Source organism: Streptomyces sp. NPDC050535 (assembly GCF_044457665.1).
In the GTDB taxonomy this organism is placed as follows: Bacteria; Actinomycetota; Actinomycetes; order Streptomycetales; family Streptomycetaceae; genus Streptomyces.
In genome coordinates this window covers 1-57,671 of record NZ_JBITHE010000029.1, presented here as the reverse complement: position 1 = coordinate 57,671, position 57,671 = coordinate 1, and the positions used below count along the sequence as shown (strand labels likewise).

Annotated in this window: 42 protein-coding genes (1 of these 42 running past the window's edge); 22 read left to right on the top strand and 20 right to left on the bottom strand. The window is 71.0% G+C overall.

What is annotated here, in order from left to right; genetic code table 11:
• Nucleotides 1-60, bottom strand: partial view of a cell division ATP-binding protein FtsE gene (ftsE, locus tag ACIBLC_RS37530; protein WP_365430268.1) — the 5' end (the start) only. It extends 630 nt beyond the left edge of the window; only the first 60 of its 690 coding nucleotides appear in the window; the start codon lies at nt 58-60; the stop codon falls past the left edge of the window.
• 366 nt (nt 61-426) lie between these two features.
• Here ftsE and ACIBLC_RS37525 point away from each other — a divergent pair, with 366 nt between their 5' ends.
• Nucleotides 427-618 (top strand): hypothetical protein, encoded by a 192-nt coding sequence (locus ACIBLC_RS37525; protein ID WP_399215939.1) that lies wholly within the window; start codon nt 427-429, stop codon nt 616-618.
• A 153-nt stretch (nt 619-771) separates the two neighbouring features.
• Here ACIBLC_RS37525 and ACIBLC_RS37520 read toward each other — a convergent pair whose 3' ends face one another.
• The 4 genes from ACIBLC_RS37520 to ACIBLC_RS37505 all read right to left on the bottom strand — a co-directional run bounded on the left by ACIBLC_RS37520 (nt 772) and on the right by ACIBLC_RS37505 (nt 6,443).
• Nucleotides 772-1,605 carry a hypothetical protein gene (locus ACIBLC_RS37520; protein WP_399215938.1) on the bottom strand — a complete coding sequence of 278 codons (834 nt, stop codon included), beginning with the start codon at nt 1,603-1,605 and terminating at the stop codon, nt 772-774.
• Between the two features lie 303 nt (nt 1,606-1,908).
• Nucleotides 1,909-3,015 carry a peptide chain release factor 2 gene (gene prfB / locus ACIBLC_RS37515; RefSeq protein WP_399215937.1) on the bottom strand — a complete coding sequence of 369 codons (1,107 nt, stop codon included), beginning with the start codon at nt 3,013-3,015 and terminating at the stop codon, nt 1,909-1,911.
• A gap of 347 nt (nt 3,016-3,362) precedes the next feature.
• On the bottom strand, nt 3,363-4,607 hold the full coding sequence (locus ACIBLC_RS37510) for a serine/threonine-protein kinase (protein WP_399215935.1): 1,245 nt from the start codon (nt 4,605-4,607) through the stop codon (nt 3,363-3,365).
• Nucleotides 4,608-4,754: 147 nt separating this feature from the next.
• Nucleotides 4,755-6,443 carry a protein kinase gene (locus tag ACIBLC_RS37505; RefSeq protein WP_399215934.1) on the bottom strand — a complete coding sequence of 563 codons (1,689 nt, stop codon included), beginning with the start codon at nt 6,441-6,443 and terminating at the stop codon, nt 4,755-4,757.
• Between the two features lie 441 nt (nt 6,444-6,884).
• Here ACIBLC_RS37505 and ACIBLC_RS37500 point away from each other — a divergent pair, with 441 nt between their 5' ends.
• The 6 genes from ACIBLC_RS37500 to ACIBLC_RS37475 all read left to right on the top strand — a co-directional run bounded on the left by ACIBLC_RS37500 (nt 6,885) and on the right by ACIBLC_RS37475 (nt 18,696).
• Nucleotides 6,885-10,364 carry an FHA domain-containing protein gene (locus tag ACIBLC_RS37500; RefSeq protein WP_399215932.1) on the top strand — a complete coding sequence of 1,160 codons (3,480 nt, stop codon included), beginning with the start codon at nt 6,885-6,887 and terminating at the stop codon, nt 10,362-10,364.
• A gap of 454 nt (nt 10,365-10,818) precedes the next feature.
• Entirely contained in the window at nt 10,819-12,225 is a 1,407-nt protein-coding gene (locus ACIBLC_RS37495; protein ID WP_399215931.1) for an ABC transporter substrate-binding protein, read from the top strand.
• An 11-nt stretch (nt 12,226-12,236) separates the two neighbouring features.
• Nucleotides 12,237-13,592: a carbohydrate ABC transporter permease gene (locus ACIBLC_RS37490; protein ID WP_399215930.1), complete on the top strand. Its 1,356-nt coding sequence runs from the start codon at nt 12,237-12,239 to the stop codon at nt 13,590-13,592.
• Nucleotides 13,589-14,470, top strand: coding sequence for a carbohydrate ABC transporter permease (locus tag ACIBLC_RS37485; protein WP_399215929.1), 882 nt, complete (start codon nt 13,589-13,591; stop codon nt 14,468-14,470). The genes ACIBLC_RS37490 and ACIBLC_RS37485 overlap by 4 nt, the downstream gene beginning before the upstream one ends.
• A 172-nt stretch (nt 14,471-14,642) precedes the next feature.
• The gene (locus ACIBLC_RS37480; protein WP_399215927.1) at nt 14,643-16,913 is read left to right on the top strand and encodes a CDP-glycerol glycerophosphotransferase family protein; all 2,271 of its coding nucleotides are present in this window, start codon (nt 14,643-14,645) and stop codon (nt 16,911-16,913) included.
• A 196-nt stretch (nt 16,914-17,109) separates the two neighbouring features.
• Nucleotides 17,110-18,696 (top strand): hypothetical protein, encoded by a 1,587-nt coding sequence (locus ACIBLC_RS37475; RefSeq protein ID WP_399215926.1) that lies wholly within the window; start codon nt 17,110-17,112, stop codon nt 18,694-18,696.
• 28 nt (nt 18,697-18,724) lie between these two features.
• Here the strand turns inward: ACIBLC_RS37475 and ACIBLC_RS37470 are convergent, their stop codons facing one another.
• On the bottom strand, nt 18,725-19,138 hold the full coding sequence (locus tag ACIBLC_RS37470) for an organic hydroperoxide resistance protein (protein ID WP_399215925.1): 414 nt from the start codon (nt 19,136-19,138) through the stop codon (nt 18,725-18,727).
• A gap of 124 nt (nt 19,139-19,262) precedes the next feature.
• Here ACIBLC_RS37470 and ACIBLC_RS37465 point away from each other — a divergent pair, with 124 nt between their 5' ends.
• Entirely contained in the window at nt 19,263-19,787 is a 525-nt protein-coding gene (locus ACIBLC_RS37465) for a MarR family winged helix-turn-helix transcriptional regulator (RefSeq protein ID WP_399215924.1), read from the top strand.
• Here the strand turns inward: ACIBLC_RS37465 and ACIBLC_RS37460 are convergent.
• The gene (locus ACIBLC_RS37460) at nt 19,784-21,289 is read right to left on the bottom strand and encodes a hypothetical protein (RefSeq protein ID WP_399215923.1); all 1,506 of its coding nucleotides are present in this window, start codon (nt 21,287-21,289) and stop codon (nt 19,784-19,786) included. The two genes, ACIBLC_RS37465 and ACIBLC_RS37460, sit on opposite strands and share 4 nt — an antisense overlap.
• A 93-nt stretch (nt 21,290-21,382) precedes the next feature.
• Here ACIBLC_RS37460 and ACIBLC_RS37455 point away from each other — a divergent pair, with 93 nt between their 5' ends.
• A complete protein-coding gene (locus ACIBLC_RS37455; protein ID WP_399215922.1) occupies nt 21,383-22,651 on the top strand; it encodes a glycosyltransferase 87 family protein in 1,269 nt (422 codons plus the stop codon).
• Nucleotides 22,652-22,799: 148 nt separating this feature from the next.
• Nucleotides 22,800-23,780, top strand: coding sequence for a UDP-glucose 4-epimerase GalE (gene galE, locus ACIBLC_RS37450; RefSeq protein WP_399215921.1), 981 nt, complete (start codon nt 22,800-22,802; stop codon nt 23,778-23,780).
• Here galE and ACIBLC_RS37445 read toward each other — a convergent pair.
• Nucleotides 23,777-24,703 (bottom strand): oxidoreductase, encoded by a 927-nt coding sequence (locus tag ACIBLC_RS37445; protein ID WP_399215920.1) that lies wholly within the window; start codon nt 24,701-24,703, stop codon nt 23,777-23,779. The genes galE and ACIBLC_RS37445 overlap by 4 nt on opposite strands.
• 136 nt (nt 24,704-24,839) lie before the next feature.
• Between ACIBLC_RS37445 and ACIBLC_RS37440 the strand changes: the two genes are divergently transcribed.
• Both ACIBLC_RS37440 and ACIBLC_RS37435 read left to right on the top strand, forming a co-directional pair.
• Entirely contained in the window at nt 24,840-25,481 is a 642-nt protein-coding gene (locus tag ACIBLC_RS37440; protein ID WP_399215919.1) for a TetR/AcrR family transcriptional regulator, read from the top strand.
• 26 nt (nt 25,482-25,507) lie between these two features.
• Complete coding sequence (locus ACIBLC_RS37435) at nt 25,508-26,206, top strand: class I SAM-dependent methyltransferase (RefSeq protein ID WP_399215918.1); 699 nt, start codon at nt 25,508-25,510, stop codon at nt 26,204-26,206.
• Between the two features lie 31 nt (nt 26,207-26,237).
• On the opposite strand, the gene ACIBLC_RS37430 is transcribed toward ACIBLC_RS37435, so the two are convergent.
• Nucleotides 26,238-26,942: a TetR/AcrR family transcriptional regulator gene (locus ACIBLC_RS37430; RefSeq protein WP_399215917.1), complete on the bottom strand. Its 705-nt coding sequence runs from the start codon at nt 26,940-26,942 to the stop codon at nt 26,238-26,240.
• Nucleotides 26,943-27,113: 171 nt separating this feature from the next.
• On the opposite strand from ACIBLC_RS37430, the gene ACIBLC_RS37425 reads away from it, so the two are divergent.
• Nucleotides 27,114-28,055 (top strand): ABC transporter permease, encoded by a 942-nt coding sequence (locus ACIBLC_RS37425; protein ID WP_399215916.1) that lies wholly within the window; start codon nt 27,114-27,116, stop codon nt 28,053-28,055.
• A gap of 97 nt (nt 28,056-28,152) precedes the next feature.
• Entirely contained in the window at nt 28,153-28,914 is a 762-nt protein-coding gene (locus ACIBLC_RS37420; protein WP_399215957.1) for an ABC transporter ATP-binding protein, read from the top strand.
• 119 nt (nt 28,915-29,033) lie between these two features.
• Here the strand turns inward: ACIBLC_RS37420 and ACIBLC_RS37415 are convergent, their stop codons facing one another.
• The 3 genes from ACIBLC_RS37415 to ACIBLC_RS37405 form a co-directional block, all read right to left on the bottom strand.
• The gene (locus ACIBLC_RS37415) at nt 29,034-33,971 is read right to left on the bottom strand and encodes an NAD-glutamate dehydrogenase (protein WP_399215915.1); all 4,938 of its coding nucleotides are present in this window, start codon (nt 33,969-33,971) and stop codon (nt 29,034-29,036) included.
• A gap of 938 nt (nt 33,972-34,909) precedes the next feature.
• On the bottom strand, nt 34,910-35,575 hold the full coding sequence (locus tag ACIBLC_RS37410; protein WP_399215914.1) for an HAD family hydrolase: 666 nt from the start codon (nt 35,573-35,575) through the stop codon (nt 34,910-34,912).
• Nucleotides 35,576-35,687: 112 nt separating this feature from the next.
• Nucleotides 35,688-36,203 (bottom strand): DUF6912 family protein, encoded by a 516-nt coding sequence (locus ACIBLC_RS37405; protein WP_399215913.1) that lies wholly within the window; start codon nt 36,201-36,203, stop codon nt 35,688-35,690.
• Between the two features lie 322 nt (nt 36,204-36,525).
• On the opposite strand from ACIBLC_RS37405, the gene ACIBLC_RS37400 reads away from it, so the two are divergent.
• On the top strand, nt 36,526-37,317 hold the full coding sequence (locus ACIBLC_RS37400; protein WP_399215912.1) for an Rv3235 family protein: 792 nt from the start codon (nt 36,526-36,528) through the stop codon (nt 37,315-37,317).
• Between the two features lie 164 nt (nt 37,318-37,481).
• Here ACIBLC_RS37400 and secA read toward each other — a convergent pair whose 3' ends face one another.
• Nucleotides 37,482-40,325, bottom strand: a complete 2,844-nt coding sequence (secA, locus tag ACIBLC_RS37395) for a preprotein translocase subunit SecA (protein ID WP_399215911.1) — start codon at nt 40,323-40,325, stop codon at nt 37,482-37,484.
• A 244-nt stretch (nt 40,326-40,569) separates the two neighbouring features.
• On the opposite strand from secA, the gene ACIBLC_RS37390 reads away from it, so the two are divergent.
• Together ACIBLC_RS37390 and ACIBLC_RS37385 are read left to right on the top strand one after the other, a co-directional pair.
• Nucleotides 40,570-41,148 carry a GNAT family N-acetyltransferase gene (locus ACIBLC_RS37390; protein WP_399215909.1) on the top strand — a complete coding sequence of 193 codons (579 nt, stop codon included), beginning with the start codon at nt 40,570-40,572 and terminating at the stop codon, nt 41,146-41,148.
• A 165-nt stretch (nt 41,149-41,313) separates the two neighbouring features.
• On the top strand, nt 41,314-42,504 hold the full coding sequence (locus ACIBLC_RS37385) for a winged helix-turn-helix domain-containing protein (RefSeq protein WP_399215908.1): 1,191 nt from the start codon (nt 41,314-41,316) through the stop codon (nt 42,502-42,504).
• A gap of 212 nt (nt 42,505-42,716) precedes the next feature.
• On the opposite strand, the gene ACIBLC_RS37380 is transcribed toward ACIBLC_RS37385, so the two are convergent.
• From ACIBLC_RS37380 to mtnA, 7 genes are all read right to left on the bottom strand, one after another.
• Entirely contained in the window at nt 42,717-43,463 is a 747-nt protein-coding gene (locus tag ACIBLC_RS37380; RefSeq protein WP_384393188.1) for a response regulator, read from the bottom strand.
• A gap of 204 nt (nt 43,464-43,667) precedes the next feature.
• Nucleotides 43,668-44,360 (bottom strand): ribosome hibernation-promoting factor, HPF/YfiA family, encoded by a 693-nt coding sequence (gene hpf / locus ACIBLC_RS37375; protein ID WP_399215907.1) that lies wholly within the window; start codon nt 44,358-44,360, stop codon nt 43,668-43,670.
• A gap of 316 nt (nt 44,361-44,676) precedes the next feature.
• The gene (locus ACIBLC_RS37370; protein WP_399215906.1) at nt 44,677-45,840 is read right to left on the bottom strand and encodes a ComF family protein; all 1,164 of its coding nucleotides are present in this window, start codon (nt 45,838-45,840) and stop codon (nt 44,677-44,679) included.
• A 157-nt stretch (nt 45,841-45,997) separates the two neighbouring features.
• Entirely contained in the window at nt 45,998-47,842 is a 1,845-nt protein-coding gene (locus ACIBLC_RS37365; protein WP_399215905.1) for an LpqB family beta-propeller domain-containing protein, read from the bottom strand.
• Nucleotides 47,832-49,907, bottom strand: coding sequence for an MtrAB system histidine kinase MtrB (gene mtrB, locus ACIBLC_RS37360; RefSeq protein ID WP_399215904.1), 2,076 nt, complete (start codon nt 49,905-49,907; stop codon nt 47,832-47,834). The genes ACIBLC_RS37365 and mtrB overlap by 11 nt, the downstream gene beginning before the upstream one ends.
• Nucleotide 49,908: 1 nt before the next feature.
• A complete protein-coding gene (mtrA, locus tag ACIBLC_RS37355) occupies nt 49,909-50,598 on the bottom strand; it encodes a two-component system response regulator MtrA (protein WP_199820881.1) in 690 nt (229 codons plus the stop codon).
• An 8-nt stretch (nt 50,599-50,606) separates the two neighbouring features.
• A complete protein-coding gene (gene mtnA, locus ACIBLC_RS37350) occupies nt 50,607-51,752 on the bottom strand; it encodes an S-methyl-5-thioribose-1-phosphate isomerase (protein WP_399215903.1) in 1,146 nt (381 codons plus the stop codon).
• Nucleotides 51,753-51,892: 140 nt separating this feature from the next.
• Between mtnA and ACIBLC_RS37345 the strand changes: the two genes are divergently transcribed.
• The 5 genes from ACIBLC_RS37345 to ACIBLC_RS37325 are packed head-to-tail and all read left to right on the top strand — an operon-like array spanning nt 51,893 to nt 57,506.
• Nucleotides 51,893-53,248, top strand: coding sequence for a hypothetical protein (locus ACIBLC_RS37345; protein WP_399215902.1), 1,356 nt, complete (start codon nt 51,893-51,895; stop codon nt 53,246-53,248).
• A 4-nt stretch (nt 53,249-53,252) separates the two neighbouring features.
• On the top strand, nt 53,253-54,002 hold the full coding sequence (locus tag ACIBLC_RS37340) for a DUF4129 domain-containing protein (RefSeq protein ID WP_399215901.1): 750 nt from the start codon (nt 53,253-53,255) through the stop codon (nt 54,000-54,002).
• Nucleotides 53,999-55,207, top strand: coding sequence for a DUF4350 domain-containing protein (locus ACIBLC_RS37335; RefSeq protein WP_399215900.1), 1,209 nt, complete (start codon nt 53,999-54,001; stop codon nt 55,205-55,207). Before ACIBLC_RS37340 ends, ACIBLC_RS37335 begins: the two co-directional genes overlap by 4 nt.
• Nucleotides 55,207-56,196: an AAA family ATPase gene (locus ACIBLC_RS37330; protein ID WP_399215899.1), complete on the top strand. Its 990-nt coding sequence runs from the start codon at nt 55,207-55,209 to the stop codon at nt 56,194-56,196. The genes ACIBLC_RS37335 and ACIBLC_RS37330 overlap by 1 nt, the downstream gene beginning before the upstream one ends.
• Nucleotides 56,196-57,506 carry a DUF58 domain-containing protein gene (locus ACIBLC_RS37325; protein ID WP_399215898.1) on the top strand — a complete coding sequence of 437 codons (1,311 nt, stop codon included), beginning with the start codon at nt 56,196-56,198 and terminating at the stop codon, nt 57,504-57,506. Before ACIBLC_RS37330 ends, ACIBLC_RS37325 begins: the two co-directional genes overlap by 1 nt.
• Nucleotides 57,507-57,671 lie beyond the last annotated feature (165 nt).

The window sequence follows — 57,671 nt, the reverse complement described above, 5'->3', positions numbered from 1 at the left end:
CCTGAGAGCGGGGCGGGTCTGCTTGGGGTAGACCTTGGAGACATTGTCGAATCGGATCACGGATGCACCACGGGTCGCCGGGGGTAGGTGTGCGTGACCATACGCGAACCGGGTGGGGCGGCGCAGTCACCAGTAGGGGTTGCGTGCAGGTTGTGCGTTTTTGTGCGGGTCGCGAAGCGGCCTGATGAGGGCGTAGCCCTTCAGGGGCGCGGGGAACTGCGCGAGCAACCACGACGCACCCGCGGCCGCGGGACGAAGCCCGGCCACCCCTCCGCGAGCGTTCTTCTCACGGCCTAACCAGCGGAGCGCCGGGGCAGGATAAGGCGAACCGCGCCGAAATCCGCGGAACCTGGCACAGTGGAGGGGGAACGGTTGCGTTCCCCGATGCGTTATGTACGCGAGAGCCGGCGCAAGGAGGGCAAGCGCATGACGTACGACCGACTGGTGTGCGCGAACTGCGCGGCGCCTGTGAGCGAGGGGCGCTGCCGCGTCTGCCGCGCGAACCGGGAGCGACTCCAGCAGGAGAGCCCGTTCGCCGGCCTGAACCCCATGGCACTGATCTCCCTGCTGGCCGTGTTGATCGCGGCACTGGTACTGGTGGCCCACCAGACGGTGTGAGACCCGCGGATTCCGGTCCTACGGCGGCCACGGCACCCCTGGTCCGAGGGGCCCGGAGCCGTCCCGAAGCACGGCGTTCCTGAGAAGGCCGCATTTCGACATGAGGAAGGGCCCGGAGCACACGCTCCGGGCCCTTCCTCACGCGCGCGTGCGTCAGGCGACGGCACCGCCGCGGCCGGCCATGAGGCGCGGCAGCAGACGGAAGCCGATACCGCCGGCGATCATCGTGGCCGCACCGATCACCAGGTAGGTGGTCTCGGCGGCACCCGTCTCGGCGAGCTCGCCGCCCGTGCCCTGGGCCGAGGTGTCGGTACCGGTGTCGGTCAGGGACGAGGAACCCTCGCCCTGCTCGACCGGGTTGTTGCCGCCGTCGGTGTCGGTGCCACCGGACGTGGAACCACCGGAGGTCGAACCACCGGACGTCGAGCCACCAGAGGTCGAGCCACCGGTCGTGCCACCGTCCGTGGTCCCACCGTCGGTCGTGCCACCGTCGGTCGTGCCACCGTCAGTGGTGCCACCGTCGGTCGTGCCACCGTCAGTGGTGCCACCATCGGTGGTCCCGCCGTCAGTCGTCCCACCATCGGTCGTGCCACCGTCAGTGGTGCCACCGTCGGTCGTGCCACCGTCGGTCGTGCCACCGTCAGTGGTCCCACCATCGGTGGTCCCGCCGTCAGTCGTCCCACCATCGGTCGTGCCACCGTCAGTGGTGCCACCGTCGGTCGTCCCACCAGTGGTGTCGCCGGTCGTCGCGCCGACCGTGGTGTCACCACCGGTCGTGTCGCCGGTCGTCGTACCGACCGTGGTGTCACCAGTCGTCGCGCCACCGTCATCGCCGGTGCCATCAGTGCTCACGTCGACCGTGATCGGGCCTGCCTCTATGCCGACGTCCAGAGCCGAAGCGGCTCCGGCGGCGGTCAGCGAGGCGCCGGCGGCGATCACGGCACCTGCGGCTATCCGTGCCACACGGATCCGCGTCTTCTTCGTCATTCGGCTGGTACCCCCAGTAGCTAAATCGTCAATGGAGCAGCGCCCGGGGCCACGGCGTCACAGGCGGCTTCGCTGAAGCGCCAGGTTCACATGCGCCCCAGAGATACGCATGCCACGCGTTACCATCCCCACTTTTCAAAGCATCGTCAAGGACGTTGCGTACGCGATGTCCGGATCTACATCATTTGACTGGCGTGAGTCATGTGACTGTGATGTAAAACCCAGACATCCCGCACACAAAAGGCAACTGCCGTCCACAGGACGGCAGTTGCCTTGTCGACAAAGCGGCGTTAATGCTCCCGCTTACTTCTCCTGCTGCTTGCGCCAGCGAATTCCGGCCTCGAGGAAACCGTCGATCTCGCCGTTGAACACGCCCTCGGGGTTACCGACTTCGAACTCGGTCCGCAGGTCCTTGACCATCTGGTACGGGTGCAGGACGTACGAACGCATCTGGTTTCCCCAGGAGTTGCCGCCGTCGCCCTTGAGGGCGTCCATCCTGGCCTGTTCCTCCTGGCGGCGCCGCTCGAGCAGCTTGGCCTGGAGGACGTTCATGGCGCTGGCCTTGTTCTGGATCTGCGAGCGCTCGTTCTGGCAGGAGACCACGATGCCGGTGGGGAGGTGGGTCAGGCGGACCGCGGAGTCGGTCGTGTTGACGCCCTGGCCGCCCGGTCCGGACGACCGGTACACGTCCACGCGCAGCTCGGACTCGTCGATCTCGAGGTGGTCGGTCTGCTCGACGACCGGCAGGATCTCGACACCGGCGAACGACGTCTGGCGGCGCCCCTGGTTGTCGAAGGGCGAGATCCGGACAAGCCGGTGGGTTCCTTGCTCCACGGAGAGCGTTCCGTAGGCGTACGGGACGTGGACGACGAAGGTGGTCGACTTGATGCCGGCCTCTTCCGCGTACGAGGTCTCGTAGAGCTCCGTCTTGTAGTTGTGGCGCTCCGCCCAGCGCAGGTACATCCGCTGGAGCTTCTCGGCGAAGTCGGAGGCGTCGACGCCGCCGGCCTCGGCGCGGATGGTGACGACGGCCTCGCGGGAGTCGTACTCGCCGGACAGCAGGGTCCGGACCTCCATCTCGTCCAGCGCCTTCTTGACGGCCGTGAGCTCGGTCTCGGCCTCGGCGCGGGTGTCCGGGTCGTCCTCCTCCTCGGCCATCTCGAAGAGCACGCTCAGATCGTCGATACGCCCGCGCAGCGCCTCGGCCTTCCTGACCTCCGCCTGGAGGTGGCTCAGCTTGCTGGTGATCTTCTGCGCCTCGTCAGGGTCGTCCCACAGGGACGGCGCGGCCGCCTGCTCCTCGAGCACGGCGACATCTGCCCTCATCTTGTCGAGGTCCAGGACGGCCTCGATCGACTCCATGGTCGAGGAGAGGGACTTGAGCTCTTCGGATACATCGACGACTGCCACGCCTCCAGCGTAACGGCAACGACAACCGGGACCGGCCCGTAGGTCCGGGGGCCGCTCTCAGCCCGCCCAGCCCGAGGCGGGGGGCGATCTTCAGCCCCTCCGGCGATTGAGGACAAGCGCGGAACGGGGCCCGGGGGCGATCTTCAGCCCGTCCGGCGTCTGAGGACGAGGCCGTCCAGGCCGAAGCGGGGGCCCGGGGGCGCAACCCCCGGATACGGGACGGGAAGGGGCGGAGGGGGCGAGGAACCCCAGTGTCAGGAAGACGCCGGGCTCAGCGGGCGAGCACCCCCGCTGTCAGGGAGACGCCGGCCCCAGACGCGAGGGAACCACTCAAGGGAACCCGGCGGTCACGGCGAAGCCGGGGCGGAGTTCTTCGTGTCCGGCGACTGCGTGGACCCCCCGTCCTCCCCCGAGGTGGCCAGCCACGTACCGACCCCCACCGCGGCCACCAACGCGACCGCCGCCGTCCCGAGCGTGATCCGCCGCCGCCGCGCGGAGGCCCGATGCCGAGCCGACCCCGGCCGCGGCGCCCCCGCGGCCCGCGGCACCCGCGCGGTCCCCCGCGCGCCACCCGCCAGCTCGTCCGGCCCCGGCACCCGCATCGACGTATGAGTGTCCCGGTTCGAGTCGGGCGCAGCCCCCGGCACGAGCGGCACGGACCCCCGCCGCACCGGCGAGGGCTCCCGCTGAGCCGCCGGCTCCGTCTCCTCGTACTCCTCGTCGTCCGCGGACTCCGGGTCCGCGGAATCCACGTCCAGCGGCGGCATCCCGGCCAGCAGGGGCAGCTGCTCCCGCAGCCGGTCCCCCAGCTCGGACGCCCGCAGCCGCGACGCCGGGGCCTTCGCCAGGCACTGCAGGATGAGCTGCCACAGCTCGTCCGGGATCCCCGGCAGCGGAACGACCGTCTCCGTCACATGCCGCCGCAGCACCGCCCCCGGATGCCCGCCCCCGAAGGGCGTGAACCCGGCGAGCAGCTCGTACAGCACCGTCGCCAGGGCGTAGATGTCGACGGCGGCGCGAGGCGGCAGCCCCTCGATGATCTCGGGCGCGAGATAGTCCGGCGTGCCGATGATCTTCGTGGCCCGGGTCCGGCGGGGCGAGTCGATGAGCTTGGCCACACCGAAGTCGGTCAGCAGCGCGGGGTGCGAGCCGCCGGGCCCGAGCGGTCCCTGCATGTCGAGCAGCACGTTCTCCGGCTTCACGTCCCGGTGGACGACGCCCGCGGCGTGCGCGGCCGCGAGCCCGTCGGCGACGTCGGCGACGATCGCGACGGCGGCCTCGGGGGCGAGCCGCCGCTCCCGGTCCAGCCGGGTCCGCAGATCCGTGCCGCGTACGAGATCCATGACGAGCGCGAGGTCGTTGCCGTCGACGACGAGGTCACGTACGGCGACGACATGCGGATGGTCGAGCCCGAGCAACGCCGTGCGCTCCTGCACGAAGCGCCCCACGAGCTCCTGGTCGGACGCGAGGTCCTCGCGCAGCAGCTTGACGGCGACGGGCCCGTCGGGCCCCTCACCCAGCCACACCGTGCCGGCGCTGCCCCGCCCAAGAATCTGGTTCGCGGTGTACCGGCTGCCGATTTTCCGTGCCAAGACTGCTCCTACGGACGCGTGTTGTCGCTAAAAGTACGCGCCCGGAGAGCCAACCTTCACGCCGGAGCCGGAAATCACCCGCCAGGTGTCGACAAATCCCCAGACTCGGTTCCCAGAAGTCCCGAATTACCGCCCGGAAGCACCCTCTTACTGCTGGGAACTCCCACCGAGATCCTCGACCCACTGGGTGACGGTGGTGAATGTGTCGGTCAGCTGTTGCCAGTACCCCTTGCTGGTGCCGATCCATCCCTGAAGGGGACTCAACTCCCAGATCAGCCAACCGGCGACAAAAAGAATGACAAGGGTGAAGAGGCATCCCTTGAGACAGCCGAGCCCGGGAATCTTCATCGGGTTGGCACTGCGCTGCCGGGGTTCGCGGGGTTCCCGCGGCGCGGGCTGCTGCGGCTGCTGCGGCGCGGGCGCGTACCTCTGCGGCTGCTGGTGCTGCGGCGAAGGCTGCTGACGCCGGGGCTGCTGGCGCTGCGGCTGCTGAGGCGCGTACTGCTGCGGCTGTTGCTGCTGCGGATATCCGTATCCGGGGGGCGGCTGCTGCCCCTGCGGCTGGCCCTGCTGCGGGCGCTGCTGGGGCCGTGCGACCTGCCGCTGGGGGCGGCGGCGCAGCGGGTCCTCGTTCGGGTCGAGGTACTGGACCTGTGTCGCCTCGTTGCGGTCGCGGGCCGCGCGGAGCTGGTTCTGCCAGGGATGCGGGTCCTCGGGGCCGCCCTGACCCGACTGGTTCGGCGGCACGGGCGGCATGACGGCGGTCGGGTCGGCCGCGCCGCGGGTCGGGAGTACGGAGGTGGGGTCGGCGGCACCGGTGTGCGGGAGGGAGCTGGTCGCGGCGTTCGGGTCGTAGGAGCCCGCGCCGTGCGGCAGCACCTGGGTGGGGTCGGCGGCACCGGGCATGTTGGGGACCGTCGCCGGGGACGGGTCGGGGACGAGCAGCGCCCCCACCCCCTCGGCGGCCATGATCTGCGCGGAGTTCGCGTGCACACCGACACCCGCGGCGACCGTACGCAGCCCGCGCGCGAGGTTCTCGGCGCTCGGCCGCTCGTCCGGGTTCTTGCGCAGGCAGCGCTCGATGACGGTCCACAGCGGGTCCGGGACGGTCGACGGGCGGCGCGGCTCGGCGCTCAGGTGCTGGTGCAGCACCTCGAGAGCGGACCCGCCGCCGAACGGCGGACGTCCGGTGACCAGCTCGTACATCAGGATGCCGGCGCCGTAGATGTCGACGGCGGACGTCTGCGGACGGCCCTCCGCGGACTCGGGCGCCACATAGGCCGGCGTACCGACGAACTCGTGGGTCCGGGTCAGCCCCGGGGAGTCCGCGAGCCGGGCGATGCCGAAGTCCGTCAGCATCGGGTGCATCTGGCCGCCCTGCTGCATGAGCAGGACGTTGGCGGGCTTCAGGTCGCGGTGCACGACGCCGTCGGCATGGCTGGCGGCGAGCGCGTCGGCGACCTGGGCGGTGAGGAGGGAGGCGGCGACGGGGCTGAGCGGCCCGTTCTCGCGAAGGTAGCGGTGCAGGTCAGGACCGTCGATCAGGTCCATGACGAGCGCGAGCAGATCGCCCTCGACGACGAGATCCCGTACGCGCACGATGTTGGGGTGGGTCAGCCGCAGGAGGACAGAGCGCTCCCGCAGGAACCGCATCACGATGTCCGGGTCACTCGCGAGCTCTTCCTTGAGGACCTTGATCGCCACGGTCTCGCCGGGCTGGCCCTGGACAGCCGCCTCGGCACCTGCCGTCTCCCGCTGCCGGGCGCGCCAGACGGTGCCTGTGGCACCGCGCCCCAACGGCTCCTCAAGGAGGTACTTGCTCCCTACCGGCCGCACGTCATGCGCTCCCTGCTGCTTGCTGCTCGTCCGCTGATTCCGACCCACTGTAGTGCCGAGGCATCTGGCACCGGGCTGTCGTCCTCCTGTGCTCGCCCCCGCATCCCGTGCGTCCCACAGTCGCTTACGTACCAGTTGCCGTACATGTTCGATGGAAAGACGCTCGGTCCGGTCGGTTGGTTGCCGAGACATGGACGTGTCCGATCTCAAGCGGACAACGGTCGGGCACGGGTAGGGCACCGCTCAGGAACTTTTGTGGGCAGAGCCGACCAATCAAGATCACTTGCGGGTGGGGGCCGGGCGTGTTGTCAGTGGCAGGTGCGAGGATGCTTTCACTACTGGCCGACGTGCCCGTGTGCGGTGGGGGAATCTGTGGTGGGGGACCACCACGCAGCCTCGTCCTCGTCGCGGACACCCGCGCGGAAGGGACCTCTGACGGCGATGCAGATCCGGCTGACCGTCGTAGACCCGCTGGGCCCGCCCTCGGAGCCGCGGGGACGTGCCGCGGCCCGCGATGTGCTGGTCACCGCCCCCGCGGGGACGGCACTGGCCGCGGTCGCGTCCCCACTGGCCTCCGCGGCCGGCGGCAGCGACAGCCAGGTCGTGCTGTACGCGGGCGCCGACCGCCTCGACGCCCAGCGCTGCACGGTGGGCGAGCCACCCCTGACGGACGGCGCCGTGCTGTCCCTGGGCTCCCCCGCGGAGCCCGGTCCCGACGTGGACGACGTCGCGGCCCAGCTCCAGGTCGTCGCGGGCCCCGACGCGGGCGGCGTGCACCTCCTGCACGGCGGCCAGATCCGCATCGGCCGCTCCGCCGACGCCGACGTACCGCTGGACGACCCCGACGTCTCCCGCCTGCACTGCGCGGTCACCGTCACCCCCGAGGGCCGCGTCTCGGTCGCCGACCTCGGTTCCACGAACGGCACGACACTCGACGGCGCCCGTGTGGGCACGCGCCCGGTCCGCTTCGCCCCCGGGGCGCTCCTGCGCATCGGCGAATCGGCCCTGCGGCTGGCCCTGCCCGGGAGTACGCCGTCCGTGGCCACGACGCCCGACGGAGAGGGGCACGTCCGGGTGAGCCTCCAGGGCGTTGCCCAGGACGACGACGCCGGGCGGGCGAGCCGCACACCGACGGCGAGCGTGCCCCACGCGCGCGTGGGAGGCACCGCCCGGGACCGGACCCGGCCCGGCGGAGAGACACATCACGCCTACGGCTCGGCGGAGTGGGGAGCCGCGGGAGGCGTCCCCGCACCCGAGGAGCAGGGCCCGGTCGTACCGGAACAGGCCGGAGCCCCTCGGATCGAGACCAGGGAATCCGCCGCCTCGGCCTCCGGCCCGCACGACGAGGACACGGACGCGCACACGTCCGGCCCGGACACCCGAAAAGGCACTCCCCTCAGAGGCGTGGACGTGCCGTCGGGCGCACGCAGGCGAAGCGGACTCGGCGCATGGGCCCGCCGCCTGACCGGAGGACGCGGAACCCCGTCGGAAGCCGGACGGGACATCTACGACTACGACTACGACGAGGAGAGCGACGGAGACGGGGACGGGGAGGCCGCGGCGGAGAAGTACCTGCCGACGAAAAACCTCCCCACGGTGACGACACGGGCATCGGAGAGTTGGCCCGACCCCGCGACGCTGCTGCTCACCGCGCTGGGCCCGGGACCCCGCCTGTGGGAACGCGGCCCGGGTCACCCGGAGGCACTGACGGTCCGCCTGGGCACGACGGACCGAGCGGCCCCCGACGGTTCCGGCTTGCTGTCCGCCGTGCCGGTCACCGCCGGCCTGCGGGAGGCCGGCGCCCTGGGCCTCGCCGGTCCACGGGAACGCCTCACGGGACTGGCCCGCGCGGTCGTGGCGCAGCTCGCCGGGCTGCACTCGCCCGACGCCCTGGAGATCGTCCTGATCAGCGCGGACCGTTCCCGCACGGTCGAGGAGCGCACCGCGGAGTGGTCCTGGCTCGGCTGGCTCCCGCACGTCCGCCCCACCCACGGCCAGGACTGCCGCCTCCTCCTCGCCTACGACCGCGAACAGGCCACGGCCCGCACCGACGAGCTCCTCCGCCGCCTGGACGACCACCCGCCGACGCCGGACACTCCCGGTACCGACGCGGCCCCACGCCCTTCGTGGGCACACGCCGAGGACCCGAAGGACGGCGCCTTCGACGGGCCGTACACGGTCCTCGTCGTGGACGGCGACCCCGGCGGCGCCGACGTACGGGAATCCGTGGCCCGACTGGCCCACGAGGGTTCGCGGGCCGGCATCCACGTCATCTGCCTGGCCGAGACGGCATCGGCGTCCCCCGCGTCCCCGGTGGCCACCACGTACGAGACGGCGTGCGAGACGTCACCCCCGTTCCGCGAGTGCGGCGCGGTGGCACTGCTCAGCGGAGACGTGGCCACGGCACTGCGGCTGCTCCGGGTGGCACCGGGCGGCGCGACGGACCAGGCCCGGGACGATCGCGCCCACTCGGGATCCGCCCCCGACGACCCCGCCCAGGCCCCTTCGCCACCACCCAGCCCGAACCTCGTCGACGGCTCCACCCACCTGGGCTTCAGGTACGAGAGCGCACCGCACGAACACCTGCGACCCGGCCCTCTCCCGTCCAGCCCCTCCTCCGGCCTGCCCCGTGGCCCCGTGGGCCGTGGCACGGTCGCCACGGTGGACGCGGTGTCGCTGCCGTGGGCGGAGCGGTTCGCCCGGGCGCTGGCCCCCCTGCGCACGGACGGTGCCCAAGGGGAGCGACACGCACGGGTGTCGGTACCACTGCCCCAAATGGCCCGTCTGCTCGACGAGTTGGGGCTGGCAAGGGCCACCCCGGCTTCCCTGATGGCCCGTTGGGCGGACGCGGGCGACGACGCCGAGACGCTGGGCGGACGCGGCTGGGCCGTGCTCGGCGCCGGCCCCCGTGGCCCCGTCTGCGTGGACCTCGCGACCGAGGGCCCGCATCTGCTGATCGAGGGCCCGCCGGGCAGCGGCCGTACGGAACTGCTGCGTTCCATCGCCGCCTCCCTCGCCGCCGCCGAGCGCCCGGACCGGCTCGGGATCGTCCTCATAGACGGACGGGACGCCACCGGCGGCACCGCGCAGGGCGAAGGGCTCCGCGTCTGCACGGACCTCCCCCATGTCACCACGCACCTCGCGGCCAACGACCCCGTACGGATGCGGGAGTTCGCCCAGTCCCTGAGCGCGGAGCTGAAGCGGCGGGCCGAGCTCCTCGGCCGGCTCGACTTCACGGAGTGGCACACCCGGCGCGAGGTGTCGGGACGGATGATCACGCAGCGTTCGGCGGGCGGGGGCCCAGGCGGGTCCTCGGCCGGCGCCGGAGACATAGACGCGGCGCCCAGTTCCACCATGCGGCTGCGGCCTGCGGCGGCGCGTGAGCGGGCGGAACCGGGGCCACCGCTCGCCCGTCTCGTCGTGGTCGTCGACGACCTGGACGCGCTGTTCTCCCCCGCGTTGGGTTCGCTGGGGCGGCCTTCGGCCGGGTCGGTCGTACGGGCCCTGGAGGCGGTCGCCCGTGAAGGGGAGCGGCTCGGGGTGCACCTCGTGGCCGCGGCCGGTGTGGAGGGGCGGACCGGTGACTCCGAGCTGGCGCGTTCCTCGGCGCTCCGGGTCACGCTCGACGCGGCGTCGTCGGTACCCGGGCCGGACGAACCCGCGCCCGGGCGGGGGCGGCTGCTCGGCCCCGACGGCCGGGTCACGCCCTTCCAGGCCGGCCGGGTCACCGGGCGCATCCCCCGTACGGCCACCCTTCGCCCCACGGTCGTCCCCCTGGAGTGGGACCGCATGGGCGACCCCCCGGCCCGCCGCCCCGTCCGCGAACTCGGCAACGGCCCAACAGACCTGGCCCTCCTGGCCAGCGCCCTGGAACGCGCCGCCCGCTCCGTCTCAGCCACCGAAGTACCGTCCCTCCTCTGACCCCCCGACCCGGACGCCCCCCAACCCCATTTCCTCGCCCCCTCCGCCCTTACCCAACCCGTACCTGAGGGCTCCGCCCCCAGACCCCCGAACGCCCGAAGGGCTCGTCCTCAAACGCCGGACGGGCTGAAGATTCCCGGCCCGGTCGATGCCCACCGGCGGGAGGGGCCGGGGGCCGGTACATCACATGCCCGTCGCGTACGCCCGCGTCACCGGACCCGCCCCCCTCTCGCCCGGCGTCTGATCCGGCGGCGACGGGCGGATGTACCGGCCCCCGGCCCCGACCCACCCACCGGCGTCAACCACCAGCCGGCCAAGGACCCGCACGTCACGACGTGGTCACGATCGCTCTCTTGACAGCGTCCCCGCTCTTGCCGCCCGAACAGACACGGGCGTACACAGATCGCACGGGACAGCGCCGGACGTTCGACGAGGAACGATGAACGGGGCAAAGATGCACAGCACTCTTCGTACACGCAGGTCGCCGAACACGCACAAGTCACCCCGAGCCACCCAAACCGCCACAGCCGCGATCACCGCGGCCCTACTCGCCGTCGCCCTCACCGCATGCGGCGGCGACAGCGACAACGACGACACGGGCGGCACGGACGGCGGCGCCAAGGAAAGCGCCGCCTCCGTCCAACTCCCCAAGCTGGACGGCCAGACCCTGGAAGTCGCGGCCGTCTGGACCGGCCCGGAGCAGGACAACTTCACCAAGGTCCTGGAGGAGTTCGAGAAGCGCACCGGCGCCAAGGTCAACTTCGTACCGACCGGCAACAACACCTCCACCTTCCTCGGTACCAAGATCGAGGGCGGCAAGCCGCCGGACGTCGCGTTCCTCCCCCAGGTGGGCGTCCTGCACCAGTTCGCCGAAAAGGGCTGGCTGAAAGACGTCGGCCCCGACGCCCAGGCCCAGCTCGACAAGAACTTCTCCGCGGGCTGGAAGGACCTCGGCGCGTTCGAGGGCAAGCAGTACGGCATCTACGTGAAGGCCGCCAACAAGTCCCTGGTCTGGTACAACACCGCTGCCTTCGAAGCCGCGGGCGTCACCGAAGCCCCCACCACCTGGAAGGAGTTCATCGCCACCGCGCAGACACTCTCCGACGCCGGCTCCCCCGCCGTCTCCATCGGCGGCGCCGACGGCTGGACCCTCACCGACTGGTTCGAGAACGTGTACCTCTCCCAGGCGGGCCCGGAGAAGTACGACCAACTGGCAACGCACGAGATCAAGTGGACGGACCCCTCCGTCAAGGACGCCCTCACCACGCTCGCCGAACTGTGGGGCAAGGACGACCTGATCGCGGGCGGCCGCTCGGGCGCGCTCCAGACGGAGTTCCCGAAGTCGGTGACGCAGACGTTCTCCGGTGACGCCCCGGCAGGCATGGTCTTCGAGGGCGACTTCGTGACGGCGAACATCAACGCGGACACGGAGGCGAAGGTCGGTACGGACGCGAAGGTCTTCCCGTTCCCGGCGGTCGGCGACCAGGCCCCCGTGGTCAGCGGCGGCGACGTCGCCGTGGCGCTGAAGGACGGCAAGGGCGCCCAGGCGCTGCTGACCTTCCTCGCCTCGACGGACGCGGCCGAGATCTGGGCGGCCCAGGGCGGCTTCCTCTCCCCCAACAAGGCGATGGACCAGGCAACTTACAAGGACGATGTCACCAGGGGCATCGCCAAGGCGCTGCTCGCCGCGGGCGACGACTTCCGCTTCGACATGTCGGACCAGGCCCCGGCGGCGTTCGGCGGCACGGCGGGCATCGGCGAGTGGAAGGATCTCCAGGACTTCCTGCGGAACCCCTCGGACGTGGCGGGCGCCCAGAAGAAACTCGAGTCCGACGCCGCCAAGGCGTACAAGAGCAGCTGACGGCGCGCGGAATGTCGTCTTCGGCAGTGAAGGCGGGCGGTACCGGCGAACTGCCGGTACCCTCCGCCGGAACCCCGCGCAAGAGCGTGATGGGTACGAAGCTGTGGGTGGCGGTGCTGTTTCTGCTGCCCGCCCTGCTTCTGCTCGGCTCGCTCGTGGTCTACCCGATCGGGTACTCGGTCTGGCGCAGTCTGTACAACGCCGACGGTTCGGGCTTCGTGGGCCTGGACAACTACATCGACATCTTCACCACCGACTCGACGCTCACCGCGGTGCGGAACACCGCGATCTGGGTCGCCGTCGCCCCGGCGCTGGTCACCGTCCTCGGTCTGATCTTCGCGGTGCTGACCGAACGGGTGCGCTGGGGCACGGCGTTCAAGCTGATCGTCTTCATGCCGATGGCGATCTCGATGCTCGCCGCGGGCATCATCTTCCGGCTGGTGTACGAGCAGGACCCGGAGCAGGGTGTCGCCAACGCGATCGTCACGTCGGTGCACGACGCGTTCGTCGACTCCTCCGTCTATCCGAAGGCGAGACCGAACGCCCAGGCGAGCGACCTTAAGGCGTCCGGCGGCGGTTCCTTCACCAGCACGGGAACGGTCCAGGCGGGCTCACCGGCCCTCCTCCCCCTCGTAGGCATCGCGCCGAACAAGCTCCCCGGCTCCCCCGAGGACGCCAGGGCGGCGACCGGCGAGGGGATCACGGGCACGGTCTGGCTGGACTTCAAGCTCGGCGGGGGCGGCGAGAAGGGCAAGGTCGACGCGGGCGAGAAAGCGCTGGAGGGCGTCAGGGTCGAGGCGGTGAAGGACGGCGAGGTCGTCGCCTCGGCGACCAGTGGAGCCGACGGCACCTTCACTCTCCCGGAGGCGGCGGACGGAGCCCAACTCCGGCTCCCTGGCTCGAACTTCTCGGCTCCCTACAACGGTATCGACTGGCTCGGCCCGACCCTGGTGACTCCGGCGATCATCGGCTCGTACGTCTGGATGTGGGCGGGTTTCGCGATGGTGCTGATCGCCGCGGGCCTGGCGGGAGTGGACCGCAATCTCCTGGAGGCGGCGAGGGTGGACGGCGCGAACGAGTGGCAGGTGTTCAGAAAGGTCACCGTGCCCCTGCTCGCACCGGTCCTGATCGTCGTCCTGGTCACGCTGATGATCAACGTGATGAAGATCTTCGACCTGATCTACATCATCGCGCCGCAGCCCAGCCAGGACGACGCCAACGTCCTTGCCCTGCAACTGTTCCAGTCCTCCTTCGGCGGCGGGGGCAACTACGGCGTGGGCAGCGCGATCGGCGTCATCCTGCTGCTGCTCGTCCTGCCGATGATGTACGTCAATCTGCGCCGGCTCAGGAAGGAGCGTCAGCGGTGACCGTTCTCGACACGTCCGTACGCGCCAAGCGCTCCCTCGCCTCCCGGGTGGCGAGCCGCGCGGCCGGCGGAGCACTGCGCGTCTTCCTGCTGCTGGTCGCGCTGTTCTGGCTGGTGCCCGCCTTCGGCCTGCTGGTCTCCTCGTTCCGCGACCCGACCGACATCGCCGCGTCGGGCTGGTGGAAGGTCTTCTCGAGTCCCGCCCAGCTGACCGCCAAGAGCTATCAGTCGCTCCTGGAGAACGGCGACGTCACCAGCGCCCTCTTCAACACCGTCTACATCACCGTCCCGGCGACCCTGCTGGTCGTCGTCATCGGCGCGATGGCCGGATACGCCTTCGCGTGGCTGGACTTCAAGGGCCGTGACTGGTGGTTCATGGCGGTGGTGGCGCTGCTCGTCGTACCCGTGCAGGTGGCGCTGATCCCGCTCTCCGACCTCTTCGGAAAGATCGGGATCTTCGGCGACATCATCGGTGTCGTCCTCTTCCACGTGGGCTTCGGACTCCCGTTCGCGATCTTCCTGTTGCGCAACTTCTTCGCGGAGATCCCGCGTGAACTCCTGGAGGCGGCACGCCTGGACGGTGCGGGAGAGGCACGGCTCTTCGCGACCGTAGTCCTTCCGCTGGCCGCGCCCGCGATCGCGTCGCTCGGGATCTTCCAGTTCCTGTGGGTGTGGAACGACATGCTGGTCGCCCTGGTCTTCTCGGACTCGAACTCGCAGCCGCTGACGGTCGCCCTTCAGCAGCAGGTGCGGCAGTTCGGCAGCAACATCGAGGTGCTGGCGCCGGGTGCCTTCATCTCGATGGTGATTCCGCTGGCCGTGTTCTTCGCGTTCCAGCGGCAGTTCGTGTCGGGAGTGATGGCGGGCGCGGTGAAGTAGCCGTACGGCACACGGTGAACTACCCGTACAGCAGGCGAGTTGGGGCGGTCCGGAAACCGGGCCGCCCCTTCGCGTTCACCGCGCGGTCCCCCGGATGCCGCGACCGGCGTAACCAAGTCACCCCTTCGGCCGTTCCCGGGCAGGTATGCCCGCGCCGACCCATGGATGTGCCTTGCCCAGGTTCAGTGTCATCGTCCCCGCGTACGAGGTTCAGGCGTACTTGAGCGAGTGCCTCGAATCCGTCCTCGGCCAGTCCTACCCCGATCTCGAGGTGGTCGCGGTCGACGACTGCTCGCCGGACGCCTGCGGCGCGCTCATCGACGAGTTCGCGGCCCGCGACGCCCGCGTCAACCCCGTCCACCTGCCGCACAACGCGGGCCTGGCGAGCGCCCGGGACGCGGGCCTCGATCGGGCGACCGGCGACTACCTGCTCTTCCTGGACGGCGCCGACACCCTCACCCCGGACGCGCTGCGCGCCGTCGCGGACCGGCTGAAGGAGACCTCGGAGCCGGACGTCCTGGTTTTCGGCCTCGCGCGCACGGACTGGTCGGGTGAGGCCGTCCGCGACCCGCTCGCCCAGCAGCAGCTGACGGAGGAGGGCCCGGCGCCCTTCCGTCTCGACGAGCGGCCGGGGCTGCTCTCGGTGCCGATGGTGGTGTGGAACAAGGCGTACCGCCGGGAGTTCGTCGAGCGCGAGGGCTTCGCCTTCCCGTCCGGCCACCACGGGCACACGCCGTGGACGTATCCGGTGCTGATGTCCGCCGAGTCGGTCGCCACCCTCGACCGGGTCTGCGTCCACTCCCGCGAACGCCGGCGGGGCAGCGTCCTCGACCCGGGCGGCGCAGGCCGGTTCGACGTCTTCGAGCAGTACGACCGTGTCTTCGCGTATGTCGACGCGCGCCCGGAGCTGGCTCACTGGCGCCCGGTCCTGTTCCGCCGCATGGCCGACCACCTGTCCGCGATGTCCGACGGACGCGGCCGGCTGCCGCGCGGCTCGCGCGCCGAGTTCCTGCGCAAGTCCCGCGCGCATTACCGCCGTTACCGCACAGCGGGCGCCAGGGTCCGCCTCGGCGTCCGGCTGCGGCACGCGCTGGTCCGCTTCAGCACCCACCGCGCCTACCGGCTCCTCGCCCTGGCGTCGAGCCTCAACAGGCGCGCTCTGAAGCTCGGTTCGAAGCTGTTCCGCCGGGTGCACAGCGCCACTCTGCGGCTCCACTACCGCGTCCAGCGCCGCCTTCCCCTGCGTGCCGACCGCGCTGTCTTCTCCAGCCACCGGGGCCGCGGCCACGGCTGCAACCCGGGCGCCCTGGAGTCCGCGTTCCGCACCCTGGCGCCGCACATCCGCACCTCGTGGATCGCGCGGCCCGAGTACCACCACACGATCCCGGCCTCGACGCGCCGGGTCCGCCCCGGTTCGGCCGCGTACTGGACGGCGCTCGCGCGCTCCAAGTACCTCGTGAACAACGTCGACTTCGACCGCGACCTGGTCAAGCGTCCCGGCCAGATCATGGTCCAGACACAGCACGGCACCCCGCTCAAGCACATGGGCCTCGACCTCCAGGACCGCCCTGCGGCGGCGCGCGGCACCGACTTCGCCGAGCTGCTGCGGAGCGCCGACCAGTGGGACTACTGCCTGTCGGCCAACCGCCACTCCACCCTGGTCTGGGAGCGCGTGTTCCCGGCCGCGTACACGACGCTGGAGTACGGCCTGCCGCGCAACGACGTGTTCCAGCAGGCGACTTCGGCGGACGTGAGCCGGATCCGCGAGTCGCTCGGCATCCCCGAGGGCACGGTCGCCGTCCTGTACGCGCCGACGTACCGCGACTACCGCCGCACCCAGCGGCACACCCTCGACCTGGAGCGCGTGCTGCGCAAACTCGGCCCGCGTTTCGTGGTGTTGACCCGCGCCCACCACTCCTACGACGCTCCCCTCACGCACGCTTCGGGCGGCCGTCTCATCGACGTCTCCGACCATCCGAGCGTCGAGTCCCTGTGTCTGGCCTCGGACGCGCTGGTCACCGACTACTCGTCCCTGATGTTCGACTACGCCAACCTCGACCGCCCGATCGTCGTCCACGCAGACGACTGGGAGGCGTACGAGGCGGCCCGCGGCACCTACTTCGACCTGCGCGCCTTCCCGCCGGGCGCGGTGGCGCGCAGCGAGGACGAGCTGGTCGACATCTTCGCGACGGGGCACTGGCGCGGCTCCCGCTCCACACAGTTGCGGGCCGCGTTCCGTGAGCGTTTCTGCCCGTACGACGACGGGCGCGCCGCCGAGCGGGTCGTACGCCGGGTCGTCCTGGGGGAGCGCGAGACGCCGGTCGTGCCGCTGACGGACCGGCATCCCGTCCCGTCGGCCGCGGCCGCCCGGCCTGCCTCGCCCCTCGCCACCGTGCCGCGGCCGGGTGGGCCCGTGCCGGTCCCCGTCACCGAGAACCTCTGAACCGGATCGCCCATGTCCTCCAGCGGGCCCACACCCAGTCGTCCCGTCACCCGGAGACCGGCGGGACGCCCCGGCCGTATGCGCGTCGGCTGACACAGGCGTCACTCGATGAGGTGACGGACGGCTAGGCGGTTGACGGTCGCGGGGATGCATGACGAATGCCCCGAGCCGCCGCCCAGCCCCGACCCGCCGCCCGGTGAGCGCCGACGTCCTCCTGCGGCGGACTGTGCGCGGCGCCACCGCCCTGCGCGGCGGTGCCTCCTGGCGCCCGACCCCCTACCAGGTCTTCGGCGGTCTGTTCTGGCTGGTGATGTCGCTCGCGTACTGGCGCGTTCCGCAGTGCTGCGACGCCGGCCAGCACGCGGCGGTCGTCGAACGGCTCAAGGCGAGCCTCCTCCATCCCCGCCACCCGACGGCGGACCTGCCGGGCGCGGGCAGCCCGTACTACTCGCCCTACGCCGTCGCCCAGGGAGCCTTCGCCCGGCTGACGGACCTGGGCGGCTGGGCGGTCCTGCGCCTGGCCGGCCCGCTGAACCTGCTGGTCCTGCTGACCGGCCTCGCCCGTTTCGTCCGCGTCCTGGCGCCGCGCCGACCGTGGGCGCCCGTACTCGCGCTGTTCTCGATGACCCTCCTGTGGGGCACCGAGAGCGCCTGGTGGAGCGGCTCCCTCGGGCTGCTGCCGATGACGGGGAACCTCGGCGATCCGTCGATGTCCGCCATCGGACTGGCCTTCTGGGCCTGGGCGTTGACGGGCATCCGGGCGGCTGAGGGCGGCGGCCCGGTCCGGTACGTCGGCCCGAGCGGGCTGCGCGGCTTCTCCGGGTACGCGGGGGTCGGCGCCCTGTACGGGCTGATCCTGCTCGTGCACCCGGTCACGGGCCTCGCCGCGGCCCTCGGCGCGGTGGCCGTCGTCGCGGGATGGCAGCGCCGGTGGCGGCCCGCCGTCGTGGGCAGATGGGCACTGACCGGCGGCACGGCGCTGCTGGTCGCGTGCTGCTGGCCGTACTTCGATGTGTTCGCGCTCGCCCGGTACCCGGGCTTCGACGCGACGCACGAGCGGCTGTACGAGGGGATGCCGGGCCACCTCTGGCTGGCTCTGGCCGGGCTGCCCGCGCTGTGGCTGCGGGCGCGCGGGTCGGTGCGGGATCCGCTCGTGCTCATGTTCGCGCTGGAGTGCGCGGCGGTGGCGTACGGCGGCTTCGGTGGGCACTACGCGTACGGCGGGATCCTGGGGGCGGCGCTGGTGCCCCCGCAGTTCGCGCTCGCGGTGGAACTGGCGGCGCCCCGGCCCTGGTCCGCCGGGCGGCGCCTGCTCGGGGCGGTGGCGGCCGCCGCGGCCTGCACCGGCTTCCTGGCCGTGCAGGCGGGGGCGGTCGTACCCCGTTCGCTGGACCCGGTCGGCTTCGAACAGCCGCCACGCGCGCCCACGTACGCCTGGGCGGCGCGGTACATCGGTCCCGGCGAGGCGGTCATCGCGGACGGCTACGACGCGGTCCACCTGATCGCGGGCCACGGCGTGGACCTCGCCGCGCCCGCCCTGCCCGACCCCGCCCTCGACGAGCGGGAACGGCAGCGGCGGCTCGCGGCGGTCCGCGCCTACCTCGCCCCGTCGTCGACCCGCGCCGAACGCACCGCCGTGGCCCGCCGCTACCACGTGCGCTGGCTGCTGCTGACACCCCGGCAACGGATGCCGGAGGAAGCCGTGGTGGTGGCGTGGAGCCGGGAGACGGGCGAGGTACTGGCGCGGGTGGACGGCAGTGCGCGTACCACTCGATCCACTTGACCCATGTGATCAACCGGACCCGCTCGGACTACTCGATGACGAGCTCGACCGGGATGTTGCCGCGGGTGGCATTCGAGTAGGGGCAGACCTGGTGGGCCTGCTCGACGAGCTTGCGGCCGGTGGCCTCGTCGACGGTGTCGGGCAGCTCGATGCGGAGCGTGACGGCCAGGCCGTAGCCCTGGCCCTGCTTGCCGATGCCGACCTCGCCGGTCACGGCGGCCTCGCTGACGTCGACCTTCGCGGCGCGGCCGACACCGGCGAGGGCGCTGGCGAAACAGGCGGCGTAACCGGCGGCGAAGAGCTGCTCGGGGTTGGTGCCCTTGCCGCTGCCGCCCATCTCCACCGGAATGCCGAGCTGAAGGTCGAGCTTGCCGTCGGAGCTGACGGCGCGGCCGTCGCGGCCGTGGGTGGCGGTGGCGACAGCGGTGTAGAGCGTGTCCATGCGGACCATCCCTCTCAAGTCAATGTCTTGGCGGGGCGACCGGTCCGGCCGCCTCACAGCCACAATTAGAGCACGCAATTCAATTGTGCACAACTAAATGACGGCCGAGCGCTATCCTGGAGTCATGACCGCCACGCCGACGCCGGCCCCGCCCCCGCGGGCCGCGAGCCCCCAGGCCCTGCCCGACGCGGAATTCCTGCGCCTGGACAACCAGATCTGCTTCTCCCTGAACGCCGCGTCGCGCGCCTTCGGCGGCCTCTACCGCGTGCTCCTCAAGGACCTCGGGCTCACCTACCCGCAGTACCTGGTGATGCTGGTGCTGTGGGAGCGGGGCGAACTGCCCGTGAAGAAGCTCGGCGAACACCTGCGGCTGGACTCCGGGACGCTGTCGCCGCTGCTGAAGCGGCTGGAGTCGGCCGGTCTCGTACGACGTGAGCGCAGCGCCCGCGACGAGCGGTCCGTGCGGGTCCACCTCACCGACGAGGGCGTCGCCCTGCGCGAGCGTGCGCTGCTCGTGCCGCGCCGGATCGCCGCCGCGACGGGCTCGGGCTTCGAGGAGATCCACGAGCTCCGGACCCGCCTCGACCGCCTGACGGCGGCACTGGACGCGGCGGCGCTGCAGGAGGCTCCTGGCTCCGGCTCGGACTAGTCGGCCGCCCAGTCCATGAACGGATGCGGTGGGCGACGTACGTAAAGCCGCAGGGTCACGCCCTTTCGTACGACCTCCTCGCGCGGTACGAACTCCTCCCCGACCACGGTGAGTTTGACCCGCTCGGTGGCGCTCCCGGGATACCAGGACGGCCGCAGCGCGAACGGCTCCGCGACCACCCACACCCGGTCGAGGCGGTCGAGCCGCCGCCGCAGCTCGACGGGGTCCGTCTCCTGCCCGTACAGGGTCCCGGACACCGGGCCCGGCTCCCTGAGCGCGATGTCGCGCACCCCACGGAAGCCGTTCGGATACGCCAACGCCGAGCGGCGCACGATCGAGGGCAGGAACAGCACCGGGTCCCCGGGCCGCAGTTCCCGCCCGGCGACCGCGGAGACGGCGGCGAGATTGTCCGGGCGGCGGTCGGGATGGCGGTCCTGCCGGATCGCGGGGAGCTGCCAGACGAAGACGAGGGCGATGGCGAGGACGCCGGTGAGGCTGTTGACGGCCGGCCTCGGCACCATCCCCACCAGGCGTTCCGCGCCGGCCGCGGCCAGCAGCGGCGCCCCGGCGAGGGCGTACAGCACATAGCGCTCGTCGTACAGCGGCCAGAAGCGGGACACACCCATCAGCACCGCGGGCGGGACGACCAGCAAGGGCAGGGCGACCGCCCCGAGCGTCAGTTCACCCCGTCGGCCGAGCGGGGGGCGCAGGGCCAGCGCGACGAGGACCAGGTACGGCAGGAGAACCAGCCGCGCCGGTCCCGCGAAGGCCCGCAGCAGCCGGTCCGCGCTGTCGAGCCCGGGCACCGACAGCCACGCGACCTGCGCGGACTGCCCCTCGGAGACGAGGGCGAGCGGCAGCAGGACCAGCACCACGGCACCGGCCGACAGCCCCCATCCCCGCCACACCCGCCGGGGCACCCGGGTGAGCGCCAGGGTCGCGGCGTGGGCGAGCAGCACCAGCACCGCGAACTCGTGCAGCAGGCAGGTGACGGCGACCGTCCCGCCGTACGCCCACCAGCTTCCCGTCCGCACGGCCCGCACCAGCAGCAGCGTGGCCCCGGCGACTCCGGCCGCGACCAGCGCGTACGACCGTCCCTCCTGCGCGAAGTGCCCGGCCATCGGCGTGACGGCGTACAGCAGGCCCGCCCAGAGGCCGACCCGTGGACGGCACAGGCGGACGCCCAGGGCGGCGACCAGACCCGCGGTCGCGGCGGCCCCGCAGACCGAGGGGAGCCGCAGGGCGACCTCACCGGGGTGCGGGGCGAGGACGACGTGCATGAGGAGGTAGTACAGGCCGTGCACCGCGTCCACGCTGTGCAGGAGCTGCCAGATCTGCGGGACCGAGCGCCGCGCGACCTGGAACGTGACGGCCTCGTCGCGCCACATGCCGCCGCGGTCGAGGCCCCAGAGCCCGATCGCGAACATGACCGTCGCAGGCAGGAGGACGGCCACGACCTCGGTCCGTCCGATTCCCGACCGCCTCGCCCATGAGCTCACCATGAGCAAGATCTTGTGCTATTAAACAACCTTTGAAGGGCATTGACGGCGTATCGGCCCTTTTGTCCCATCCATGCGGCTTACGATCCGGCCTTGATGAGCACCTCGCCGAAACACCTCCGCCTGTTCCTCCTCGCCGCCGCCTGGCTCGCCACCCGCGCCCTGATGCTGTGGCTGCTCGCCCACGACCACCTCCGCCCGCTCGGCCGGGGCGGCGTCTCCCGCGAGGTCAGCAACCTGTACTTCCGCTGGTACGGCGTGCTGTCCCACGGCGCCCTCCCGGCGGACGACCGGCTGTGGCAGTACCCGCCGGGCGCGGGACCGGTGCTGCTCGCGCCCGCGCTGCTGCCTGCCCTGACCTACTTCACGGCCTTCGTCGCCCTCACGCTCGCCACGGACGCCGTGATCGCGATCGCCCTCACGCGCGCGGGCACCCGCCCCGGCCGCACACTGCTCGGCGCGGCCCTGTGGACGGCGGCACTGCCACTCCTGCTTCACCTGCCGCTCGTGCGCTACGACGTCCAGGTCACCGCCTTCGCCGTCATCTCCCTGTTGACGTTGTCGCGCTCCACGCGCGCGTGCGGCGCGTTCGCGGCGCTGGGGGCGCTGGTGAAGGTCTGGCCCGCGCTGGCACTCATCGGCACCCCGAGAGGCCGTACGACGCGACAGGCCTGGACGTCGGCGGTGGTCACGGGGGCCGCCATGCTCATGCTGCTGGTCGCCGCGTTCAGCAATCCGTTCGACTTCCTGCGCCAGCAGGGCGGCCGGGGCGTGCAGATCGAGTCGCTCGGCGGCACCGTCCTCGGCTTCGCGCGGCACGCCGGGTGGCCGGGCACCGCGCGCTACCAGTACGGCGCGATGGAGTTCGTGGGCCCCTACGTCTCCGCCGTCGCGGCCCTCTCGCTCGCCCTCACCGTCGCCGCCTTCGGGCTCCTGCTGCTGTGGCGGGTGCGCGCGCGGCACTGGACAGCGGCGACTCCGTACGACGCGGCCCTCGCCGCCGTACTGCTGTTCACCGTGACGAGCCGGGTGATCAGCCCCCAGTACATGGTGTGGCTGCTCGGTCTGTCCGCCGTGTGCCTGACCTCGCGGCACACCACGCAGCGCCCGGTGGCGGCGCTGATCGTGGCGGCGACGGCGGTCAGCACGGTCGTGTATCCCGTCATGTACGGGGAGGTCATCCGCAGCACGTGGACGGGCTGTCTGCTGATGCTCGTACGCAACGGTCTGCTGGCGTCCGCGGCGGCGCTGTCCTTCACCCGGCTGTGGCGGTCGGGCCGGGTCGTGACGGGCTGGGTGACCTCGGGTGCCGCGGCCCGGGATCCGCTTCTCGTCCCCGCCGCCTCCCGGGCCGGCCGTCCGTGAGGTGACCGCCGTCGACGTCCGCCGTCGACGGCCACCCGGGTGCCTGATTCACTGATACGCGACCGAAGGACACGGGCCGGACCACGGGTTCACGGACCCGCCGGGTTCACCCGGCTCACCCGGCTCACTCACGAGGGGACGGCCGCGCATGACCTGGCTGATCACCGGCGGTGCCGGCTACATCGGGGCGCATGTCGTGCGCGCGATGCTCGACGCGGGCGAACGGGCCGTGGTCTACGACGACCTGTCCACGGGGATCGCGGAGCGGGTGCCCTCCGGTGTCCCGCTGGTGGCCGGCTCGACCCTGGACGCCGGACTCCTCGCCCGCACGATCGAGGACCACGCCGTCACCGGCGTCGTCCACCTGGCGGCGAAGAAGCAGGTCGGCGAGTCGGTGGAGCTTCCCCTGCACTACTACCGGGAGAACGTCGAGGGCCTGCGGGTGCTGCTGGAGGCGGTGACCGCCGCGTCCGTCCCGTCCTTCGTCCTCTCTTCCTCGGCGGCGGTGTACGGGATGCCCGATGTGGATCCGGTGACGGAGGAGACGCCGTGCGTGCCGATGAGCCCGTACGGCGAGACGAAGCTGGCGGGCGAGTGGCTGGTCCGCGCGACGGGCCGTGCCACCGGCCTGGCGACCGCGTCCCTGCGCTATTTCAACGTGGCGGGAGCGGCGACGCCCGAACTCGCCGACGTCGGCGTCTTCAACCTCGTCCCCATGGTCTTCGAGAAGCTCACGGAGAACGAGCCGCCGCGCGTCTTCGGCGACGACTACCCGACTCCTGACGGGACTTGTGTACGTGACTACATCCACGTGGTGGATCTGGCGGAGGCCCATGTGGCCGCGGCCCGCGCCCTCCAGGCGTCCCCGGGCAGGGATCTGACCCTCAACATCGGCCGCGGGGAAGGCGTTTCGGTCCGCGAGATGATCGGCCTCATCAACGCGGCCACCGGCTACGACCGCCCTCCGGTGACCGCCCCCCGCCGTCCAGGCGACCCGGCGCGCGTGGTGGCCTCGGCCGACCGCATCGCCGTGGAGCTGGGCTGGAAGGCGAAGTACGACGTCCAGGACATGATCACTTCGGCGTGGGCGGGATGGGTACGGCTGCATCCTGAGGCGGCCCGGGACTAGACACCCACCACCCGGCTGAAGAGCTGGGGGAAGGTGACGCCGGTCAGCTGCTCGGAGGCCGCCCACAGGCGGACGGCGGACTCCGCGTCGCTGGCCGCGGCCGACCGGCCGACGAGCGCGGGACCGCCGCGCATCTCGGCGAACCCGTCCGGTCCGACGTAACTGGCGCCGGGCAGGTCCTGGGTGGCGGCGTACAGCGTGGGCAGGGCGCCGGCCGTGTTGTCCTGGGCGATGAGGCGGTTGCCCACCGCCATGAAGACCCGTCGCGCGAGGCTGGCGTCGTGGCCCTGGAGGTTGGTGGCGGCCCAGCCGGGGTGCGCGGCGAGGGCCCGTACGGACGATCCCTCGGCGGCCAGCCGGCTCTGCAGCTCCAGGGTGAACAGCAGGTTGGCGAGCTTGGACTGGCTGTAGGCGGCCGTGGGTGAGTACGCGCCGGTCATGTTCAGGTTGTCGAAGCGGATGTGCGTACCGCGGGGGATCCGGTGGGCGCCCGACGACACGGTGACGACGCGGTCGGTGACGTACGGCAGCAGCAGGTTCGTCAGGGCGAAGTGCCCCAGGTGATTGGTCCCGAACTGCATCTCGAAGCCGTCCTTGGTGCTGGCCTCAGGGATGTTCATGACGCCCGCGTTGTTGATCAGCAGGTCCAGGGGGCCCTGCCAGGACTCGGCGAACGCGCGCACGGAAGAGAGGTCCGCGAGGTCGAGGCGGCGCACCTCCACGGTGCCTGCGACGCCCTGGACGGTACGGGCGGCGGCCTCGCCACGCTCCAGGTCGCGCACGGCGAGCACGACGTGCGCGCCCGCCCGGGCCAGGGCGTCGACGGTGGCGATACCGAGCCCGCTGTTGGCACCGGTCACGACGGCGGTACGGCCGCTCTGGTCGACGAGGTCGCTTGCGTTCCAGTTCTGCTTGGTAGCCATGAACACGAATGTAGGCGTCGACAACAATGCTGTCAACGCCAACAATGCTGTCGTTGCCAACAAAGATGACAGCGTCAACAAAGGTGGCGGCGTCAACAATGTAGCCAGCGGACACATGGCCACTACACTGACAGGCATGCAGACTCGCCAGACACGTCGCTACCACCACGGAGACCTGCGCGCCGCGCTGCTGACCCGCGCCGAGGAGACGCTCAGGGAGAAGGGCCCGGCCGCCCTGTCCCTGCGCGAACTGGCCCGCGACCTGGGCGTCAGCCACGCCGCGCCGAGCCGTCACTTCAAGGACAAGCAGGCGCTGCTCGACGCGCTGGGCCAGGTCGGTTTCGAACGCCTCGGCGAGACACTGACCGCGTCACAGGAGGCGGTGGGCGAGCCCTTCGCCGACCGCCTGGGCGCCCTGGCCCGCGCCTACGTCGGCTTCGCCACCGGCAACGCGGAACTCCTCGACCTCATGTTCTCGATCAAGCACGACCCCGAGGCCTCCGAGGCCCTGGTCCGCGCCTCCCGGAACATGTCGACCCTCGCCATCCGCCTCATCGGCGAGGGCCAGCGTCGCGGCGAGGTCCGCCCGGGCCCCGTCGACAGCATCGCCCTCCCCCTCTTCACCACCCTCCACGGCTTCGCCAGCATCGCCGCCAGCGGCCCCCTCCCCTCCCAGACCCCGGACACGGACCTGGAGAACGTCATCGCCTTCACCCTCCGAGGCTGCGCCCCGGACACCCCCGCACGGGACGACCAGTCCCGTACGCCTCCCCGATGACCGCCCGCCGTCCCTAACATCGACCCATGGCAGCCGAGACGACAGGATCAGCCGACGGAACGACGACTGCGGCGTACGACCAACATGCCGACTGGTACAACGACTTCATGTCGGCGGACGGCCCCGGTGGGTACATCCGGCGGGTGCACGGGGCGCTCGAAGGGCTGATGGAGCCGGGCGAGGGGGCGTGCCTGGACGTGTGCTGCGGAACGGGCGCCCATGCGCCCGTGCCGGCCGGGCTGGGGTGGGCGCCGGTGGGTGTGGATCTGTCGGGCGGTCAACTCCGGCACGCGGCGGGCCGGTTGCCGGTGGCTCAGGCGGACGCCACGGCGTTGCCGTTCGCGGACGCCTCGCTGCCCGCCGCCGTCTGCGTGCTGGCGCACACGGACCTGCCGGACTACGCGGCCGTCCTCCGCGAGATCGCCCGTGTGCTGCGTCCCGGCGGCCGGTTCACGCACCTGGGCGTACACCCCTGCTACATCGGGGCGTTCGCGGACTGGAGCGACCGGCCGAGGATCGTCGTCGACGACCGGTACGCCGACCACTCCCACACCTTCGACACGTGGAGCCCCGGAGGAGTCCGCGCCCGGGTCGGCGCCTGGCACCTCCCGCTCGCGGATCTCCTCAACGCGACCACGGCAGCGGGTCTGCGCCTGGTACGCACCGCCGAAACGGGCCCCGGCGGCATCCCGGACCTGTTCGGTTTCCTCGCCGTGAAGGCCTGAGCGGGCAGGACCAGGGCCACGGCGCCGGTCCTCACAACGCCTTGAGCGCCGCCGCCGTGGCACGGGCCAGACCGGCCAGATAGCCCTTGGGCAGCTTGGGGCCGCGCACCACGACCGCCCGCCAGTACAGCGGCCCGGACATCAGGTCGAGCGCGAGATCCAGGCTGATTCCCTCCCGGACCTCGCCCCGCGCGGCCGCCGCCGCGACGATCCCGTGCGCGACACCCTGCTGACCCTCGCGCAGCGCCTTCTGCATGGCGTCGGCGATCTCGGGGTTGCGGGCCGCCTCGGCCTGGAGGTCGGGGATGATCTGGCCGGCCACGGGGTGGCGCAGGGCGCGGGAGGTGACCTCGTACAGCAGCCGCAGGTCGCCCTCCAGGGAGCCCGTGTCCGGCGCGGGCAGTCCCTGGACCGCGACGGCCGAGACCAGGTCGAGCACGAGGTGGAGCTTCGAACGCCAGCGCCGGTACACCGCCGTCTTGCCCACGCCCGCGCGGCGGGCGACGCCCTCGATGGACATACGGGCGTATCCGGCGGAGGCGAGTTCCTCGAAGACGGCGGCGCGGATGGCTTCGGTCACATCCTCCCGGAGGACGGCCGCGCCCGCGGGAGCCCGCCGTCGCGGCGGCTTCCCCGCGACGGCACCGGTTCCCGCGCCGGTCCCGGCCCCGGCCCGGGTCACGGCGCCGGTCGCGGTCCCGGTGGCGTCGGCGTTCGTCGTCATGCTTTCCAGCATAGGGCGTGACGACGAAACGGTTGCGTTCCGACGTCGAAAAGGCCTACTCTCACGTTGCGACGATACGGTCCCGTCCCGACGTAAGAAGACGGCAAAGACGACGTAAGAACCAGGTCAAGGACGACGGACCCGACCGCCCCGCACCCCACCCCCCGAGCGAAAGCAGCGGATGTGAGCCAGGTCCTCGACACACCGCCCCCGGTGTCGGCCTCCCCTGCCGACAAGACAGCCGGTCACCCCGCCGACGACAGCGCCGAGGCGCTCGCCGCCCGGTACGGGCTCACCGTCAGCGGTGCCCGCCCCACCCTGCCCGAGTACATCCGCCAGCTGTGGGCGCGGCGCCACTTCATCACCGCCTTCGCCACCGCCAGGCTCACCGCCCAGTACAGCCAGGCGAAACTCGGCCAGATCTGGCAGGTGGCGACCCCGCTGCTGAACGCGGCGGTCTACTACTTCATCTTCGGCGTCCTGATGGGCACCAGCAGGGGCATCCCCGACTACATCCCGTTCCTGGTCACCGGCGTCTTCGTGTGGACCTTCACACAGAGTTCGATCATGTCGGGCACCAAGGCCATCTCCGGCAGCATCGGGCTCGTCCGGGCCCTGCACTTCCCGCGGGCCGCGCTTCCGGTGTCGTACTGCCTCCAGCAGCTCCAGCAGCTGATGTTCTCGATGTGCGCGCTGGTCGTGATCCTGCTCGCCTTCGGAGTGCCGGTCAGCACGTCCTGGCTGCTGATCATCCCCGCCCTCACACTCCAGTTCGTCTTCAACGCGGGCGTCGCGATGATCATGGCGCGGATGGGTGCGAAGTTCCCGGACATCTCGCAGCTCATGCCGTTCCTGCTGCGCACCTGGATGTACATCTCGGGCGTCATGTGGAGCATCGAGAAGCTCCTGAAGCACCAGGACCTGCCCCACTGGGTCCTGGTCGCGCTCCAGTCCAACCCCGCCGCCGTCTACATCGACCTGATGCGGTTCTCGCTGATCGACAGCTTCCACGCCGGCCAGCTGCCGCCGCACGTGTGGGCGGTCGCGACGGGCTGGTCGCTGCTCGCCGGCGTAGGCGGATTCCTGTACTTCTGGAAGGCTGAGGAGACGTACGGCCGTGGCTGACATCATCACGAAGAGCACCCCCAAGAGCGGCGCCCCCGTCGAGACGCCCCTCGGCACCGCCGAGGTCGTCGACACCACCGACGCCTCCGGCGAGCTCATCCCCACCGTCATCGTCGACGGCGTCGACATCGTCTACCGCGTCAACGGCACCGGCGGCGGCCGCGGTTCCGCCACCGCCGCGCTCAACCGCATGCTGCGCCGCGGCAAGACCGAGAAGGCCTCCGGCGTCCGCAAGGTGCACGCCGTCAAGAACGTCTCCTTCACGGCGTACCGCGGCGAGGCCATCGGCCTGATCGGCACCAACGGCTCGGGCAAGTCCACGCTGCTCAAGGCGTGCGCGGGCCTCCTCCCGGTGGAGAACGGCAAGATCTACACCGACGGCCAGCCCTCGCTTCTCGGCGTCAACGCGGCGCTGATGGGCGACCTCACCGGCGAGCGCAACGTCTACCTCGGCGGCCTCGCGATGGGCATGTCCAAGGAACAGGTGCGCGAGCGCTACCAGGAGATCGTCGACTTCTCCGGCATCAACGAGAAGGGCGACTTCATCACGCTGCCGATGCGGACGTACTCCTCCGGCATGTCGGCCCGTCTCCGGTTCTCCATCGCCGCCGCCAAGGACCACGACGTCCTGATGATCGACGAGGCCCTCGCGACGGGCGACCGCTCCTTCCAGAAGCGCTCCGAGGCCCGCATCCGGGAGCTGCGCAAGACCGCGGGCACCGTCTTCCTGGTGAGCCACAACAACAAGTCGATCCGGGACACCTGCGACCGGGTGCTGTGGCTGGAGCGCGGCGAGCTGCGTCTTGACGGCCCGACCGAGGAAGTCCTCAAGGAGTACGAGAAGTTCACGGGGAAGTAGAGCCCGGCCGGAACAAAGGGGGCGCCCCAGCCATCACGGCTGGGGCGCCCCCTTCGGTGTACCGCCTGGGACCCGTACGCGGTCCGCGTCGGACCAGTGACGACGCGGACCGCGTACGGCTATGAATGCGTCCGGAGCAGCGTTCGCATGGTCCGCATGGCCACCGACAGATTCGCCAGGTCGAACGAGTCCGAGCTGCGGATCTCCTCCAGGGTCGTGCGGGCCCGGCCGAGGATCGCCGTGTTCTTCTCCTCCCAGGCCTTGAAGCGCTGCTCGGGAGTCGAGGTGCCGTTGCCCACCGTCAGTACGTCGGCGGTGAGGGCCGCGTGGGCCGCGTACAGGTCCTCGCGGATGGAGGCGCGGGCCATGGACTGCCAGCGGTCGGCGCGCGGGAGCTCGATGATGCGGTCCATCAGCTGGGTGATGCCGAGACGGTCGGCGAGGTCGTAGTAGACCTCGGCGACGGCCATCGGGTCCTTGCCGGTGCGGTCGGCCACCGCGACGATGTCCAGAGTCGGGAAGGCCGAGGAGAATCCGGCCACCCGGGTGGCGAGTTCGTCCGGGACGCCGGCGCCCGTCAGCTCGTCGTGGATCTGCTGGTACCACTCCGAGTCCGCGCCGCGCAGCAGCTTGGGCAGCTGGGACCAGACCTGCTCGACCCCGTCGCTGAAGAAGTCGATCGTCTCGGCGAGTTGGAGCGGCTGCGGCCGGTTGTTGAGCAGCCAGCGCGTGGCGCGTTCGACGAGCCGGCGGGAGTGCAGCCGGATCCGGGTCTGGACGTCGGCGGCGACGACGTTGTCGAGCGACTCCACCACGTCCCACACCTGGCTCGACTCGAAGATCGCACGCGCCGCGGTCTGCGCCCGGACGATCTCCTCCAGCGAAGCGCCGGTCTCCTCGCGCAGGCGGTGCAGGAAGCTCGTACCGCCGGTGTTGACCGTGTCGTTGACGAGAACGGTCGTCACGATCTCGCGGCGCAGCGCGTGCGCGTCGATCTGCTCGCGGAACTTCTCGCGCAACGCGGTCGGGAAGTACGCGTGCAACAGCCGCTGGAGGTACGGGTCGTCGGGCAGCGAGGTGGCGAGCAGCGCGTCGGAGACCGTGATCTTCGTGTAGGCGAGGAGGACGGCCGTCTCCGGACCGGTCAGCCCCTGCCCGGAGTTGAGCCGCTCGCGGATCTGCCGGTCGGTGGGCAGGAACTCCAGGGCGCGGTCGAGGTGGCCCTCCCTGACCAGGTGGCGCATGAAGCGCTGCTGGGCGTGGAGCATGTCGGGTGACTGGGCAAGCGCGTTGGAGATCGCCACGTTCTGCGCGTAGTTGTTGCGCAGGACCAGGGTGCCGACCTCGTCGGTCATCTCGGCGAGCAGCTTGTTGCGCTGCTTGACGGTCTGGTCGCCGTTGGCCACCACCGCGTTGAGCAGGATCTTGATGTTCACCTCGTGGTCGGAGGTGTCCACGCCCGCGCTGTTGTCGATGGCATCGGTGTTGATCCTGCCGCCGTGCTGTGCGAACTCGATGCGGCCGAGCTGGGTGAGCCCCAGGTTGCCGCCCTCGCCGACGACCTTGACGCGCAGGTCGGCGCCGTCCACGCGGATCGCGTCGTTGGCCTTGTCGCCGACGTCCGCGTGCGTCTCGGTGGACGCCTTCACATACGTACCGATGCCGCCGTTCCACAGCAGGTCGACGGGTGCCTGGAGGATCGCCCTCATCAGGTCGGCCGGGGTCATCTTGGCGACGCCGGACTCGATGCCGAGGGCCTCGCGGATGTGCGCGTTGATCGGGATGGCCTTGGCGGTACGCGGGAAGATGCCGCCGCCGGACGAGATCAGCGCGCTGTCGTAGTCGGCCCACGAGGAGCGCGGCAGCTCGAAGAGACGGCGGCGCTCGGCGTACGACGTCTCGGCGGCCGGCTTCGGGTCGATGAAGATGTGCCGGTGGTCGAAGGCGGCGACCAGCCGGATGTGCTCGCTGAGCAGCATGCCGTTGCCGAACACGTCACCGGACATGTCGCCGACGCCGACCACCGTGAAGTCCTGCGTCTGGGTGTTCACGCCCAGCTCCCGGAAGTGCCGCTTCACGGACTCCCAGGCACCGCGCGCGGTGATGCCCATCTTCTTGTGGTCGTACCCGGCGGAGCCGCCGGAGGCGAAGGCGTCGCCGAGCCAGAAGTTGTAGCTCTCGGCGACCCCGTTGGCGATGTCCGAGAAGGTCGCGGTGCCCTTGTCGGCGGCGACGACGAGATAGGTGTCGTCCTCGTCGTGCCGTACGACGTCCACGGGCGGGACGACCTCGCCGGCCACCATGTTGTCGGTGATGTCGAGCAGCGCGGAGATGAAGGTCTTGTAGCTCCTGATCCCCTCGGCGAGCCACGCGTCGCGGTCCACGGACGGGTCGGGCAGCTGCTTGGCGACGAATCCGCCCTTGGCGCCGACGGGCACGATGACGGTGTTCTTCACCATCTGCGCCTTGACCAGCCCGAGGATCTCTGTCCGGAAGTCTTCCTTCCGGTCGGACCAGCGCAGCCCGCCACGTGCCACCTTGCCGAACCGCAGGTGAACACCCTCGACGCGCGGTGAGTACACCCAGATCTCGTACGCCGGTCGCGGCGCCGGCAGGTCCGGGATGGCCTGCGGGTCGAACTTCATGGAGACGTACTCGTGGGGCTTCGCGCCCAGCGCCTCCTGGAAGAAGTTCGTCCGCAGCGTCGCCTTGATGACGGTGAGGAAGGAGCGCAGGATCCGGTCCTCGTCCAGGCTGGCGACCTGGTCGAGCGCGGCGTCCAGCTCCTCCATCAGCGCGTCGGTCAGCTCGACACCGGCGCTCTGGCGGTCCGGCGACATCCGCGCCTCGAAGAGGGAGACGAGCAGCCGGGTGGTGTGGACGTTGTTGCGGAGGGTGTCCTCCATGTAGTCCTGGCTGAAGGTGGAGCCCGCCTGGCGCAGGTACTTGGCGTACGCGCGCAGCACCATCGCCTGACGCCAGGTGAGCCCGGCGCTCAGCACCAGCGCGTTGAAGCCGTCGTTCTCGGCCGCGCCTGTCCAGGTGGCGGCGAAGGCCTGCTGGAACCGCTCGCGGCCGTCCTCGCCGAGGGAATCCCCGTTGCCGTTCAGCGACTTGGGCAGCCGCAGGCCGAAGTCGTAGATCCAGGCGGTCGTACGGTCCGAGCAGCGCAGCTCGTACGGACGCTCGTCGGTGACCTCGACACCCATGCGGTTGATCGCGGGCAGGACCGCGGAGAGCGAGACCTGCTCACCGGTGCGGTAGATCTTGAAGCGGCGCTCGCCGGGGCCCGCGCCGACCGGCTCGTACAGGCTGAGCGCGAAGTCCTTGGTGTCGTCCTTGGCCAGCGCTTCGAGGTGGACCAGGTCGGCGACGGCGGCGCGCGGGTTGTGGTCGGCCTTGTATCCCTCGGGGAACGCTCCCCCGTACCGGCGCAGCAGTTCGGCGGCGCGCTCCTCGCCGCACTCGGCGGTCAGCGCCTCCCCGAATCCGTCGGCCCACGAGCGGGCGGCCTCGACGAGCCGCGCCTCGATGCGCTCCTTGTCGGAGTCGGACAGCTGCGGCAGTTCGGTGCCCTGCTCGACCCGGACCACGAAGTGCAGCCGGGACAGGATCGACTCGGTGTTCCAGGCCGTGAAGTCGACGCTGGTGCCGTTCAGCTCTTCCTTGAGGATGTCGATGATCCGCAGGCGCACGCCGGTGGTGTAGCGGTCGCGCGGGAGGTAGACGAGTGCGGAGTAGTAACGCCCGTACTCGTCCTGACGCAGGTACAGCCGCAGCCGGCGGCGCTCCTGGAGGTACAGGACGGAGGTGACGATGGACCGCAGCTCGTCCGCCGGGGTCTGGAACAGCTCGTCGCGGGGGTAGGTCTCCAGGATCTGGAGCAGGTCGCGCCCGTCGTGGCTGTTGGGCGAGAACCCGGCACCGCGCAGGACTTCCTCGACCTTGCGGCGCACCACGGGAACCCGCCGCACCGACTCGGTGTACGCGGCGGAGGAGAAGAGTCCGAGGAAGCGCCGCTCGCCGATCACGTTGCCGTCGGCGTCGAACCTCTTCACACCGACATAGTCGAGGTACGACGGCCGGTGCACGGTGGACCGGCTGTTGGCCTTGGTCAGCACCAGCAGCCTGTGCTCGCGGGCCTTGGCGCGGGCGTCCGCGGGGAGCCGCTCGAAGGACGGGCTGACCGGGTGGCTGTCCTCGCCGCTGTGCTGCGGGTCGGAGCGCAGGATGCCGAGGCCGGTGCCGGCCACGGCGACGAGGGCGTCGTCGTCCCGCAGTTCGTACTCCCGGTATCCCAGGAAGGTGAAGTGGTCGTCCGCGAGCCAGCGCAGCAGCTCGCGTGCCTCGTCGACCTCCAGGGCGCGCAGGTCGTCGGCGGTCGGCTCCTCGGGCAGCTCCGCCGCGATGCGCAGCGCGGCGTCGCGCATCTTCTCCCAGTCCTCGACGGTCTCGCGGACGTCGGAGAGTACGCGCAGCAGGTCGGCGGTCATCTGCTTCAGATCCGCGCGGTCGGTCTCGCGGTCGACCTCGACGTGGATCCACGACTCGACGGCGGCGTCGTGCGGAAGGTCGCCGGTGGGCCGCGTCGGCAGGACCTCGACGAGCTTGCCGGTGACGTCGCGCCGTACGACGACCTGGGGGTGGATGACGAGGTGGATACCGCGCGCCTGGCGGGAGAGCTCGTTGGTGACCGAGTCGACGAGGAAGGGCATGTCGTCGGTCACGACCTCGACGACGGAGTGGCTGGAGGTCCAGCCGTTCTCCTCGACGGTCGGGGTGTGGACCCGGACGTTGGCCGTGCCCTGGGGGCGGTTCTCGGCCAGTCGGTAGTGCGAGAAGGCGGCTCCGAAGATGTCGACCGGATCGCGGTCGGTCAGGTCCTCCGCTGCGGTGTGCAGGTAGTAGCGCTGGAGGAACGCGAACACGGTGTCCCGGTCAGGGGTGTCCTCGCCCGTCGTCCCAGTCGGTAGGTGCCCCCCGACCGGGCTGTTCTCAGCTACCCGGGCAGCCCGTTCGAGCAGCTCGGCCTTGGCTTCGTCCAGCTTGGTCTGCATTGTCCTCTGGCTCCTGTCGCGCGCCATTGCGTGACGTAGAAGGAAATACGGTCTCTTCTCCGACGTAACGCCGTGACGCGGGGTGTCCGGTCTGGTCCGACGCTATGCCGCATGGAGAGATGAGCGGGGGGTTATCGGCCATTCTCGGCACCCGCGGCGACTGTGACGCTGCTCTCGGCGGCGCCGACGCCTCGGATGCTCCAGGCCCTGTCCCGGGTGCTCTCGGCACTCCGGATGTCGCTCCGGGGCTCCGTGCCGCCCTTGGCTCCCCGACCCGCCCGCGAAGATCAACGACCGCCGCCCGGTCACGGATGTCGTCCGTGCTGTCCGGGCGCGGGGCAGGGGCGTCAAGGCCCCCGCGAGATATCGCGCTGATCACGCCACCAGGCTATCGCTCCCCACCCGGGAATCGTCATGAGCCGTATGTGTACAAAAGCAGGGGTGGAACTTTGACACTCCGCACAAGGACGAAAGGGACGTGGACGTGCAGGGTGGTCGGCTTCACCGCGAACCGGGTCGGTCGGGGGCTCATTCCCACGAAGCGCGTGGGGTGTTGGCGTGAGAGCGGGGATGGGTGCCCCGTGGGCGAGGAGGTCGACGGGGGCCCGTTGGGCCGGCCGCGCGCGGGACGGACGGCGGGGGCTGCGGGGTCGGCCGCCGCGCGTGGGGTCGGCCGCCGCGCGTGGGGTCGGCCGGTCCGGCGGGTGGGCGGTCCGCCGGGAGGCCGGTCCGCCGGGTGACCGCGGTCAGGTGGCCGGTCCGCCCGGTGGCCGCGGTCAGGTGGCCGGTCCGCCCGGTGGCCGCGGTCAGGTGGCCGGTCCGCCCGGTGGCCGCGGACGAGCCGCGGCTTCACCGTGAACGCGCGGTGCGTGCCGCGGGATACCGCGCCACGCGGTGCCATGTCGTGCCGCACGGTGCCGCGTCGGGTCCCGCCGTGGTCAGGCCGCCAGCCGCTGGGCCTCGACGACCGCTTCCTCCAGGCTGTCCACCACGGGCACGCCCACCTCCTCCAGGCTGGCGCGGCCGTGCGAACCCCCGGTGTAGAGGACCGCCTGCGCGCCCACGTGCCGGGCGGCGATCGCGTCGTCGGACGCGTCGCCGATCACCACCACACGGGCCGGCTCCACACCGGTGAGCGCGCTCAGGTGCCGCACCATGTGCTCGGCCTTGCTGCCGCCGGAGGGCCCGGTGCGCCCGTCCACGCGTATGAAGTGCGGCTCGATCCCGAACCCCCGTACCAACGGGACCAGTTCGTCGTGCACGTACATGCTGAGGATCGACTGGCTGTGCCCCGCCGACCCCCACTCGGCAAGCAGGCCCGGCACACCCACGGTGAGCTCGCACGCCGCCCGCTGCGCCGCGTAGTAACGATGGAAGGTCTCGTCCATGATCTGCCACTCGGCGTCGGTCGGCAGCCGGCCCATCAGTCGCTCGTAGAACTTCGGCACCGGAACGCAGTACAGCGCCCTGTACCGCTCCAGCGTGATCGGCTCGAGACCCAGCTCGGCGAACGCCGCGTTCGTCGCCCCGATGATGGCGGCATTGTCGTGGAACAGAGTCCCGTTCCAGTCCCACACAATGTGTGCTGCTTCGTGCTTCCCCATGACAGAAAAGTACCCGCCACCACTGACAACGCTCCACAGAGTTCGTCCACGGCCGCCGTCGTACGCGCGCCTGGAGGGTGGCTCGGACCGGTGCTCCCTGTCGGGCGAGACCTCAGTCCCCCAGGCCCACCAGATGGGGGATCTCCTGCGTCGCGAACCACAGCAGCTCGTGGTCCTCGGCCCCGTCCACGATGAACTGCGCGTCGTCGTCCCCGTGATCGGCCGCCCCCAGCACGTCCACCGCGGCGGAGATGTCCGCCTCCGCGTCCGCCAGGTCGACATGCACGGCAGCGGCCTTGGTCATCGGTACGGCCCCGGACACCCGCACCTCGCCGAGCGCCCCGGGTTCCAGTCCACGGTCGGGATCGGCGACCGCGTCACGGTCGGCCACGTCGACCGCGAGGACCACCCGCCGCCGCACGGCCCCGGGATCGACCGCGAGCAGCCGCAGCGACGCGAGCGCCGCACGGTTCAGCGCCGCGTACTCGAGCTCCTCGATGTCGTCGGAGAGGTACCACTCCCGCAACGCGGGCGTGACGGCGTACGCGACGAACGGTCCCGTCCCCAGCTCCCCCGTCTTGTACGCCTCGGCGAGACCGGAGAGGGTCAGGGGGACGTAGACGCGCATGGCTGGCCGCTTTCGTAGTCGGGGAGCTCCGGGAAGGGTGGTCCCGCGCCTCCCGGGAGGGTCTTCAGGATACGTGCGGGCGTCCCCTATCGAGTCCCCGGCCGCACCCTTCCGAGCGTCACCCCCCGGCCCGCGATTCACCCGGTACACCCCGGCCCCGCCAAGCCATCCGCCCTTCCCGGCCACCCTGATAGGTGAACATTCCGGCCGCCCCGACGCGCACCCCACGTCCTTGCGGAGGCCGGCCCCCGCCTCGTACAAGATCCCCAACGCAAAAGTTACCGCCCGGTATCAAATCGGGCCCGTCGAGCGGGGACCACGGATGAACAAGGTGATGACCAGGACGCCGCGCCGCCCGGGCACCCGCCCGCCAGGCCGTCAGGACCCCCGCCGCCCCGGCAGCACTCCGCCCCGCGCACCGGGCGGAGGCACTCCTCGTACGCCCCCGGAAGGCAGCCCGCCACCCAAATCCCCCACCGGAAACACCTCCCCCGCCACACCCCTCGCGACCAGCGGACCCGCCACCCCGCTCGCCAATCGCCGACCCACCACACCCACCACCGGTCGACCCCCGGCCTCCCTCACGGACAGCCGCCCACCGGCCGTGCCCACCGCGACCCGGCCCCAGGCGACGCCACTCCGAAGCCGCCCCCGTACTACGACTCCGGCGACCGGAGCCCCGCCCCTCAGCGCCCCCTCCGAGGCCCTGCGCGGGCCAACCCCCGGTCAAACCCTTCAGAGGCCGGCCCACGTACCCCAGAGGCCCGCTCCCCAGCCCCGCCCCACCGATCTCTTCGCCGACCTTCTCCTCGCCGTCCTGAGCGGCCAGCGCCCCGTCCACTGCATGCTGCGCCACACCGCGGGCCGCGCCTACGACGAACTGGCCTGGCTGGCCGAACGCGGCCTCCTGCGTACCCGCGGCACCCGGCCGGTCGTCCGCGACATCGGCTACTACGTCCCGCGCCCCGGCGCGATCGAGGCCTTCGCCCGCATCGGCGCCGGTGACCAGCTCCGCGCGATGGCCTTCCGCCTGGAACAGGCAGCCGACCTCCGCTGGCGCTGCACAGCGGTCGAACTGGGCGGCCCGCGCATGCCGCACACCGACGACGACTGAGCCGAGGGCCAGGGGCCGAGCAGCCCCAGCCAGGGGCCAGAGGCAAAGCAAAAGGGCCGGGTACCCGAAGGTGCCCGGCCCTCAGCCGAACTCTGGACCGCGGACCGCGGACCGCAGACCGCTGGACCCTTGGTCAGCCGGCAGGCCGGCGACTCATCCGGCGGTCACTTCTTGCGGCGCCGCGTGCCCTTCTGCTGCTTGCGGCGCTCCGCGCGCGTGAGGCCGTCCGACTCCGAGCGCACCGGCTCGTCGTCGTCGCTGGCGAAGTCGCCCTCGATGACGCCGCCTTCGCCGTCAACGGTGGGCGCGGAGAAGTGCAGCCGTTCCGGCCGCTGCGGGGCGTCGAGCCCCTTGGCACGGATCTCGGGACGCGCGGCCACCGGGACGGCGTCCGTCTTCTTGTCCAGGGAAGGCGCGGTGTCCTCGACCGGGACCTCCTCGACCTGCTGCTCGACCTGGACCTCCAGGTTGAACAGATAGCCGACGGACTCCTCCTTGATGCCGTCCATCATGGCGGTGAACATGTCGAAGCCCTCGCGCTGGTACTCGACCAGGGGGTCCTTCTGCGCCATGGCGCGCAGACCGATGCCCTCCTGGAGGTAGTCCATCTCGTAGAGGTGCTCGCGCCACTTGCGGTCGAGGACCGACAGCACGACCCTGCGCTCCAGCTCCCGCATGATCTCGGAGCCGAGCTGCTCCTCGCGGGCCGCGTACTGCTCGTGCACGTCGTCCTTGATGGACTCGGAGATGAAGTCCGCGGTCAGACCGGCACGGTCACCAGCGGCCTCCTCGAGCTCCTCGACGGTGACCTTCACCGGGTAGAGCTGCTTGAAGGCGCCCCACAGCCGGTCCACGTCCCATTCCTCGGCGAAGCCCTCGGCGGTCTCGGCCTCGATGTACGCGTCGATCGTGTCGTCCGTGAAGTGCTGGATCTGCTCCTGGAGGTCCTCGCCCTCCAGGACGCGGCGGCGCTCGCCGTAGATGACCTCGCGCTGCCGGTTGAGGACCTCGTCGTACTTCAGGACGTTCTTACGGGTCTCGAAGTTCTGCTGCTCGACCTGCGACTGGGCGGACGCGATCGCGCGCGTGACCATCTTGTTCTCGATCGGTACGTCGTCGGGAACGTTGGCCATCGACATGACCCGCTCGACCATCTGGGCCTTGAAGAGGCGCATCAGGTCGTCACCCAGCGACAGGTAGAAGCGGGACTCGCCCGGGTCGCCCTGACGGCCGCTACGACCGCGCAGCTGGTTGTCGATACGACGGGACTCGTGCCGCTCGGTACCCAGGACGTAGAGCCCGCCGAGGTCCTTGACCTCCTCGAACTCGGCCTGCATCGCCTCCTTGGCCCTCTCCAGGGCGGCGGGCAGCGCGGCGGCCCACTCCTCGATGTGCTCCTCGGGGTCGAGGCCGCCCTGGCGCAGCTCCGCCTCGGCGAGGTCCTCCGGGTTGCCGCCGAGCTTGATGTCCGTACCACGGCCGGCCATGTTCGTGGCCACGGTCACAGCGCCCTTGCGGCCGGCCTGGGCGATGATCGGCGCCTCACGGTCGTGCTGCTTGGCGTTGAGCACTTCGTGCTGGATGCCTCGCTTGGAGAGCTGCTGCGAGAGGTACTCGGACTTCTCGACCGACGTCGTACCGACGAGGATCGGCTGGCCCCTCTCATGCTTCTCGGCGATGTCGTCGACGACCGCCTCGAACTTCGCGACCTCGGTGCGGTAGATCAGGTCGGACTGGTCCTTGCGGACCATCGGCCGGTTGGTCGGGATCGGGACGACGCCCAGCTTGTAGATCTGGTGGAACTCGGCGGCCTCGGTCATCGCCGTACCGGTCATGCCGGAGAGGCCGGGCAGTTCCTTGCCCTCGTGGTCGTGGCGCTTGTAGAGGCGGAAGAAGTTCTGGAGGGTGATCGTGGCGAGCGTCTGGTTCTCGTCCTTGATGTCCACCCCTTCCTTCGCCTCGATCGCCTGGTGCATGCCCTCGTTGTAGCGGCGGCCGGCGAGGATACGGCCGGTGTGCTCGTCGACGATCATGACTTCGCCGTCGATGACGACGTAGTCCTTGTCCTTCTTGAAGAGTTCCTTGGCCTTGATGCCGTTGTTCAGATAACCGACGAGCGGGGTGTTCACCGACTCGTACAGGTTGTCGATACCCAGCCAGTCCTCGACCTTGGCGACGCCGGACTCGTGGATGGCGACGGTGCGCTTCTTCTCGTCGACCTCGTAGTCCCCGGTCTCCTCGATGCCCTTGAGGGTGTTGCCCGCCTCACCCTTCTTCAGCCGGGTGACCAGCTTGGCGAAATCGCCGTACCACTTGGTGGCCTGGTCGGCCGGGCCGGAGATGATCAACGGCGTACGGGCCTCGTCCACGAGGATGGAGTCGACCTCGTCGACGATCGCGAAGTTGTGGCCGCGCTGCACCAGTTCTTCCTGGGACCACGCCATGTTGTCGCGCAGGTAGTCGAAGCCGAACTCGTTGTTCGTGCCGTAGGTGATGTCGCACGCGTACTGCTCGCGGCGCTGGGCCGGCGTCATGTTGGCGAGGATGCAGCCGACGGTCAGGCCCAGGAACTTGTGGACGCGGCTCATCAACTCGGACTGGCTCTCGGCCAGGTAGTCGTTGACCGTGATGAGGTGAACGCCGTCTCCAGTGAGTGCGTTCAGGTACGCGGGAAGCGTGCCGACCAGGGTCTTGCCCTCGCCGGTCTTCATCTCCGCGACATAGCCGAGGTGGAGGGCCGCGCCACCCATCATCTGCACGTCGTAGTGACGCTGGCCAAGGACGCGCTTGGCAGCCTCGCGGACGGTCGCGAAGGCCTCGGGCAGCAGGTCGTCGAGGCTCTCGCCGTCCGCATACCGCTGCTTGTACTCATCGGTGAGGGCCCTCAACTCGGCGTCGGAGAGGTTGACGAAGTCCTCTTCGATGGAGGTGACCTGGTCCGCGATGCGGTGCAGTTTGCGCAGGATCTTGCCTTCGCCTGCACGCATGATCTTTGAGAGGACGGACACGGGGCTATGTCTCCTTGCCGGTCGGGCCTGGGACGATCGGTTGCAACAACAGATTCGGTTAACAGCTTGAGCAACGGCCATCGTAAGGGAGGACCCCACCGCGCCGGGAGGTCTGCCCGTGACAGCCACTAGGACAACGGACAGGGGTTGCGGAAGGTGCCGCGTTCACGACGCGAATAGTGATCGGGCAAACACTCTCAGCAAAGTAATGGCGCCCTTCCGGCCTCCCGAGCAGAATCGGCCGATGGACCCCGTCACACTGACCACGGACCGCCTCCTGCTGCGCACCGTCGGGCCGCACGACACCGACGCCGTGTACGACGCCGTCCAGGACCCCGACATCCAGCGCTGGACGACGATCCCGTCGCCCTACCTCCACGAGCACGCGGCGGGCTTCACCGACCAGATCGTGCCCGACGGCTGGGCGGACGGCTCCATGTTCACCTTCGGGATCTTCCTCCCCTCCGGAGAACTCGTGGGCATGCTCGCCATCACGATGCGCTCCCTGGGCACCGGTGAGATCGGCTTCTGGGGAAGGAAGGAGCACCGCGGCCACGGCTACATCACCGAGGCCGCGCTCGCCGCCTCCCGCTGGGCCTTCACCGACATCTCCCTCGACCGGGTGGAATGGCGCGCCGAAGTCGGCAACACGGCCTCCCTCGCCGTCGCCGAACGCACCGGCTTCACCCTCGAGGGCACCCTGCGCTCCGCCATCAACAACAAGGGCGTACGTCGGGACTGCTGGGTCGCCTCCCTGCTCCCCTCGGACCTGGGCCTGCCGTCGACGGCACCGTACTTGCCGGCACCTCCCCAGCTGTCGTAGCTGTGGGCATGCGTGCCGCGAAGGGCGGCACGGGTGGGCACAGCGGCACCCCGCGATCGCGGGCGAACACCCGCCTCGAGCCAGGCCCGCACGCCGGGCAGCCCTGGAACGGGCGCGGGCACCGGCGTGGGCCCCGTTGTCAGTGGCACCGCCTACCGTGAGGACATGACGAGCCACCCGCGTCCCACCACCGCACTCTCCGCCGACGAGGCCCGCCGCATCGCCCTGCGCGCCCAGGGCTTCCTCGGCGCCCCCAACCGCAGAGGCGGGGTACGCGGAGTCCTCCGCCACCTGGGCGCGGTGCAGCTCGACACGATCTCCGTCCTCGCCCGCTCCCACGAACTCATCCCGTACGCCCGCCTGGGCCCGGTGGGCCGCACAGCGGTCGACCAGGCGTACTGGACGCCGGGCCCCGACGGCGCACCCCACGCCTTCGAGTACTGGTCCCACGCGGCCTGCATCCTCCCCGTGGAGGAGTGGCCCCACTTCGCCTTCCGCCGCCGCGCCTACCGCGCCCGCCCGCACTGGAACCACGACCTGCCCGACGGCACCTACGACCAGGTCATCAAGCAGCTCCGCGCCGAAGGCCCGCTCACCGCCACGGATTTGGGCGGCGCGAAGAAGACCAGCGAGTGGTGGGACTGGTCGGGCACCAAGGTCGCCGTGGAGCGCGCGCTGATGTACGGCGAGGTGGTGTGCACCGAACGCCGCGGCTGGAAGCGGGTGTACGACCTCGCCGAGCGCGCCATCCCCGACACGCTGCTCCATGACGAGCTGGACGACGCCGAGTGCCTGCGGCGCCTCGTCCGCCTCGCGGGCCAGTCCCTGGGCATCGGCACCCGCGCGGACATCGCCGACTACCACCGCCTCAGGGGCGACCAGGTCGACACGGCGATCACGGACTCGGGCCTGGTCCCGGTGACGGTGGAGGGCTGGGGCAAGCCCGCGTGGGCGGACCCGGTGGCCCTGGAGACGGTCCCGCGCGGCCGCCACCGTACGACGCTGCTCTCGCCGTTCGACTCCCTCGTCTGGGAGCGGGCGCGCACGGAGCGGATCTTCGGCTTCACCCACCGCCTGGAGGCGTACACCCCCAAACCGAAGCGGGTGTACGGCTACTTCGCGATGCCGGTCCTGGCCGGCGGCAGGCTCGTAGGCCGCGTGGACCCTGCCCGCGAGGGCCGCACCCTGGTCGCCAAGCAGGTCACGCTGGACGGCCCCAAGGCAGTCCCCGCGGTGGCCCAGGCCCTGGTGGAGGCCGCGAGCTGGGTGGACTGCACGGACGTACGGGTGGAGCGGGTGGACGCGCCCGAGCTGCGCGCCCCCCTCGCGAGGGAGCTGTCCCACGCGCTCGCCTGACCACCCGGCTCGCCCAACTCACCGAAAGAACCCGGCGAACCCGGGTGACTAAGGGCTGTCCCGTAATCCCCGGCGGGCGCACGACGACAGCTACGGCACCTCGCCGCGTTGTCGGATCGCCCGAATACACCCGGTATGAGGACGACCCTCCGCCTTGCGATGCACCGCATCTGACGCCGCGCGCTGATCCACCGGGGATTACGGGACAGCCCTTAGCGAATCTCGAGGATCTTCTCCCGCATCGCGTACACCACCGCCTCCATCCTGGAGTGCAGTTGCAGCTTCTCCAGGATGTTGCGCACGTGGTTCTTCACCGTGTTCTCGGAGATGAACAACTCCTTCGCGATATCGCGGTTGTTCATCCCCGTGGCGACGAGCTTGAGAACCTCCAGCTCGCGCTCGGTCAGCCGCGGCGCGGGCACCAGTCGCCGCTCGTCGGTGCGCTGGATCATCGACTTGAACTCGGTGAGCAGTTTCGACGCCATGGAAGGGCTGATCTGCGACTGCCCGTCGGCCACCGCGCGAATGGCCGTGGCCACCTCGTCCGTGGAAATCTCCTTGAGGAGATAACCGGTCGCACCCGCCTTGATCGCGTCGTAGAGATCGGCTTCCTCGTCGCTGATCGTCAGCATGATGATCTTCGCGCTGGGAGCCACCTCCTTGATGGAGGTGCACGCCTCGATACCGCCCCGCTTCGGCATCCGTACGTCCATCAGCACGATGTCGGGCAGCAGATCGGCGGCTTTGTCGACCGCCTCGGCCCCGTCACCCGCCTCACCGACGACCTGGATGTCCTCCTCGGCCGCGAGCACGATCTCCAGGCCGCGGCGGAAGAGGGCGTGGTCGTCCACGACCAGGACCCGGATGGGTTCCTTGCGCGGAGACCCCGCGTCCGGCCCCATGCCGGTGACGCCGTCGTCGGCATCCCCGTCACGCATCGGTCCGAAGCTGTCCGCCATCGTTCCTCCCCCTGAAGGCCGTGGCCTGTGGTTCTGTGCCATCGCCAACCCAAGGCAGCGGCCCACGGGTTGGGCCGGTGCGGCCATGATTCCATGCCCGGGCGACAGCGCGGTGACAGAACGGGCCGCGAGAGGGCGCAGACCGGTGCCCCTGGGGGCGCACGAGCGCTCCAGGGGCACCGGCTCAACCGTCACCTGGGTGGGTCAGCCGCCGAGCGTTCCGCCCGGCGCGGTCGACCCGGCCTGGGCGACCATCGGGTCGGTGTTCAGGTGGATGACGCCGTAGTCGTACGCGTGCCGCCGGTAGACGACACTCGGTTCCTTGGTCTCGGAGTCGACGAACAGATAGAAGTCGTGCCCGACCAGTTCCATCTCGTAGAGCGCCTGGTCAAGCGTCATCGGGGCGGCCACGTGGGACTTCTCGCGGACGACGAGGGGGCCTTCGCCCATGACCTCGAGAGGACCGACCTTCCTGGTCGGCACGCTTTCGGGTTCGTCGTCGTGGACGACACTGCCGTCGCCGTTCAGCGTCGCGGCGTCCGGAACGCGGTCGGCGACCTCCGCGGCGGAGATCCTGCCGGTACCACGGCGGGTGTAGCGCTTGTCGTGCTGCTTGCGCAGCCGGGCTTCGAGCTTGTCCGCCGCCAGGTCGAGTGCCGCGTACGGGTCGTTCGCCGACGCCTCCGCCCGGATCACCGGACCGCGGGAGCGGAGCGTGATCTCCACTCGGTCACAACGGTCCGCCTGCCGAGGGTTGGGCTCCTTGGACACCTCGACGTCGAGGCTGATCACCTTGCCATCGAGCTTCTGGATCTTCTCCAGCTTCAGCTTCTCGGCCACGTGCTTGCGGAACCTCTCAGGCACCTCGGTCTTGCGGCCCTTGACGACGATGTCCACGCAGAACTCCGTTCCCGGATTGCCCCGCTCCACTGGCGGAGCTTCTCCCTTTTGCACCAGGCTCCGGTGAACTCCGGAACCTCGGACTCGGTGACTGTCACCTCCTCCTCCCCCATGGGCAAGATCTACACCCCAGCCGATGCGGGTGATTGCAGAAAACCCGCGGCACGGCATTCGGAAATGCGAGGTCCGGCCTGCGCCATTGCCTCACAACCGAACATATCTCGCCCGGACGGATGACGTCACCCTCTACTGCCGCGTACCTCCGTTCAGGTGAATTAGCCGACTCATTACCTGCAACGATGCAAGTACTCGGTCAGTTCCGGTTTATTTCGAACGAGTCCGGAGGCGCCGCGACCACAGCCGCGCAGATCAGGACCCCTGCTTCGCCGATACCCGTCACGTCTCCCGCTCCGCTCGCCCTCGTCACATCCCCGGCCCGCCGCCCACGCGACATTCCCCGCGCCATCCGGGCCGTGTCGCGGGCCGTGCGTGGCCCGTCCGTCATCCCTGCCGTCGTCGCGCCCGGCCTTCGTTCCCCTGCTGCTGCCCGTGCCACCGCGCGGTAAGCATCGGCGGCGCCGCCGGTGTCCGGCACCGCCGCCCGTACGGCTCGTGCCGCCTCCGTCAACGAGGCGCCCGTCGTCATCAGGTCGTCCACCAGCACGATCCGGCCCCCGCCGGCCAACGGCCGCTCACCCCCGGCGGCCACCTCCAGGGCGCCCGCGAGGTTGTCCAGCCGCTGCCGGGAGTTGAGCCCCGACTGGTCCGCCACGGCACGCCGCTGCCGCAGCACCGCAAGCACCCGGGCCGGCGTCCCCGTACGCCGCAGCTCACCCGCCGCGGCAAGAGCGATCCGCCGCGCCGGATCATGCCCTCGCGCCCGCACCGCCCGCCGCGAGGACGGCACCGGAACAAGCAGCACGGTGCCGGGCCCGGCACCCTCAGAACCCCCCGGCTCGTCAGCCGGCATCGGCTGCTCGCCACCGGCTCCCGGTCTGCCACCAGGAACCCCTGACCGACCCCCCTGCTCCCCTCGCGACCCGCTCACTCCCGACCAGCCGCCCACAGTCCCCGGCGACCCACCGCCTCCTCCCGCCCGACCATCGGTCCGCAACCACCCGTTCCCGGCCCTCAGCCACCCCTCCAGGCCCATGAGCGGCCCGTCCGGCCCTGGGAGACGCGCGTATCCCAGCCCCGCCCGCACAGCCCCGGCCAGAGCCCCGCCGAGGGGCCCCGCCAGCGGCAGCACACCCCGCTCCTTGTGAGCGAGGAGAACCGCCCTCACCTCGTCCTCGTACGGGACCGCCGCGTGCACCACAGGCAGCCCGGCCGGCTCCGGCACCGGTCGCACCCGGCTCGGTGCGGCCCCTGTCAGGACGGCACGGCACTCGGGACAGAGCACCGTGCGAGGCCTGCCACAGCCTCCGCACTCGGCCGGCAGCACCAGATCGGTGAGGTCCTGCCACCACCCCCGCATGCCCACCACTGTGCCAAGGCACGGGCAGCCCTGCCAGCCCTGTGGATAACTCCCTGTGGATAACCCGCGCAGCCGGCGGCCGGGGCGGCAGAGCCGACTGCCCCCGCCGCCCCGGCCGCTCCTCCGACTCCCGCACCGCGCCACCTCCCGGGCAGCGCTACCCGGGATAGACCGGCGCCGTCCCGTCCTTGACCACCGTCTGCCACTGCTCCCCGGACGACAGCCGCACGATCCCGTCCTCCTCCGAGTGCGCCACCAGCGGCAGCCGCTCGTCCTCGGACGCGGCGATCTCCTTCACACCGGTCAGCGCCGAGGGCGCCGTACCCACCGGAGTGGAGCCGTCGACCTGGACGTACGCCATCTGCTGGACGCCGCCCTCCTCACGCCCGACGACCACCAGCCGGCTGTCCCCGGCCCACGACATCGCCGTGACGTCCTCCAGCTGCGGTGCCGCGGCGCGCAGTTCGAGGATCGAGACGACGGGCCGCTCACCGGACTTGGTGTCGCGCTCGATACGGCCGATCTGGAGCGAGCTCTTGCCGTTCTTCTCGATGATCAGCGCGATCCGCACCCCGTCGGCGGCCACCCGCACCGCCTCGATGCGCCCGTCGAGACCCGGCGCCGAGACCACCAGCGGCTCACCCGCGCCCTTCTCCAGCAGGAACAGCCGGGGCTTCTTCGGATCGCGGTCGGCCGCCCAGAGGTCGCCCCGCCCGTCCCAACTGGGCGTCGTCAGCCGGTCATCCGCGGTCTTGCCCTCGCTGGTCAGCACCGCCTCCCCGAGGGAGCTGCCCGACACCAGCGACCCGACGTACAGCGAACTCCCGTCGGTCGAGACCCCGGCCGCGACGTCCTCGTTCCGCGACACCGCCGCCGACCGCAGCTTCGTGTCGCCCTGGCCCAGCGCGCCGGGCACCGCCTCGGGCTGCTTGTCCCCGTTGCCGCTCGGCATCCGGACCAGGCGCTGCTTGCCGTCGATGAAGTACTGGTACTCGGGGGGCTGTCCGGTGCCGTGCGAGGCGATGCTCTCGGCCCGGTCCTCGGTCAGTACGCACAGCTGCGAACCGTCCGACTTCTGGAGCTCCACCTCGTCCACTCCCGTGGGCGTCAGGTCCTGGAGCGTGAAGAGGAGTTGGGCCGCCATCCTGGTGCACTGGGCCTGCCCGACCCGGTCGGCCTTGCTGTTCAGCGGAACGGTGACCCTGTTGCGGTCGTCGGGCGACAGGGACTTGACGCCCCTCTTCAGCTCGGTGCCGGAGGGGAAGCTCGAGGTCACCACCGGGTCCAGCCAGCTGGTGGGTCCCCTCAGGAGCGTGCGGACCATCTCCGTCATCGGATCCACCTCGCCGCGGACATAGACCGGATCGGCGACCGTCACGAGTTGCCCGCCCGTCCCGGAGGACCCGTTCGAAGCGAAGTAGTACTTATTGACGGAGTTGTAGTTGCGCTCGAAGTCGGACTTGCCCATCACCACACCCTGGGGAAGCCCGTCGATGCGCCACTGCTTGTCCTTCTGCTGAGTGAGGTGCACGGCCTCGGTGTAGGCGCCGGATTCCGGCGCGTACGCGTGCTGCGTGTCCACCGTGGCGACCTTGCTGCCGCTCAGCTGGTACAGGAAGTCGTCGTCGGTGCCTTCTCTGCTCCCCGAGTGCACCAGCTCGGTGTTGGGGCCGTCCGCGAGGACCTTCGTGGACCGGTAGGGGTCCCACGTCTTGCGGGTGCTCGCCGTCAGATACATGCGCGCCGTCACGTACTGCGGGTCGTCACTGGTCAGTGCCTCCAGGAAGCCCCGTACGATCTCCGCCGGCTGGGCGTCCTCCCGCGGTGGCATCGCGAAGACCCGGACCTGCGAGTCCGCGCGCGGGGTGGACTCGACATCACGCAGATCCCCGCTGTCCGGCATAGAGGCGCACCCGGCCAGCACCAGTGCGCCGCAGCCGACGTACGCCGCCAGCCGCACCGGACGCCGTCGACCGCCTCTCGCCTCGCGGTCAGCGCCCACGAAATGCCTCCCCTTGTTCCAGCCCCTCCGGCTTTCCGCCGGTAGGCCCGCGCTCCTGCGCGGCCCGTTCCCCGCCCGTGGCAGGTGTGTCGTCGGGCCGTCGTGCGCCACCGGTGGGCCGCGGCACCACACGCGCGCCGTTGCCGGGCAGCGCCGTCGGGTCGGCCGTGGGCGACGCTCCGCCCATTCGCGGACCCATGGTCGGCCGGGGCGGCGTACTCGCGGATGGCTGCTGTACCGGCACCGTCGCGAGCTTGCCGCTGCCGGCGAGCGGCAGACCGGCCTCATTGAGTCCACGATGGCGCCGCGAGTCCTTGGGCTCCAGCGGTATGGGCGAGCCGCGCAGTGGTTCGTCCGCCGTCCTGGGCAGCGTGAGCCGGAACTGCGAGCCGCCTCCCGGCTCGCCCCACGCCTGCAGCCAGCCGCCGTGCAACCGCGCGTCCTCCAGGGCGATGGACAGCCCGAGCCCCGTTCCGCCCGTCGTACGCGCGCGTGCCGGGTCCGCCCGCCAGAAGCGGCTGAAGACCCGGGTCGCCTCACCGGGCTTGAGGCCGACCCCGTAGTCGCGCACCGCGACCGCGACCGCCCCGCCCGCCACGGCCAGTTTGACCAGTACGTCCTTGCCGTCGCCGTGCTCCACGGCGTTGACGACGAGATTGCGCAGCACCCGCTCCACCCGCCGGGCGTCCGCCTCGGCGATCACCGGCTGCTGGTCGCCGAGCACACGTATGTGCGTGCCCTTGCGCTCGGCGAGCGGCTCGGCGCCGCTGACCACCCGCCGTACGACCACCCGGAGGTCTATGGGCTCGGCCTCCAGCGCCGCCGCGCCCGCGTCGAAGCGGCTGATCTCCAGCAGGTCCGCCAGCAGCCCCTCGAACCGGTCCAGCTGGTCGGCGAGCAGTTCGGCCGACCGGGCGGTCATCGGGTCGAAGTCCACGCGCGCGTCGTGGATGACGTCGGCCGCCATCCGGACGGTCGTCAGCGGCGTACGCAGCTCGTGCGAGACGTCGGACACGAACCGCCGCTGCATCCGCGACAGGTCCTCCAGTTGCTGGATCTTCAGCTGAAGGTTCTGCGCCATCTTGTTGAAGGCCTCGCCGAGCCGCGCGATGTCGTCCTCGCCGGTGACCTTCATACGTTCCTGGAGGCGCCCGGCGGACAGCCGTTCGGCGATGCCCGCGGCCATCCGTACGGGCGTGACCACCTGACGCACCACGAGCCAGGCGATGGCTCCCAGCAGCACCACGACGAACAGCCCGGCCGTCGCGAGCGTCCCCTTGACCAGACTGAGCGACTTCTCCTCCTGGGTGAGCGGGAAGAGGTAGTAGAGCTGGTAGGAGTCGCCGTTGGGGTCGTTGACCTGCTTGCCGATGACCAATGCCGGCTGGGGGCCCTTGGCGTCCTTGTAGACGACCCGGGTGTAGCTCTGGGCCGCGACCGTGCTGCCGTCGATCCGGTTGCGGAGCTCCTCCGGGACACTCAGCGTCGGGTCGACGTTGCCGGACGAGCGCGGCCCGAGCCCGGCGCCGCCGTCACCGGCCGCCGCGGAGCTGAGCGTCACGACGTCGAAGGCGCCCTGGCCGCCGCTGGAGAGGGACACCACGAGGTCGCTCATCCACTGGCTGACGTTCTTCGAGGGGCGGCCGTCCGGGCTCGACGTGTCGGCGCCGTTGGCCGTCGCCGCCGAGTCCGCATTCTGCTTGGCCACCGAGAATCCGCCGGTGGCCTGGCTCTGCGAGGCTTTCACCTTGGCGTCGAGCAGGCCGTTGCGCACCTGCCCGATGACGACGAAGCCGAGCAGCAGCACCACACCGAGCGACATCAGCAGCGTGGTGACAACGATCTTGAGCTGGATGTTGCGCCGCCACAACCGCATCACCGGCAGCAGCGGACGGCGCACCCAGCGCATGAACAGCCGAAGGACCGGGCTGCCCTGGACTCCCCCCTGGAGCAGTCCGCCCTCGACGAACCGCATCCAGCGGGAGCCCGTCACCTTCTGGCCGACAGGCCGCCCCGAGCGGACCCCCGGCTCGCCGGGCGCCGAAGCGGCACTGTCCCGGGACATGTCAGCTCGGTCCGGCCTTGTAACCGACGCCTCGGACGGTCACCACGATCTCCGGCCGCTCAGGGTCCTTCTCGACCTTGGAGCGCAGCCGCTGGACATGGACGTTGACCAAGCGGGTGTCCGCGGCGTGGCGGTAGCCCCAGACCTGCTCGAGGAGCACCTCCCGGGTGAACACCTGCCACGGCTTACGGGCCAGCGCCACCAGCAGATCGAACTCCAGCGGCGTCAGCGCGATCGACAGCCCGTCCCGCTTCACAGAGTGACCGGCCACGTCGATGACAAGATCACCTATGGCCAGCTGCTCCGGTGCCGGCTCCTCGGAACGGCGCAGCCGCGCCCTGATCCGCGCCACCAGCTCCTTTGGCTTGAACGGCTTCACGATGTAGTCGTCGGCGCCAGACTCGAGGCCCACCACGACATCGACGGTGTCGCTCTTCGCTGTGAGCATCACGATCGGCACCCCGGACTCCGCCCTGATCAGGCGGCACACCTCGATACCGTCCCGGCCGGGAAGCATCAGGTCCAGGAGCACCAGATCGGGCTTGCTCTCACGGAAAGCGGCCAGCGCCTTGTCGCCGTCGGCTACGAAAGACGGCTCAAAACCTTCACCACGCAACACAATGCCGAGCATCTCGGCCAGTGCGGTGTCGTCATCGACGACAAGGACTCGTCCCTTCATAAACGACATCATCCCATTAACTAAATCGTTACCTGGCGTGACCTGTCACACAGCTCGGCTAGCGCCTCGGCTGTCACGGGCGAAACAACGCCCTCTTCGGTCACGATCGCCGTCACCAACTCGGGCGGCGTCACATCGAACGCGGGGTTGTACGCCTGGGTCCCCAGAGGTGCCACCGCTATCCCGCCTCCCGCTTCCACTCCCGCCACCGGCACCTGTGGTGCTGTGATCTCCGTCACTTCGTGACCGGCCCGCTGCTCGACCTCGATGGACGCCCCGTCCGGGGTGTCCAGATCCACCGTCGTCACCGGCGCCACCACGATGAACGGCACGTGGTGATACCTGGCCAGCACCGCGAGCGGATAGCTCCCCACCTTGTTCGCCACCGAACCGTCGGCCGCGATCCGGTCGGCGCCGATCAACACCGCGTCCACCTCTCCCGCCGAGAACAGCGAGCCCGCCGCGTTGTCCGTGAGCAAGGTGTACGCCATTCCGTTGCGCGCCGCCTCGTACGCCGTCAGGCGAGCACCTTGCAGCAACGGCCGCGTTTCGTCCACCCACAGCCTGCGCAGCCGGCCCGCCCGGTGTGCCTCGAGGGCCACCGCGAACGCCGTGCCCTCCCCGCCGGACACCAGCGCCCCGGTGTTGCAGTGCGTCAGAATCCGGTGCCCGCCGCCGGGCAGCAGCTCGTCGAGCAGGGCCAGTCCGCGCCTGGCCATCTGTGCGCTGGCCTGGGCGTCTTCCCGGTGCAGCGCCCGCGCGGCGGCGAGCGCGGCCCCGGCGGCCAGCTCCTGATCGCCACCGCCCGAGAGCGCGGCGGTGTACGCGGACAGCGCCCTGCGTACCCCGACCGCGAGGTTCACCGCCGTGGGCCGGGCACCCGCCAGCGACCGGGCGGCGTCGTCCACGTCGAAGCCGCGTACGGCCGCGAGCGCGACGCCGTACGCCCCCGCGATACCGAGCAGCGGCGCCCCGCGCACGGCGAGCGTACGGATCGCCTCCACCAGCGCGGGCGGGTCCGTGCACACCAGCTCGACCTCTTCGGCCGGCAGTCTTGTCTGGTCGAGAAGCACCAGTACGGGGCCTTCGGGGGGCTCCTCCCAGCGGATCACGGGTATCTCCGTCGGCCCGCTGTCCTCGCGGGATTGCGCGTGCTGATCAGCCATCCGCCCAGTCTGCCCCGTACCCGGCAGACAATTGAAGGTGTGCAGCTCATACGACCGCTGGTCCCCTGCCGCGCACACCGTGGCACGATGGCTGCCAACCTGCCACCGCGCCCGCGGACGGGCACCGTGAAGGAGCGACGATGAACGACACTCCGGGCTGGGCCTCGCCCGGATCTGCCCCCTCCGACGGGCAGGAGCCGGACACCTCCGGCGCCGCGCGGCCCACGGAGCAGCCCGCGGACCAGGGCAGCACGGACCAGCCCGGCACTCCTTCCAAGTGGTCCAAGGAGCAGCCCCCGCCCGCCCACTGGTCCGCCCCCAGCCCGCCGGACGCCGTACCTGGTCAGGCGGCCCCGCCACCACCTCCGCCCGGCCCGGGCTGGGGCGGGCAGCACCCCGGCGGCCCGGGCGGCTACGGAGGCGGCGGATATCCCGGCTGGGGCGGCCCCGGTGGGCCCGGTGGTCCCAGCGGCTGGGGAGGCAACTGGGGCGGCCCGCCGCCCGCGGCCAAGCCCGGCGTCATCCCGCTCCGACCGCTCGGGATCGGCGAGATCCTCGACGGCGCGGTCTCCACGATGCGCACGTACTGGCGCACCGTCCTCGGCATCTCGCTGACCGTCGCGGTCGTCACGGAGATCGCGATCATCCTGTTCCAGGGCTTCGTCCTGGACGACAGCTCCACCACGGACACCCTCAACGACTCCACCGCCACCGCCAGTGAGATCGGCAGCGCACTGGGGACCACCCTGCTGAGCTCCGGTGCGGTCCTGTTCATCACGCTGCTCGGCACCATCGTCGCGACGGCCCTGCTCACGACCGTGACCAGCCGCGCGGTGCTCGGCAAGCCGGTGACCACCGCCGAGGCCTGGCGGGACGCGCGTCCCCAGCTTCTGAAGCTGGTCGGCCTGACCGTCCTGCTGCCGCTCATCGCCGTCGTGATCGTCGCGGTCGGCACCGTGCCGGGGGTCGTCGTCGGACTGGCCGCCTCGGGCGACGCGGGCATCGCGCTCGCCGTCATCGGCGGACTGGGCGCGGGCGTCGTCGCCGTCTGGCTGATGACCCGCTTCTCGCTCGCCTCGCCCGCCCTGATGCTGGAGAAGCAGAGCGTCTTCAAGTCGATGAGCCGTTCCGCGAAGCTCGTCAGCGGTTCCTGGTGGCGGGTCTTCGGCATCCAGCTGCTCGCCACGATCATCGCCAACATCATGGCGTCGATCATCGTCATCCCGTTCGCCTTCCTCGCCGGCGCCCTGAGCGGCGACGGCATCACCGGCTTCCTCGACAGCGAAGGCGGCTCCCTCGGCTGGACGTTCCTCATCGTCAGCGGGATCGGCTCGGTGATCGGGTCGATGCTCACCTTCCCCATCACGGCCGGCGTCACCGTGCTCCTCTACATCGACCAGCGCATCCGCCGCGAGGCCCTCGACCTCGACCTGGCCCGCGCCGCCGGCGTCCAGGACTACGGAACCGGCGCCGCCGGCACCACCCCGGGGAGCTGATGGGGTGAGCCTGGCGGGGGGAGTTCTCACAGCGGTACCGGCACTTCCGCGCAGCGGCGCCACAGCCGTCCTGGCCGCGCGTCTCACCGGCGACGAACCGCCGGTGACGATCCAGCGCGACCCCGCGCGGGAGGCGGCCGAACGCGAGCTGTCCAAGCCGATGTACCACGAGAACGATCCCAGCCTGGCCCAGCGCGCCCTGAACGCCTTCTGGGACTGGGTGGACAAACTGTTCAACGCCGCCTCCGGCGCGACTCCCGGGGGAACGCTCGGACTTGTCGTCGTCGTGCTGGCCGTACTGGCGGTCCTCGGCGCGCTGTGGTGGCGCCTGGGCACCCCGCACCGCGCGCCCACCACGGCCCCGGCACTCTTCGACGACCGCCCCCGCAGCGCCGCCGAACACCGCGCGGCCGCCGAGGCCCACGCCGCCCAGGGCCACTGGAACCAGGCCGTCCAGGAACGCATGCGCGCCATCGTCCGGTCTCTGGAGGAGCGCGCCCTTCTCGATCCGCGCCCCGGCCGCACCGCGGACGAGGCAGCCGCCGAGGCCGCCCGCACCCTGCCCTCCCACGGAGACCGACTGCGCGCTGCGGCACGGGACTTCGACGACGTCACATACGGCGGCCGGGCCGCGCAACGACGCACGTACGACCGCCTCACCGACCTCGACCGCGATCTGACGCGCACCAAACCCGTACTCTCCATCAGCACCCGGAGCACGGCCCACAACGCCGGCCAGGGGACCCCCCGATGACCGAGGCCACCCTTCAGCCGCCCTCGGCCCAGACCTCGGCCTCGCCCACCGCCCGCCAGCTGTGGGCGCGCGCCCGCGGGGTCGTCCTCGCGCTCGTGATCCTCCTCGCGGCCGCCATCGCGATCGCCGCCGTCCGGTCCAACGCCCAGCACGGCCGCCTCGACCCCCGCTCCGCCGACCCCTCCGGCAGCCGGGCCGTCGCCGAACTCCTCGCCGACCAGGGCGTCTCCACCCGCCTGGTCACCACCTTGGCTCAGGCGCGCGCCGCGGCCGGCCCCGGAACCACCCTCCTGGTCGCCGCCCCGGACCTGCTGACCGACCGACAGCAGACCGCCCTGCGCGCGTCGACCGAGAACTCCGGCGGCCGTACGATCCTGATCTCCCCGACGTCCCCCTCCCTGGGCACGCTTGCCCCGGAGGTCACCGCCGACCCCGTGACCAGCTTCGACTCGAAGCTCTCCCCCGGCTGCGACCTGCCCGCCGCCCAGCGCGCGGGGAACGCCGACACGGGCGGCATCCGCTACACCACCGCCGACCCCGCCATCGACGCGTGCTACCCCGGCGACGGCCTGCCCACGCTGCTGCGCATCCCCACGTCCGAAGGGGACGGCGACACCGTCGTACTCGGTGCACCCGACATCCTCTACAACTCCCGCCTCGACGAGCACGGCAACGCCTCGCTCGCCCTCCAACTTCTCGGTTCCCGGGCGCACTTGGTCTGGTACCTCCCCTCGCTCTCCGACACCTCGGCCACCGACGCGGGCGACCAGAGCTTCTTCGACCTGCTCCCCTCCGGCTGGCTCTGGGGCACGCTGCAGCTGTTCATCGCGGCAGGCCTGGCCGCCCTCTGGAGGGCACGCCGACTCGGCCCCCTCGTACCCGAACGTCTCCCCGTGGCGATCCGCGCCTCCGAAACCGTCGAGGGCCGCGCCCGCCTCTACCGCAAGGCCAACGCCCGTGACCGCGCGGCCACCGCCCTGCGCTCCACCACCCGCACTCGCCTCGCCCCCCTCGTCGGCGTCCCCGTCACCCAGGCGCACACGCCCGAGTCCCTGCTTCCCGCCCTGTCCGCCCGGCTCCGCGGTCAACGCGACGGACAGGCCCTGCACTCCCTTCTCTTCGGGCCGCCACCCCGCGACGACGCAGCCCTCATCTCCCTCGCCGACCAACTCGACGCCCTCGCAAGAGAGGTACGCCATTCATGATGGACCCGACCACTGACAACGCCGGGAACACCGGGGACCAGGGCACCGCCCGCGCATCCCTGGAGGCCCTGCGCGCCGAGATCGCCAAAGCCGTGGTCGGCCAGGACCCCGCAGTGACCGGCCTCGTCGTCGCCCTCCTGTGCCGCGGACACGTTCTCCTCGAAGGAGTCCCCGGCGTCGCGAAAACGCTGCTCGTCCGCGCCCTCGCGTCCGCGCTGGAACTCGACACCAAGCGCGTCCAGTTCACTCCCGACCTGATGCCGAGCGACATCACCGGCTCCCTCGTCTACGACGCCCGCACCGCGGAGTTCTCCTTCCAGCCGGGCCCGGTCTTCACGAACCTGCTCCTCGCCGACGAGATCAACCGCACCCCGCCCAAGACCCAGTCCTCCCTCCTGGAGGCCATGGAGGAGCGCCAGGTCACGGTCGACGGCACCCCGCGCCCGCTCCCCGAGCCGTTCCTCGTCGCCGCGACCCAGAACCCGGTCGAGTACGAGGGCACCTACCCTCTCCCCGAAGCCCAACTGGACCGTTTCCTCCTCAAACTGACGATCCCTCTCCCGTCCCGCCAGGACGAGATCAGCGTCCTCACCCGCCACGCCGAGGGCTTCAACCCGCGCGACCTGCGCGCCGCCGGCCTACGCCCCGTAGCCGGCCCGGCGGACCTGGAAGCCGCCCGCGCCGCGGTCGCGAAGACATCGGTCTCCCCCGAGATCACCGGCTACGTAGTGGACATCTGCCGCGCCACCCGCGACTCCCCGTCCCTCAGCCTCGGCGTCTCCCCGCGCGGCGCGACGGCCCTCCTCGCCACCGCCCGAGCCTGGGCCTGGCTGACGGGCCGCGACTACGTCATCCCCGACGACGTGAAGGCCCTCGCCCTCCCCACCCTCCGCCACCGGATCCAGCTCCGCCCCGAGGCCGAGATGGAGGGCGTGACCGCCGACTCCGTCATCAACGCGATCCTCGCCCACGTCCCCGTCCCCCGCTGATGGCACTCACCGGACGCGCTGCCCTCCTGGCGGCCCTCGGCTCACTCCCCATCGGCATCTGGGAGCCGAGCTGGACGGGCATCCTCGCCGTCAACGCCCCGCTGGCCCTGGCCTGCGCCTGTGACGCCGTCCTGGCGGCGCCCGTACGCCGCCTCGGCCTCACCCGATCGGGCGACACCTCGGTACGCCTCGGCGAAACCGCCGACGTCACCCTGACCGTCACCAACCCGTCCGGCCGCCCCCTCCGCGCCCAACTCCGCGACGCCTGGCCGCCGAGCAGCTGGGAACCCGGCACCGAAGTAGCCGCCTCCCGCCATCGCCTGGCGGTCCCGCCCAGCGAACGCCGCCGCCTGACCACCCGCCTACGCCCCACCCGGCGCGGCGACCGCCAGTCCGACCGCGTCACCATCCGCTCGTACGGCCCACTTGGCCTCTTCGCCCGCCAGGGCAACCACAGAGTCCCCTGGACCGTACGAGTCCTGCCGCCCTTCACCAGCCGCAAGCACCTCCCCTCCAGGCTGGCCCGGCTCCGCGAACTCGACGGCCGCACCAGTGTGCTGACCCGCGGCGAGGGCACGGAATTCGACAGCCTGCGCGAGTACGTCCCCGGCGACGACACCCGTTCCATCGACTGGCGCGCCACAGCCCGCCAGACCACGGTCGCCGTCCGCACCTGGCGACCCGAACGCGACCGCCACATCCTTCTCGTCCTCGACACGGGCCGCACTTCGGCGGGCCGCGTCGACAACGCCCCGCGCCTCGACGCCTCCATGGACGCGGCCCTGCTCCTCGCAGCCCTGGCCTCCCGAGCCGGCGACCGCCTGGACCTCCTCGCGTACGACCGTCGGGTACGCGCCCTGGTCCAGGGCCGAGCAGCAGGCGAACTCCTCCCGTCCCTCGTCAACGCGATGGCACTCCTGGAACCGGAACTCGTCGAACTGGACGCACGCGGCCTCACCGCCACAGCACTCCGTACGGCCCCACGCCGCTCCCTGATCGTGCTGCTGACCAGCCTGGACGCGGCCCCCATCGAGGAGGGCCTGCTCCCCGTACTCTCCGGTCTGACCCAACGCCACACGGTCCTCGTGGCATCGGTGGCGGATCCCCACATCGCCCGCATGGCAGCGTCACGAGGCAACACCGAGGCGGTGTACGAGGCAGCAGCCGCGGCGCAGGCCCAGGCAGAACGCCATCGCACAGCCGAAAAGCTGCAACGCCACGGTGTCATCGTCGTCGACGCCACTCCGGAGAACCTGGCACCGGCTCTCGCGGACGCGTATCTGGCACTGAAAGCTGGCGGCCGCCTCTAAGCGACCCCAAAAGCAGAAAAAAGGGGGGTCTCTTGTTTCTAGAGACCCCCCTTAAACGCAGAAAACCCCTGTACCGTTTCCCGGTACAGGGGTTTTCTCCAAAAATAGTTCGGCGGCGTCCTACTCTCCCACAGGGTCCCCCCTGCAGTACCATCGGCGCTGTGA

Bases quoted from the DNA above. Each gene is read 5' to 3' on its own strand.
- ACIBLC_RS37495 (WP_399215931.1), top strand. From the start codon at position 10,819: ATGCACAGCACTCTTCGTACACGCAGGTCGCCGAACACGCACAAGTCA.
- ACIBLC_RS37455 (WP_399215922.1), top strand. From the start codon at position 21,383: ATGAGCACCTCGCCGAAACACCTCCGCCTGTTCCTCCTCGCCGCCGCC.
- ACIBLC_RS37400 (WP_399215912.1), top strand. From the start codon at position 36,526: ATGAACAAGGTGATGACCAGGACGCCGCGCCGCCCGGGCACCCGCCCG.
- ACIBLC_RS37390 (WP_399215909.1), top strand. From the start codon at position 40,570: ATGGACCCCGTCACACTGACCACGGACCGCCTCCTGCTGCGCACCGTC.
- ACIBLC_RS37525 (WP_399215939.1), top strand. From the start codon at position 427: ATGACGTACGACCGACTGGTGTGCGCGAACTGCGCGGCGCCTGTGAGC.
- ACIBLC_RS37325 (WP_399215898.1), top strand. From the start codon at position 56,196: ATGGCACTCACCGGACGCGCTGCCCTCCTGGCGGCCCTCGGCTCACTC.
- ACIBLC_RS37440 (WP_399215919.1), top strand. From the start codon at position 24,840: ATGCAGACTCGCCAGACACGTCGCTACCACCACGGAGACCTGCGCGCC.
- ACIBLC_RS37520 (WP_399215938.1), bottom strand. From the start codon at position 1,605: ATGACGAAGAAGACGCGGATCCGTGTGGCACGGATAGCCGCAGGTGCC.
- mtrA (WP_199820881.1), bottom strand. From the start codon at position 50,598: ATGATGTCGTTTATGAAGGGACGAGTCCTTGTCGTCGATGACGACACC.
- ACIBLC_RS37370 (WP_399215906.1), bottom strand. From the start codon at position 45,840: ATGCGGGGGTGGTGGCAGGACCTCACCGATCTGGTGCTGCCGGCCGAG.
- ACIBLC_RS37415 (WP_399215915.1), bottom strand. From the start codon at position 33,971: ATGCAGACCAAGCTGGACGAAGCCAAGGCCGAGCTGCTCGAACGGGCT.
- ACIBLC_RS37430 (WP_399215917.1), bottom strand. From the start codon at position 26,942: ATGCTGGAAAGCATGACGACGAACGCCGACGCCACCGGGACCGCGACC.
- mtnA (WP_399215903.1), bottom strand. From the start codon at position 51,752: ATGGCTGATCAGCACGCGCAATCCCGCGAGGACAGCGGGCCGACGGAG.
- galE (WP_399215921.1), top strand. From the start codon at position 22,800: ATGACCTGGCTGATCACCGGCGGTGCCGGCTACATCGGGGCGCATGTC.
- ACIBLC_RS37465 (WP_399215924.1), top strand. From the start codon at position 19,263: ATGACCGCCACGCCGACGCCGGCCCCGCCCCCGCGGGCCGCGAGCCCC.
- mtrB (WP_399215904.1), bottom strand. From the start codon at position 49,907: ATGTCCCGGGACAGTGCCGCTTCGGCGCCCGGCGAGCCGGGGGTCCGC.
- ACIBLC_RS37470 (WP_399215925.1), bottom strand. From the start codon at position 19,138: ATGGACACGCTCTACACCGCTGTCGCCACCGCCACCCACGGCCGCGAC.
- ACIBLC_RS37460 (WP_399215923.1), bottom strand. From the start codon at position 21,289: ATGGTGAGCTCATGGGCGAGGCGGTCGGGAATCGGACGGACCGAGGTC.
- ACIBLC_RS37330 (WP_399215899.1), top strand. From the start codon at position 55,207: ATGGACCCGACCACTGACAACGCCGGGAACACCGGGGACCAGGGCACC.
- ACIBLC_RS37435 (WP_399215918.1), top strand. From the start codon at position 25,508: ATGGCAGCCGAGACGACAGGATCAGCCGACGGAACGACGACTGCGGCG.
- ACIBLC_RS37345 (WP_399215902.1), top strand. From the start codon at position 51,893: ATGAACGACACTCCGGGCTGGGCCTCGCCCGGATCTGCCCCCTCCGAC.
- ACIBLC_RS37500 (WP_399215932.1), top strand. From the start codon at position 6,885: ATGCAGATCCGGCTGACCGTCGTAGACCCGCTGGGCCCGCCCTCGGAG.
- ACIBLC_RS37385 (WP_399215908.1), top strand. From the start codon at position 41,314: ATGACGAGCCACCCGCGTCCCACCACCGCACTCTCCGCCGACGAGGCC.
- ACIBLC_RS37335 (WP_399215900.1), top strand. From the start codon at position 53,999: ATGACCGAGGCCACCCTTCAGCCGCCCTCGGCCCAGACCTCGGCCTCG.
- ACIBLC_RS37490 (WP_399215930.1), top strand. From the start codon at position 12,237: ATGTCGTCTTCGGCAGTGAAGGCGGGCGGTACCGGCGAACTGCCGGTA.
- ACIBLC_RS37445 (WP_399215920.1), bottom strand. From the start codon at position 24,703: ATGGCTACCAAGCAGAACTGGAACGCAAGCGACCTCGTCGACCAGAGC.
- ACIBLC_RS37380 (WP_384393188.1), bottom strand. From the start codon at position 43,463: ATGGCGGACAGCTTCGGACCGATGCGTGACGGGGATGCCGACGACGGC.
- ACIBLC_RS37405 (WP_399215913.1), bottom strand. From the start codon at position 36,203: ATGCGCGTCTACGTCCCCCTGACCCTCTCCGGTCTCGCCGAGGCGTAC.
- ACIBLC_RS37410 (WP_399215914.1), bottom strand. From the start codon at position 35,575: ATGGGGAAGCACGAAGCAGCACACATTGTGTGGGACTGGAACGGGACT.